We start from the raw sequence: 43,063 nt of genomic DNA on the forward strand, positions 1-43,063 counted from the left end.
TGGCCGATCGCGGCGGGCCCACGGAGCAATGCCTGACTGCGGGCATGCCGAGCCTAGGCGAGGCACCGAGTGGTGGGGCAAGAGCGCTTTGGTTACTTTGGACTGGGCCGGCACTCCGGCTCTTCGAAAGTGACCCGCCGTCAGGGCGGAACCCTAAGTGGCCGTGACCGCAGCAACGGATATGTACACCTCCCCCCAATCCGCGGCGCCTGCATCGCAGGCAAGCCAGCTCCCACAGAAGCCAGCTCCCACAAAAGCCAGCTCCCACAAAAGCCAGCTCCCACAAAAGCCAGCCCCTACAAAGATGACAAGATCAACCCCGCTCAGGTCTACTACGCTCTGAGTCAGGGTTTTACCGGCCTCGTGCGTCGGTCATCAAGGTCACGAATGGATAAATACACCCCTCACACCTGGCAACCCCACGAGCGTCCAAGCTTGCCGGGGTCGCCATCGACGCCCCATCACCCCACGCTCAAGCGCTGGGCCTTTGCCCTGGTTGGCGTGCTGGTAGCAATCACCGGCGGCCTCGGCAACGCCCTGGTGATCGCCAACCTGCCGTACCTGCAAGGCGCATTGGGCGCGACCACCGCCGAAATGGCCTGGTTGCCTGCGGCGTATGTCATGACCAACGTGTCGATGAACCTGCTGCTGGTGAAATTCCGCCAGCAGTTCGGGCTGCGGGCGTTTACCGAAGTGTTCCTGGTGCTGTACGCGCTGGTGACCTTCGGCCACTTGTTTGTCAACGACCTCAGTTCGGCGATTGCCGTGCGTGCGGCCCACGGCATGGTTGGCGCGGCCCTCAGTTCCCTGGGCCTGTATTACATGGTGCAGGCGTTCCCCGCAAAGTGGCGGCTCAAGGCCCTGGTGCTGGGCCTGGGTACCGCACAACTGGCCCTGCCGATGGCGCGGCTGTTTTCCGAAGACTTGCTGCAGATTGCCGAGTGGCGCGGCCTGTACCTGTTTGAGCTGGGCATGGCGCTGACGTGCCTGGGCTGTGTGTTCCTGCTCAAGCTGCCGCCGGGTGATCGCTTCAAGACCTTTGAAAAACTCGACTTCCTGACCTTCGCCTTGCTCGCCTCGGGCGTGGCATTGCTGTGTGCGGTGCTGTCCCTGGGGCGTATCGACTGGTGGCTGGAAGCACCGTGGATCGGCGTCGCCTCCGCCTGTTCGCTGGTGCTGATCATGGCCGGATTGGCCATCGAGCATAACCGCGCCAACCCGCTGCTGATGACCCGTTGGCTGGGCGGCGGGGTGATGATTCGCCTGGCCCTGGCAGTGATCCTGATCCGCATGGTGCTGTCCGAGCAGTCCACCGGCGCCGTGGGCTTTTTGCAGGCACTGAATATGAGCAGCGAGCAGATGCGCACCTTGTATCTGGTGATGCTGCTGGGAGCGATCAGTGGCTTGGTGATCAGCGCATTGACCATCAACCCGGCGCACTTGCTGATGCCCCTGGTGATTTCCCTGGCCCTGATGGCCACAGGCTCGGTGATGGACAGCTTCTCCAGCAACCTGACCCGACCAGAGAACATGTACGTTAGCCAGTTTCTGCTGGGGTTTGGCGGTACTTTCTTCCTCGGCCCGACCATGGTGCTGGGCATGCGCAATGTGCTGAGCAACCCGCGCAACCTGGTGAGTTTTTCGGTGCTGTTTGGTATCTGCCAGAACCTTGGCGGGCTGCTGGGCGCGGCGTTGCTTGGCACGTTCCAGATCGTGCGCGAGAAGTTTCACTCCAGCATGATTGTCGAACACCTGACGTTGCTGGACCCGCGCGTGGCCGCCCGCGTGCAGAGCGGCGGCTCGGCTTATGGCTCGGTGATCGCCGACCCGGAGCTGCGCAACCTGCTGGGCATCCGCAGCCTGGCCACGGCGGCCACCCGTGAAGCCAATGTGATGGCCTATAACGACGTGTTCATGCTGATCGCGATTATCGCGATACTGACCATGTTGTGGATCTTTACCCGCAGCCTGTGGCTGATGAGCACCACCAAAAAAGCTGCCGCCAGTGCAGCGCCTTCCGTTCAACCTAGCGGCGCACTTTCTTCATGAGCGAACCTACGGCTACCACCACGACCACCAATGCCATTGCTTCCACCCCGGAGGGCACCACGCCGCCCGGAGCCACGGTCACCGAACAGCGCTCGCTGCGCGTGCGCATCATCTCGTCTTTGGGCTTTGCCGCGATTGCTATCGTCGGCGTATTGATTGTGTTGTACGCCTGGCAATTGCCACCCTTCAGCAGCGCCGTGGAAACCACCGAAAACGCCTTGGTGCGCGGCCAGGTGACGATCATCGGCCCGCAACTGAGCGGTTATGTGTTCGAGGTGCCGGTGCAGGACTTCCAGCACGTCAAGGCCGGGGATCTGTTGGTGCGGCTCGACGACCGCATCTACAAGCAGCGCCTGGACCAGGCCCAAGCGCAATTGGCGGTGCAGCAGGCGTCCCTGGCCAATGTGGTGCAACAGCGCAACAGCGCCGAGGCGACCATCAAGCTGCGCCAGGCCGCCCTGGCCGACAGCCAGGCCCAGGCCCGCAAGAGCACGGCCGACCTGCGGCGCAACGAAGAACTGATCAGCGATGGCTCGGTGTCGCGCCGTGAACTGGACGTGACCCGCGCCGCCAACGCGCAGACCATCGCCGCCGTGGCCCAGGCCCAGGCCAGCCTGGAAATCGCCCGCCAGGACTTGCAGACGGTGATCGTCAATCGCGGTTCACTGGAAGCCGCCGTCGCCAGCGCCGAGGCCGCGGTGGAGCTGGCGCGCATCGACCTGTCCAACACCCGCGTGCTGGCGCCCCGGGACGGTCAGTTGGGGCAGATCGGCGTGCGTTTGGGGGCCTACGTCAACTCCGGCGCGCAGTTGATGGCGCTGGTGCCGAACCAGCTGTGGGTGATCGCCAATATGAAGGAAACCCAGATGGACCACGTGCAGGTGGGCCAGCCGGTGACGTTCACCGTCGATGCCCTGAACCACCGTAGATTCCATGGCACGGTACAGCGTATCTCGCCGGCCACGGGCGCCGAGTTCAGCCTGTTGCAGGCCGATAACGCCACCGGCAACTTCGTCAAGATCGCCCAGCGGGTGCCGGTGCGGATCACCGTGGACCCGGATCAGGAGCAGAGCGAACGCCTGCGACCGGGGTTGTCGGTGGTGGTCAGCATCGACACGGCAGGCCGCCTGAAAAACAGCCCGCCCTGACATTCCACACACCGCGAGTAGGCGCGAGCTTGCTCGCGAAAGTCGTCAACGATAACGCGGGTTGCCTGGGTAAACGCGTTGTCGGTAAGTTTTTCGCGAGCAAGCTCGCTCCTACAGCATCGGTGGCAGGGTGCCCAGCAGGGACACCGCCGCCACAGCGGCCACGCCTAACAACCATTCGAGCTTCACACTGGCCTGCAGTTGCCCCACGCGCTGCTGGCAATTGTTGATCCGCAGCCGATTGAGCAATGCCAACCCCAGCATGCCCGCCACCAGCAGCACCTTGATCAACAGGATCAAGGCAAACCCGCTGAACAGTGGAGTCGGCCAGAACTGCCCGGTGAGCACACGGATATTGATCAGCCCGGTGACCAGCAAACCGGCCACCAACAGATAACCGACACCGCTGAAGCGCTGCAGGATTTTCTCCAGCGGGTACAGGGCCGCTTGACGCAGGATCAACACCAGCAGCAGCAACCCGCCAAGCCAGGCACCGACGCACAGCAGGTGCACCATCTGGTTGAGAATCAGCAATTGCCCGCTGAGGCCACTGAGCATCGCGCCGTGCCCCACGGGGGCCAGGGTAGCCAGCAGCAGCGCACTGAGGAGCAGACGCACGTGATGCCAGGGTGTCAGCAGGCTCAGCACCAGCAAGCCATTGAGCAACAGATGCAGGCTCCAGACCTTGCCGAAGAACGTTTTGCCCAGCACCAACTGCACCGTCGCCAGATCCAGCGCCGCCAGTTCACTGCCGGCCATGCTGGCACTGATCAACAGCAACCAGCTCACACCCGACCCCAGGGCCAGCCAGGCCAGCAGCGTGGTGATGCGTGACAACTGCCGATCCAGGGCCGGCCGCGGGCTTGTGCCCAATAACCAGGGCCTGAATACACAGGCCCCGAACATCAGCAAAACCACCATGAAGTGCAGGAAACGGCACAGCACCAGCAGGGTTGCCATGGGTTATTGGCCGACCTTGAAGCTGTAATTGCCTGCGCTTTTGTGGGTGTCGACCGAGACGGCTTGCCACTCGACCTTATAGGTGCCGGCGGCCAACGGTGCGGCAGGGGTCACAACCAGGGTTTTCTTGTCGGCGTCTGGAGTTTCCAGGCCCTTGATCGCCACTTCGGTGCCGTCCTTGCTCAGGGAGACCTTGGTGAACGTGGCCTCGACACCTTCGGAGAACACCAGGCGCAGGTCGGCGGGCGCGGCGACGGTGCTGTCGGCGGCCGGCGCAGTGGTTTTCAGGTGGGCATGGGCAAAGGCGGTCGAAGCCCCCAGCAGCGAGGCCAGCAAGGTCACCGTAGTCAGGGTTTTCTTGATCAACATCGTGCACTACCTATCAATGGGAGAGGGGGGCAGTGTACGAAGTTTCCACTCAGGCTGTCGCCCCGATCTAGAGCGGATGGTAGTCTTCCAGGCATGTCGTTGTCAGGGAGCCCCTATGGGCAATCACAAGATCGGTATCCGTCGGGTCAACGTCGAAAAGATTCTGCTGGCGGCTGAAAAGGTCTTCGCCGAGAAGGGCTATGGCAGCACCGCCATGGCCGACATTGCCGAACAGGCGCAACTGCCGCGCTCCAACCTGCATTACTACTTCAGCACCAAAAGCGAGTTGTACAGCGCGGTGTTGTTCGACCTGCTGGAGGTGTGGAAGCAGGACGCCCTGTGCTTCGAGATGTTCGATGACCCGCGCGTGGTCCTCAGCAGCTACATCCGGGCGAAGATGCAGCATTCGCGCAGCCGCCCGTATGGCTCGAAGGTCTGGGCCAACGAAATCATCCACGGCGCGCCGACCCTCGGCGAAGCGCTGGATGCGAGCCTGTACGACTGGGCCAAAATGAAGGAAGCGAAAATCCGCCAGTGGGTGGAAGACAAACGCATCCTCGCGGTGGAACCGTCGAGCCTGCTGTATATGATCTGGGCCTCGACCCAGCACTATGCCGACTTTGATCACCAGGTGATGATCCTCAACGATCATCAGGCGTTGTCGGACATGCAGTTCGAACGGGCGGTGCAGACGGTGACCAGTGTGATTTTGCGGGGGATCGGGTTGGAGCCATGAGTTTGGGGTGTGGTTGAGGGCCTCATCGCAGGCAAGCCAGCTCCCACATTTTGATTGTGTGAACCCGATCAAGTGTGGGAGCTGGCTTGCCGGCGATAGCGATTGAAAAGGCTACACCGCCTCTCGGTAGGGGTTGCGTGGATCCTGCGTCCAATTCAGGAACGGTTTGCCCGTGTCCATCGGCACCATCTCGATGCAGTCCGCCACCGGGCAGGTGATCTGGCACAGGTTGCAGCCCACGCATTCGTCGTCGATCACTTGGTACACATGGGTACCGTCCGCCTGCTTGAGGCTGGCAATCGCCTGGTGCGACGTGTCCTCGCAGGCAATATGGCAGCGTCCGCAGCCAATGCAGGCGGCCTGGTCGATCTTGGCGATCACTTGGTAGTTGATGTCCAGGTATTTCCAGTCCGTGGTATTGCCCACGGCGCGCCCCGAGAACTCCTGCAAGCTGCTGTAGCCCTGGCTGTCCATCCATCGCGACAAGCCATCCTTCATCTCGTCGACAATCCGAAAACCATGCAGCATCGCCGCCGTGCACACCTGCACCGCGCCACAGCCCAGGGCCACGAATTCTGCGGCATCGCGCCAGTTGCCGATGCCGCCAATCCCGCAGATCGGCAGGCCCTGGGTCTGGGGATCGCGGGCGATCTCAGCGACCATGTTCAAGGCAATCGGCTTGACCGCCGAACCGCAGTAGCCGCCGTGGGTGCTTTGGGTGCCGACGATCGGCAGGGCGACCATGCGCTCCAGGTCCACGCTGGTGATGGAGTTGATGGTGTTGATCAGTGATACCGAATCGGCGCCGCCGCGATAGGCGGCCCGGGCGGCCACGCGGATATCGGTGATATTGGGCGTGAGCTTGACGATCACCGGCAGCGAACAATAGGTCTTGCACCAGCGCGTGACCTGTTCCACATATTCCGGCACCTGGCCCACTGCTGCGCCCATGCCGCGTTCGGGCATGCCGTGGGGGCAGCCGAAGTTCAGCTCGATGCCGTCGCAACCGGTGGCTTCGACTAACGGCAGGATGTTTTTCCAGGATTCTTCGACGCATGGCACCATCAACGACACGATCAGGGCGCGGTCCGGCCAGTCCTTTTTCACCTGGGTGATTTCCCGCAGGTTGATCTCCAGGGAACGGTCGGTGATCAGCTCGATATTGTTGATACCCAAGACTTCACGGTTGGCGCCAAAGTGCGCCGAGTAACGGGACGAGACGTTGACGGCTGCCGGGTCCTCGCCAAGGGTTTTCCAGACCACGCCACCCCAGCCGGCCTCGAACGCGCGCACCACGTTGTAGGCCTTGTCGGTGGGGGGCGCGGAGGCCAGCCAGAACGGGTTGGGGGCTTTGATGCCGGCGAACACAATCGATAGATCGGCCATTTACGCAGCCTCCACATTGAGCATGAGTTGAGCGTGCATGGCCTCGGCGGCCAGCTTGCCGTGTTGCACGGCCTGGACGGTGAGGTCCTGCCCGAGGCTGACGCAGTCGCCACCGGCATACACCCCGGGGACACTGGTTTGCAGCTGCGCATCGACAAAGATCCGCTCGCCCTGGCGTTGCAGTTGCTGGGCCAGTGGGTCATGCAAGGCCTGCTCGTCGAAGCCTTGGCCGATGGCCTTGAAGATTGCATCTGCCGCCAGCTCGAAGGTTTCGCCGGTGGTGTGCAGGCGGCCGTTTTCCAGGCGCGTGCGGGCAAAGCGCATACCGCGCACCTGGCCTTGGTCGTCCAACAGCACGGCTTCGGGTTGGGCCCAGGTCAGCAGGCGTACCTGGTTGGCCTTGGCGATATCCTGCTCGTGATCGGTGGCGCCCATATCGGCGAGGCCACGGCGGTAGACCAGGTTGACGTCGCGCGCGCCCAGGCGGGCCATTTGCACGGCCATGTCGATGGCGGTGTTGCCGGCACCCAGCACGATGCAGCGGTCGGCCAGGGGCAGTTTGCTGAGGTCATCGGCCTGGCGCAGTTCGCGGATGTAGTCAGTGGCAGCGAGCAGGCCGGGGGCATCCTCGTGGGGCAGGCCCAGGTGTTTGCTGGCGGCCAGGCCCAGGCCGAGGAATACCGCATCAAATTGCTGGTGCAGGTCGCTCAGGCTCAGGTTGTCGCCCAGGCGTTGGCCGTGGCGGATTTCGATGCCGCCGATCTGCAGGAGGAAATCCAGCTCCTTCTGGGCGAAGTCGTCCACCAGTTTGTATTTGGCGATCCCGTATTCATTGAGGCCACCGGCCTTGTCCCGGGCTTCGAAAATCACCACGTCATGCCCGTGCAAGGCACTGCGATGGGCGCAGGACAAACCCGCTGGCCCGGCGCCCACCACCGCGATGCGTTTGCCAGTAGGGGCGGCGCGCTGGAAGGGGTGTTGGTCAAAGTGCGCGTTGTCTACGGCGTAGCGCTGCAGCAGGCCGATCAGCACCGGCGCGCATTCTTCGCTGTTGTTGCGCACACAGGCTTGCTGGCAGAGGATTTCGGTCGGGCAGACCCGGGCACAACTGCCGCCCAGGATGTTGGCCGAGAGAATCTTCTGCGCCGCGCCCTGCACGTTGTCGGTGTGGATATTGCGGATGAACGATGGGATATCGATCTCGCTGGGGCATGCATTGACGCAGGGTGCGTCGTAGCAATACAGGCAGCGCGAGGCCTCCAGGTGCGCCTGGCGGGCGTTGAGCGGCGGTGCCAGGTCGGTGAAATGGCGGGCGAGGGTTGCGCCGTCTTCATGGGGGTGGGGAAGGTGGGTCAGGGTCTGGATCACGGTAGTGGCCTCACGGTTTTTTTTGCCTCTGGCGGGCATTGGTTTTTTTGTGGTTTGCACTGGCCTCATCGCGGGCAAGCCCGCTCCCACATTTGACTGTGTGAACCCGATCAAGTGTGGGAGCTGGCTTGCCTGCGATCGGCGATGTCAGCGTTTCACCGCGGCTGGCTTGGAACGCTCCGCACGCTTGCGCAACTGCTCGAACACCGCCGGATACGCCGGCCGCTCGACATAGCGCCCGGCACCACGCTCGGCGCGCAGATCGCCGTCGACCCACACCAGCTTGCCCTGGCTGATGGTGTGGCTGGGTACGCCACGTACGGTCTTGCCTTCGAAGATGTTGAAGTCCACCTGCTGATGGTGGGTCTTGGCCGAGATGGTCCGTGTGCCCTGGGGATCCCACAGCACCAGGTCGGCATCGGCACCGACACGGATCGCGCCCTTGCGCGGGTAGAGGTTGAAGATCTTTGCGGTGTTGGTGGAGGTCAGCGCGACAAACTCCTGCATCGACAGGCGCCCGGTGTTGACCCCTTCGTCCCATAGCAGCGCCATGCGGTCTTCGATGCCGGCGGTGCCATTGGGGATCTTGCTGAAGTCGTCACGCCCGGCGGCCTTTTGTTCGGCGCAGAAGCAGCAGTGATCGGTGGCGGTGGTGTGCAGGTTGCCTGATTGCAGGCCACGCCAGAGTGCCTCTTGATGCCCGCGCGGGCGGAAGGGCGGGCTCATCACGTAGCCTGCGGCGGTTTGCCAGTCGGGGTGTTGGTACACGCTGTCGTCTAGCAGCAGGTGCCCGGCCAGGACTTCGCCATAGACCGCCTGGCCCTTGGCGCGGGCGTAGGTGATTTCGTCGAGGGCTTCCTGGGTGGACACGTGCACCAGGTACAGCGGCGTGCCGATGGTTTCGGCAATGCGGATCGCGCGGCTGGCGGCTTCGCCTTCCACTTGCGAAGGGCGCGACAGCGGGTGGGCCTCGGGGCCGGTGATGCCCTGTGCCAGCAGCTTGCGTTGCAGGTGATAGACCAGTTCGCCGTTCTCTGCGTGCACGGTGGGCACCGCGCCCAGTTCCAGACAGCGCTCGAAGCTGGCGACCAGGGTGTCGTCGGCGGCCATGATCGCGTTCTTGTAGGCCATGAAGTGCTTGAAGCTGTTGATGCCGTGATGGGTCACCAACTCGGCCATTTCCTCGCGCACCTGTTCGCTCCACCAGGTAATCGCCACATGAAACCCGTAGTCGGCCGCCGACTTCTCGGCCCAGCCGCGCCACTGGTGAAAGGCCTCCATCAACGACTGCTGCGGGTTGGGAATCACGAAGTCGATGATCGATGTGGTCCCGCCCGCCAGGCCCGCTGCCGTGCCGCTGAAGAAGTCCTCGCTGGCCACCGTACCCATGAAGGGCAATTGCATGTGGGTATGGGGATCGATCCCGCCGGGCATCAAGTATTGGCCGCTGCCATCAAGTATCTCGGTGCCGGCGGGAACATCCAGGTTAGTGCCAATGGCGCGGATTAGAGCGTCTGCGCACAAGACATCGGCTTTATAACTTTCGTCATGGGTAACAACGGTAGCGCCACGGATCAACAGAGACATGCCGAGTTCCTCAGAGGCTTGACCGGCTTATGCCAGTTCTAAGTGTTGTAGTGCAGCTCACGGTGCAAGATCTATTCTTGTCACGGGTGACAGGAATAGAAACTAGCCCGAGTTTTTGGATTGATCAAGATTATTTTTTATAAGCTTATATATTTCATATCTTGTTGATTTATAAGGATAAAAAATGAAAATCACCAAAATGTAGCACCCTCTCACCGTTTTGACGCACTTGACAGGTTCCCAATATGAGCAACATTTCCTATTGCAAATCAGACGCTTGAGAGTTGCCTCTTGACGGCGGGCAGTAATAAAAATAATTGTGTTGCACCAGATTGAGTCCTGATTGTTCGGGCAACTTCTGCGTTATTTGGCCTGAGTAGCGTTGAAAGTACCGTGGGACTTTTCGGTAGAAAAAATAAAGCTGATAAACATCAGCTAGTTATATAAGCGGTACGGACGGGGTGACGGCGTGCGGCACGGTAATTGAGTGCGCTGCCGGTTGGCCGGGTCCGTGATGTCATGTTCATGCGGGACTACGGCCATCCAGCGTCAAGCGCCGGATGAGCAACAATAATTTTAAAAAAACCGTGGAGCGGCCATGCAACAGAACAGATCGCAAGTCATAGAGCGCGACGGCCTGTATGAACTCGACGCCGGCAGCGACGTCCTCGACAGCCCCCGTTACAACCACGATATGGCACCGACCAAGGTGCACGAGCGAACCTGGAACAAGTGGCACATCACCGCACTGTGGGTCGGCATGTCGATCTGCGTGCCGACCTACACCCTGGGCGGGGTGCTCACCGCGTATTTCGGGTTGTCGGTGGGCGAGGCGCTGATGGCGATCCTGCTGGCCAATATCGTGGTGCTCATCCCCCTGACGCTTAACGCCTTTCCCGGCACCAAGTACGGCATTCCGTTCCCGGTGCTGTTGCGCTCGTCCTTCGGCATTCTGGGCTCCAATGTGCCGTGCCTGATCCGCGCCCTGGTGGCCTGCGGCTGGTTCGGTATCCAGACCATGTTCGGCGGGCTGGCGATCCATTTGTTCCTCGGCTCGATTTTCGAGGGCTGGAAGAGCCTGGGCGGAACCGGCGAGGTGATCGGTTTCATGATCTTCTGGGTGCTGAACCTCTGGGTGGTGCTGCGTGGTGCCGAGTCGATCAAATGGCTGGAAACCCTGTCGGCGCCGCTGCTGGTAGCCGTGGGCATCGGCTTGCTGGTGTGGGCGTTGCCCAATGTGTCGCTCAGCGAATTGATGGCGATCCCGCCCAAGCGTCCCGAAGGCGCGAACCTGACGGGTTACTTTATGGCCGGGCTGACGGCAATGGTCGGTTTCTGGGCCACCTTGTCGTTGAATATTCCCGACTTCAGCCGCTATGCCAAAAGCCAGAAGGACCAGATCCTGGGGCAGATTTTCGGCCTGCCGCTGACCATGTTCCTGTTCGCAGCCCTGGGCGTGATCATGACCGCCGCGTCGGTGAAACTGGTAGGCGTCAGCGTCTCCGACCCGGTGACCCTGATCGGGCATATCCAGAGCCCGGTGTGGGTGGCGGTGGCGATGGCGCTGATCATCATTGCCACGCTGTCGACCAACACCGCGGCGAATATTGTCTCGCCCACCAACGACTTCCAGAACATCGCGCCCAAGCTGATCAACCGCACCACGGCGGTGATTCTGACTGGCTTGGTGGGGCTGGCGCTGATGGCCCACGAGCTGCTGAAAAAACTGGGCCTGATTGTTTCCGATGTCAGCCTGGAAACGGTCTATTCCAACTGGTTGCTCGGCTATTCGAGCCTGTTGGGGCCGATTGCCGGGATCATGGTGGTGGATTATTTCCTGATCCGCCGCCAGCAACTGGACCTGGCGGGGTTGTACCGCGATGACGTGTATCCGGCGTGGAATGTGGCGGGATTTATCGCGTTTGGCGTGCCGGTGGTGCTGACCCTGTTGTCGCTGGGTAGCGATGCGTTCAGTTGGTTCTACAGCTATGGCTGGTTCACCGGGTCGGCGCTGGGCGGGGTGTTGTATTACGGCCTGTGCAGCAAGCGCAAAACCAGCCCGGTCGCTGCCAAGACATCCCTGTAAGCGATGTGGAATGCAATCAACTGTGGGAGCGGGCTTGCTCGCGAAGGCGGTGGGTCAGTGATGGATATATTGACTGATACACCGTCTTCGCGAGCAAGCCCGCTCCCACAGTTGGACCGCGTCAATCATAAGAAATATTGCCTGAGGAGATCACCATGAACGCTGCCATCGACGTTCTGCAATCCACCCATCAGCACATCAACCGCGACCGCCTGTGGCAGTCGCTGATGGACCTCGCAAAGCTCGGCGCCACGCCCAAGGGCGGTGTGTGTCGCCTGGCCCTGACGGATCTCGATCGCCAGGCTCGCGATCTTTTCGTGCAGTGGTGCGAGGCGGCGGGTTGCACCGTGACAGTGGATGGGGTGGGCAATATCTTTGCCCGTCGCCCGGGGCGCAATCCGGCATTGCCGCCGGTGATGACGGGCAGCCATATCGACACCCAGCCGACGGGTGGCAAGTTCGATGGCTGCTTCGGCGTATTGGCGGGTGTCGAGGTGTTGCGCACGCTCAACGACCTCAAGATCGAAACCGAGGCGCCGCTGGAGGTGGTGGTGTGGACCAACGAAGAAGGCTCGCGCTTCCCGCCATGCATGATGGGCTCCGGGGTGTTTGCCGAGAAATTCAGCCTGGCAGATACCCTGGCCAAGACCGACGCCGAGGGCGTCAGCGTGGGCGAGGCGTTGAATGCGATTGGCTATGCGGGCACTCGGCCGGTCAGCGGGCATAAGGTGGGGGCTTACTTCGAAGCCCATATCGAACAAGGCCCGATCCTTGAAGACGAACGCAAGACCATCGGCGTGGTGCTGGGGGCCCTCGGCCAGAAATGGTTCGACCTGACCCTGCGCGGCGTCGAGGCCCATGCCGGGCCGACACCGATGCACCTGCGCAAGGACGCCTTGGTCGGTGCCTCGGCGGTGGTTGCCGCAGTCAACGCTGCCGCCCTCGGCCATCAGCCCCATGCCTGTGGCACGGTGGGTTGCCTGCAGGCCTATCCTGGCTCGCGCAATGTGATCCCTGGCGAAGTGCGCATGACCCTGGACTTCCGGCACCTGGAGCCGGCGCGCCTGGACTCGATGATTGCCCAGGTGCGCAAGGTGATTGACGACACCTGCGCCAAGCACGGCCTGACCTTCGAGATGCTGCCTACTGCAGACTTTCCGCCGCTGTATTTCGACAAGGGCTGTGTCGATGCCGTGCGTGAGGCGGCCACGGGTCTGGGCCTGTCGAACATGGATATCGTCAGCGGCGCCGGGCACGACGCAATCTTCGTCGCTGAGTTGGGGCCGGCGGGGATGATATTTGTGCCGTGTGAGGGCGGGATCAGCCATAACGAAATCGAAAATGCGGCACCCGATGACCTGGCGGCAGGATGCGCGGTGTTGCTGCGGGCGATGCTGGCGGCCTCGGCTGCGGTGGCCCGCAAGCAGGTGGCGTAAAACGGTGGGAGCCGGTTCGCCGGCTCCTGCATGTGCTCAGGCGTGATGCGCGACAGGCTTGTGGGCTTTGGCCCGTGTAGCAGTCTTTGGCTGCGGGTGATGATGCCGGCGCGTCACGCGCAACACCCCCCACAACATGGCGCCGGCCACGGCCAGCCAGCCAAGTACCAGCAGGAAAATCGTCGTTGTCAGGCTCATGAGTGCCTCCTTTTGCCCTGTGCAGGGCACACACTGTCTTTGCAATGGACAGTCTAGCTGCCTCCCGGTTGCGTGCTATTGACCAATGGTCGTGTGCTTCCAACTTGTTTGCTCTATCCCGGGCTTTTTACTGCTGTCCAAGGCTATACCGGCGTCCAAGAGCACCCTATGATCAACGCCCCAGCCCGCAGATGATCAAGAGAGTGAAGAAGTTGCGTTTACGGTCGAATCTCAAAAAAACCTTGTTGGTGGCTGCCTGCGTCCTCGGGTTGGCTGCATGTGCGGGGCATCCCACACCCTCGAAAATCCAGGGCCTGCCCGAGCGTGTAGAGCTCAACGGTGTGCCGGCGTTTCGTGGTGACACCTACCAGGGTGGCCCGGCGGCCTTGGCCAGCATGCTGTCGCAACAAGGCATTGTGATTACACCGGGCTTGCTGGATAAACCCTTGCACCTGCCGGGTGGGGAAGCTGACCTTGAGCACAACATGCAGGTCCTGGCGCGTGAGTACGGGATGCTGGTGTACCCGCTGGATGCCAAGCTGACGGCGCTGTTGGCGCAGGTGGCGGCGGGGTACCCGGTGATGGTGCGGATTACCGAGGGCTCGACGCTATGGGCCGAGCCGCGTTATGCGGTGTTGGTGGGCTTTAACCAGCAGAACAGTACGGTGTTGCTGCGAGTCGCAAGGGACCGGCGCCGCCCAGTAGCGTTCAGCGACTTCGAGTCCGCCTGGAAAAGCGCCGGGCAGTGGGCCGTGTTGGTCCAGCGCCCGAGCCAGTTGCCGGCCAATCTGGATGCGGCGCGCTGGCAGCAGGCCGCCAACGCAACTGCCCAGGCCGGCCAGGAGCAGGCGGCAGCCCAGGCCCTGAAGGTCATGGCCCAAAGGCAGAAGCAGCCATAAAGCAAACGGCGCCCGAGGGCGCCGTTTTTTATGCCTGCCAGTCAAATCAATGGGACTGGGCAACCCCGGTCTGGCGGGCCTTGAGGTTCTTGTCGGCCTTGTATTGCAGGGCTACATCCGGCACCGAGCCGCTCTTGCCGGTTTCGACCCACTTGCGAATACGGCTGGCATCGGCAAAGTGCGTGAGTTTGCCGAAGGCATCGAGGATCACCAGCGACACGGGGCGGTTGCCCATGCTCGTCACCAGCACCAGGCAATGACCAGCCTGGTTGGTGAAGCCGGTCTTGGTCAGCTTGATATCCCAGTTGGCGCGGTTGACCAGGTGATCGGTGTTGGAAAAGCCCAGGGTGTAGCTGGGCTTGCGGAACGACACGGTTTTTTCCTTGGTGGTGCTCAATTGCGTGAGCAGCGGGTATTTATGCGCGGCCTGCACCAGCTTGCTCAAGTCGCGGGCGGTGGACACGTTATGGATCGACAGGCCGGTGGGCTCGACGTAACGGGTGCTGTTCATGCCCAGGGCCTTGGCTTTGGCGTTCATCGCGGCAATAAAAGCTGCATAGCCACCCGGATAGTGGTGGGCCAGGCTGGCGGCAGCACGGTTTTCCGAGGACATCAGGGTGATCAGCAACATCTCCTTGCGCGGCATCTCGCTGTTGAGCTTGACCCGTGAGAACACGCCTTTCATTTCCGGGGTGTCGCTGATGTTAATGGAGATGTACTCGTCCATATTCTGCTTGGCGTCCAGCACCACCATACCCGTCATCAATTTGGTGACGGACGCGATCGGCACTACTACGTCGGGGTTGCTGGCGTAGATCACCTTGTTGGTCTGCAAGTCCACCAGCATCGCGCTGCCCGAGGCGATGTGCAGCTGCGAGGTGTCTCGAGGGGCCAGGGTGGTTTCACTGGCGTTGGCGACAGTGCCTGCGAGTGCGAAGAACAGGCTGACAAGAGAAAGACGAATATTCACGCGGATGAACTCGCTAAAAGGTAGAAAAATACCGGGTGTGGCCGGCTTTATGAAAAAAGACGTTACATATTATTAGTATGGGCTAGAAACTGTCGAATGTTCTTCTGAAACCAGACGAAAGCTCTTAAAAACAAAGAAAAAACCGATTTTTTTGCGGGCAATAAAAAGCCCCGCCATAAGGCAGGGCTTTTTTAGTGCGGCGGGTTATTAGCTGTGCAGGGTTTCGGCTGCGTACAGGGTGTTTTCCAGCAGGCAGGCACGAGTCATCGGGCCCACACCACCTGGCACCGGGGTAATCCAGCCGGCACGGGGCAGGGCCGTTTCATACACCACGTCGCCCACCAGTTTGCCGTCGTCCTGGCGGTTGATGCCGACGTCAATCACGATGGCGCCTTCCTTGATCCACTCACCCTTGACCAGGCCCGGCTTGCCCGCGGCGACCACGACCAGGTCCGCACGCCCGACGTGGCCTGCCAGGTCCTTGGTGAAGCGGTGGGTGACGGTCACGGTGCAGCCGGCCAGCAGCAATTCCATGGCCATTGGGCGACCGACAATGTTCGACGCACCCACGACCACTGCATCGAGGCCATAAAGGTCGACGCCGGTGCTTTCCAGCAGGGTCATGATGCCCTTTGGCGTGCAGGGGCGCAGCAGGGGGATGCGCTGGGCCAGGCGGCCAACGTTATAAGGGTGGAAACCATCGACGTCCTTGTCGGGGCGGATGCGCTCCAGCAACAGCGAGGCGTCCAGATGCTCCGGCAGCGGCAATTGCAAGAGGATGCCGTCGATGTTCGGATCGTCGTTGAGGCCATCGATCAGGTCGGTGAGGGCCTGTTGGGTGGTATCGCAAGGCAAGTCGTAGGCCTTGGAAATAAAGCCGACCTCTTCACAGTCTTTACGCTTGTGCGAGACATAAACCTGGGAGGCAGGATCGCTGCCGACCAGGATCACCGCGAGCCCCGGCGTGCGCAGGCCAAGCTTGCGACGCTCGGCGACACGTTTGGCGATCTGCTGGCGCAGGCTGGCGGCGATTGATTTGCCGTCGATAAGTTGTGCAGTCATTACGCGTGATTAACCATCGAGAGGGGGAGGAAAAGTGCGCGCATTCTCGCACGCCAGGACGTGAGGGCAAAGGCGCTTGGTCTGCAAATTCCCCTAACCCCTTAAATAAAATGAATTTTTTTCAAAAAAGATTTGACGGCCCCTGGGGGCGTCTATACTATTCGTCGCACTTGTCGGGCACAGCCTAGCACTGGTTAAGAAGGTCGAGCGCAATAGTCGTTTTATTGTGTAAGGCTGGAAGCATTTAGTTTGTAGTCCTCCAAGAGTACAGATTAATCAGGCGCCCGTAGCTCAGCTGGATAGAGCATCCGCCTTCTAAGCGGATGGTCGCAGGTTCGAGTCCTGCCGGGTGCGCCATTAGGCAGCTTTGGCACAAGTAGCGCAAGATGGTGGGCGTAGCTCAGTTGGTAGAGCACGGGATTGTGACTCCCGTTGTCGAGGGTTCGATCCCCTTCGTCCACCCCATATTTGAAAAGGCGCCAGATTTAACGGTCTGGCGCCTTTGTTTTAAAAAGCTTCAAGCCGCGGATGTGGTGGAATTGGTAGACACACTGGATTTAGGTTCCAGCGCCGCGAGGCGTAAGAGTTCGAGTCTCTTCATCCGCACCAAATACAGCGTCACCCTTGCCATGGGCCGGGTTGGTGCTTAACAGAGAAGACAATTGGCTTCTTTGTCACGCAATATGGTGGGCGTAGCTCAGTTGGTAGAGCACGGGATTGTGACTCCCGTTGTCGAGGGTTCGATCCCCTTCGTCCACCCCATATTCCGAAAGGCGCCAGATTTAACAGTCTGGCGCCTTTTTTGTTTTAGCGGTTTGCGTACTCGGCGACTGCAGGTTTTGGGTCGCAGGGGTGGGGCGTTTCGTCGTATTTTTGTTTCTCGATGATGCCGTACTACCCGTCGGCCTTGTGTGCAAGGTCGGCAGCCAGGGAGATGGTTGGTGACTTCTTCTATATATAGAAGGGTTGGCACAGAGCCCTGGCGTGATTGGCTGTATTTGTCACTGGGGCGAGGAGCATTCGTGCATTCGTACCTGTAAAATGCCTGCTGTTTTTTTACCCGTTTTCAGTAGGGTGACTTCTTGAGTTTGACCCACTAGAATGCATGCCCTTGATTCTTGGGTCGGAAACGGCCGGCTAACGTCTGTGCAACGAGGAATATCCATGCAAGTTTCTGTTGAAAATACTACTGCTATCGAGCGCCGCATGAGCATCACCGTGCCGGCAGAGCGCATCGAGACTGCGGTCAACAAGCGTCTGCAGCAGACTGCCCAGAAGGCCAAGATCGCTGGTTTCCGTCCAGGCAAAGTGCCAATGAGCGAAATCAAGCGCCGTTTTGGTGCTGATGCGCGTCAAGATGCCGTAGGTGACGTGATCCAGGCTTCCTTCTACGAAGCTGTTGTCGAGCAAAAGCTGAACCCGGCTGGTTCGCCTTCCATCGAGCCTAAGTCCCTGGAAGCTGGCAAGGACCTGGAATACGTTGCCGTATTCGAAGTGTTCCCAGAGTTCACCGTCGCTGGTTTCGAAGGTATCGAAATCGAGCGCCTGAGCGCCGAAGTGGCTGATGCCGACCTGGACAACATGCTGGAAATCCTGCGCAAGCAGAACACTCGTTTTGAAGTGGCCGATCGCGCTGCCCAGAACGAAGACCAGTTGAACATCGATTTCGTGGGCAAGGTTGACGGCGAAGTCTTCGCTGGCGGCTCGGCCAAGGGTACCCAACTGGTTCTGGGTTCCAACCGCATGATCCCGGGCTTCGAAGACGGCCTGGTTGGCGCTAAAGCTGGCGAAGAGCGCGTTCTGAACCTGACTTTCCCTGCTGACTACCAGAACCTGGACCTGGCTGGCAAAGCCGCCGAGTTCACCGTGACGGTCAACAGCGTTTCCGAGCCTAAGCTGCCAGAGCTGAACGAAGAGTTCTTCGCCCAGTTCGGTATCAAGGAAACCGGTATCGAAGGTTTCCGCGCCGAAGTTCGCAAGAACATGGAGCGTGAGCTGCGCCAGGCCATCAAGTCCAAGGTCAAGAACCAGGTCATGGACGGTCTGCTGGCTGCCAACCCGATCGAAGTGCCTAAGGCTCTGCTGTCCAACGAAGTGGATCGCCTGCGCGTACAAGCTGTTCAGCAGTTTGGTGGCAACATCAAGCCTGACCAACTGCCGGCCGAGCTGTTCGAAGAGCAAGCCAAGCGCCGCGTCGTGCTGGGCCTGATCGTGGCTGAAGTGGTCAAGCAATTCGACCTCAAGCCTGACGAAGACCGTGTTCGCGAAATGATCCAGGAAATGGCTTCGGCCTACCAGGAGCCTGAGCAGGTCGTGGCTTGGTACTACAAGAATGACCAGCAACTGAACGAAGTCCGTTCGGTTGTGCTGGAAGAACAAGTTGTGGATACTGTTCTGCAGAAGGCTAAGGTGACCGACAAAGCGGTCTCTTACGAAGAAGCAGTCAAGCCGGCTGAAGCAGCACAAGCCGACTGATTGTCCAACTCGTTTGAAAATACACCCATAAGCCAGCCTCGCGCTGGCTTATGCGTATTCAAGACATGACTATTTGGGAGTAACTGCAGAGCATGTTCCGTAATTCGTATATTCAGCAGAACTCTGATATCCAGGCCGCAGGCGGCCTGGTCCCGATGGTTGTCGAGCAATCTGCTCGTGGCGAACGCGCCTATGACATCTACTCGCGCCTGCTCAAGGAGCGAGTGATCTTTCTGGTTGGTCCGGTAGAGGACTACATGGCCAACCTGATCTGTGCGCAACTGCTGTTCCTTGAAGCGGAAAACCCGGACAAGGACATCCATCTCTACATCAACTCCCCAGGCGGTTCGGTGACAGCGGGCATGTCGATCTACGACACCATGCAGTTCATCAAGCCGAACGTATCCACCACTTGCATCGGCCAGGCCTGCAGCATGGGTGCATTCCTGCTGACAGCGGGTGCCGAAGGCAAGCGTTTCTGCCTGCCTAACTCGCGTGTGATGATTCACCAGCCATTGGGCGGTTTCCAGGGCCAGGCGTCGGACATCGAAATCCACGCCAAGGAAATCCTGTTTATCCGTGAGCGTCTCAACACGCTGATGGCCAAGCACAGCGGGCACACCCTGGAAGAAATCGAGCGTGATACCAACCGCGACAACTTCATGAGTGCCGAGGCCGCGCGTGAATACGGGCTGATCGACGCCGTGATCGACAAGCGCCCCGCTTAATATAAGCCGCTCAAAATAGGGCTGGTCGGCATGTCCGACCACTGGCGGGCTTGAAAAAGCCCGCATAAGCCTTCATCTTGTGTTGCAAGCCTATCGGATTTGGATCGAACGAATGACTGACACCCGCAACGGCGAGGACAACGGCAAGCTGCTCTATTGCTCCTTCTGTGGCAAAAGCCAGCATGAAGTGCGCAAATTGATTGCCGGCCCCTCGGTCTTTATCTGCGACGAGTGCGTCGACCTGTGCAATGACATCATCCGTGAGGAGGTGCAGGAAGCACAGGCCGAAAGCAGCGCGCATAAATTGCCTTCGCCTAAAGAAATCAGCGGCATCCTTGACCAGTACGTGATTGGTCAAGAGCGTGCAAAGAAGGTTCTGGCCGTAGCGGTGTACAACCACTACAAGCGCTTGAACCAGCGTGACAAGAAAGGTGACGAGGTCGAACTCGGCAAGAGCAACATCTTGCTGATCGGTCCTACAGGCTCGGGTAAAACCCTGCTTGCAGAAACCCTCGCTCGCCTGCTGAACGTTCCGTTCACCATCGCCGACGCCACCACCCTCACCGAGGCTGGCTACGTGGGTGAAGATGTCGAGAACATCATTCAGAAACTGCTGCAGAAGTGCGACTACGACGTAGAGAAGGCCCAGATGGGTATTGTCTATATCGATGAAATCGACAAGATTTCGCGCAAGTCCGACAACCCGTCGATCACCCGGGACGTTTCCGGTGAAGGCGTGCAGCAAGCCCTGCTGAAGCTGATTGAAGGCACGGTCGCCTCCGTACCGCCCCAAGGTGGTCGCAAGCATCCGCAGCAGGAATTCCTGCAGGTTGATACGCGTAACATCCTGTTTATCTGTGGCGGTGCGTTCTCCGGCCTGGAAAAGGTTATTCAAAACCGTTCCACCCGTGGCGGCATCGGTTTCAGTGCAGAAGTGCGCAGCAAGGAAGAAGGCAAGAAGGTGGGCGAGTCCCTGCGTGAAGTCGAGCCTGACGATCTGGTCAAGTTCGGTCTGATCCCGGAATTCGTTGGTCGTCTGCCGGTCCTGGCCACGTTGGACGAGTTGGATGAGGCTGCTCTGATTCAGATCCTCACCGAGCCGAAGAACGCCCTGACCAAGCAATACGCCAAGCTTTTCGAAATGGAAGGTGTAGACCTCGAGTTCCGTGCCGACGCGCTTAAATCGGTGGCCAAGCGGGCACTGGAGCGCAAGACTGGCGCACGCGGTCTGCGTTCGATCCTTGAAGGCGTGTTGCTCGACACCATGTACGAAATCCCCTCGCAGTCCGAGGTGAGTAAAGTGGTGATCGACGAAAGCGTTATAGAAGGTAAGTCCAAGCCACTGTATATCTACGAAAACAGTGAGCCGGCTGCCAAGGCTGCGCCAGACGCGTAAGCGTTTCGCAGTTTCGGTACAAACAAGGGGCCTCTAGGGGCCCCTTTGTTTTTCATAAGAATTTTTACTGTGTGTAACTGCCAGCATTGAGCTTGTTTTTTTTACACGCAGCCCCCATCTTGGTTTCAAGCTTACTTTCATCTGTCATAGAGGCGAAATCATGAAGACAACCATTGAATTGCCTCTCCTGCCATTGCGTGATGTGGTTGTGTATCCGCACATGGTTATCCCGCTGTTCGTGGGGCGCGAGAAGTCTATCGAAGCCCTCGAGGCCGCGATGACGGGCGACAAGCAGATCCTGCTGTTGGCCCAGAGAAATCCGGCTGATGACGATCCAGGCGAAGACGCCCTGTATCGTGTCGGCACCATTGCCACTGTTCTGCAATTGCTCAAGCTGCCGGATGGCACCGTCAAGGTGCTGGTCGAAGGTGAGCAGCGCGGTGCGGTCGAGCGCTTCATGGAGGTGGATGGCCACCTGCGTGCAGAAGTGGCGTTGATCGACGAAGTCGAAGCGCCTGAGCGCGAATCCGAAGTCTTTGTGCGTAGCCTGCTGTCCCAGTTCGAGCAATACGTGCAACTGGGCAAGAAAGTCCCGGCTGAAGTCCTGTCCTCCCTCAACAGCATTGATGAGCCAAGCCGCCTGGTCGACACCATGGCCGCGCACATGGCGCTGAAGATCGAGCAGAAGCAGGACATCCTCGAAATTATTGACCTGTCTACCCGGGTCGAGCACGTCCTGGCGTTGCTGGATGCCGAGATCGATCTGTTGCAGGTCGAGAAGCGCATTCGCGGTCGCGTCAAAAAGCAGATGGAGCGCAGTCAGCGCGAGTACTACCTGAATGAGCAGATGAAGGCCATTCAGAAAGAACTCGGCGACAGCGAAGAAGGCCATAACGAAATCGAAGAGCTGAAAAAGCGCATCGATGCCGCCGGCCTGCCAAAAGACGCGTTGACCAAAGCCACCGCCGAGCTGAACAAGCTCAAGCAAATGTCGCCAATGTCGGCCGAAGCCACCGTGGTTCGTTCCTACATCGACTGGCTGGTGCAGGTGCCGTGGAAAGCCCAGACCAAGGTGCGCCTGGACCTGGCGCGTGCCGAAGATATCCTCGACGCCGATCACTACGGCCTGGAGGAGGTCAAGGAACGTATCCTCGAATACCTCGCCGTGCAGAAGCGCGTGAAGAAAATTCGTGGCCCGGTGTTGTGCCTGGTAGGTCCTCCTGGCGTGGGTAAAACCTCGCTGGCTGAGTCGATCGCCAATGCCACAAACCGTAAATTCGTGCGCATGGCCCTTGGTGGTGTGCGTGATGAAGCGGAAATCCGCGGTCATCGCCGGACTTACATCGGTTCGATGCCGGGAAGATTGATTCAAAAAATGACAAAGGTTGGGGTGCGCAACCCGCTGTTCCTGCTCGATGAAATCGACAAAATGGGCAGCGATATGCGTGGCGATCCGGCGTCGGCTTTGCTGGAAGTGCTCGACCCCGAGCAAAACCACAATTTCAACGACCATTACCTGGAAGTCGACTACGACCTGTCCGACGTAATGTTCCTGTGCACCTCCAACTCCATGAATATCCCTCCAGCCCTGCTGGACCGGATGGAGGTGATTCGTCTGCCGGGTTACACCGAAGACGAGAAGATCAATATCGCCGTCAAGTACCTCGCGCCCAAGCAGATTTCGGCCAACGGCCTGAAAAAGGGCGAGATCGAATTCGACGTTGAGTCGATCCGCGACATCATTCGTTACTACACCCGCGAGGCTGGTGTACGGGGCCTGGAGCGCCAGTTGGCGAAGATCTGCCGCAAGGCGGTCAAGGAACATGCCCTGGAAAAACGCTTCTCCGTGAAAGTCACGGCCGATGCCTTGGAGCACTTCCTGGGCGTGCGTAAATTCCGCTACGGCCTGGCCGAGCAGCAGGACCAGGTAGGGCAGGTGACTGGCCTGGCGTGGACTCAGGTCGGCGGCGAGTTGCTGACTATCGAAGCTGCGGTGATCCCGGGCAAGGGGCAACTGATCAAGACCGGTTCTTTGGGTGACGTGATGGTCGAATCCATCACCGCCGCGCAGACCGTGGTGCGCAGCCGCGCGCGGAGCCTGGGGATCCCCCTGGACTTCCACGAGAAGCACGACACCCACATCCACATGCCGGAAGGGGCCACCCCCAAAGACGGCCCCAGCGCTGGCGTAGGCATGTGCACGGCCCTGGTATCAGCCCTGACCGGCATCCCGGTGCGTGCCGATGTGGCCATGACCGGGGAAATTACCCTGCGCGGCCAAGTATTGGCCATTGGCGGCCTGAAGGAAAAACTGCTGGCTGCACACCGTGGTGGTATCAAGACGGTGATCATTCCGGAAGAGAATGTTCGCGACTTGAAGGAAATTCCTGACAATATTAAGCAGGATCTGCAGATTAAACCGGTTAAATGGATTGACGAGGTCCTGCAAATTGCGCTGCAATACGCGCCGGAGCCCTTGCCGGATGTGGCTCCCGAGATAGTCGCGAAGGACGAAAAACGCGAGACTGACTCTAAGGAAAGAATTAGCACGCATTAATACGTTTAAGCCTGGTGGCTTCCTTGACAGCTTTTTAGAGCCCTTGTTATAAAGCGGCTCTTATAAGTGCCTGTAGGCCATTCAGCACTGGTTTTTGCTTTCACCAAAAAACTTAGAATCATACTCAATAGATATAAGGGGACTTAGAGTGAACAAGTCGGAACTGATTGATGCTATCGCTGCATCTGCTGATATCCCGAAAGCTGCTGCTGGCCGTGCGCTGGACGCAGTAATCGAATCCGTCACTGGCGCTCTCAAGGCCGGCGACTCCGTGGTACTGGTAGGTTTCGGTACTTTCTCTGTGACCGATCGTCCAGCTCGCACTGGCCGTAACCCACAGACTGGCAAAGCACTGCAAATCGCTGCTGCCAAGAAACCCGGTTTCAAAGCCGGTAAAGCCCTGAAAGAAGCCGTCAACTAAGCTTCGCTCAAGCCTTTGCCTATCCGGGCTGGACGCAGGTCTGGCCTGGCAGCGGAGCGGCAACAGACCTGAATATCCATTGGGTCGCTAAGCCGGGGGGCGGGTTCAATACCCGTCCGTTCCGCCAGTTACGAGAAGGCGCATCCTCGGATGCGCCTTTCTTCTATCCGGATTCTACCCACGCTCCACGGTTGCCTAATTTTGAAGTTCAACCGTTTCTGGGGGACGCATGCTGCAGAATATCAGGGACAATTCACAAGGCTGGATTGCCAAGACCATTATCGGGCTCATCGTTGTATTGATGGCCTTCACCGGTATCGAGGCCATTTTTCAGGCTACGACCAACAGCCAGGACGCGGCCAAGGTCAATGGTGAAGAAATCAGTCAAAACGAGCTGAGCCAGGCCGTCGACATGCAACGTCGGCAGCTGATGCAACAACTGGGCAAGGACTTCGACGCGTCCTTGCTGGATGAAAAAATGCTGCGCGAAGCGGCCCTCAAGGGCCTGATCGACCGCAAGCTGCTGCTGCAAGGCGCGGCCGATTCGAAGTTCTCCTTCTCGGAAGCTGCACTGGACCAAGTGATCCTGCAGACCCCGGAGTTCCAGGAAGACGGCAAGTTCAGCGCTGAACGCTTCGACCAGGTGATCCGTCAGCTGGGCTACAGCCGTATGCAATTCCGTCAGATGCTGACCCAGGAAATGCTGATCGGCCAACTGCGCGCAGGCATTGCCGGCAGCGGTTTTGTTACCGACCAGGAAGTACTGAACTTCGCGCGTCTGGAAAAACAGACCCGTGATTTCGCCACCGTTAGTATCAAAGCTGACCCGGCTGCCGTGAAGCTCACTGACGACGAGGTCAAAGCTTACTACGACCAGCATGCCAAGGAGTTCATGACCCCGGACCAGGTCGTCATCGACTACCTGGAGCTGAAGAAGGCTTCGTTCTTTGACCAGGTAACGGTCAAGGACGATGAACTGCAGGCCCTGTACGAGAAAGAAACCGCCAACCTCGCTGAACAGCGTCGTGCCGCGCACATCCTGATCGAAGTCAACGACAAGGTCACCGAGGCGCAAGCCAAGGCCAAGATCGAAGAAGTCCAGGCGCGTCTGGCCAAGGGCGAGAGCTTCGAGGCCCTGGCCAAGGAGTTCTCCCAGGATCCTGGTTCGGCCAACAATGGCGGCGATCTGGGTTTCGCGGGCCCTGGCGTTTACGATCCTGAGTTTGAAAGCGCCCTGTATGCCTTGAACAAGGACCAGGTCTCGGCACCGGTGCGCTCCAGCTTCGGCTGGCACCTGATCAAGCTGCTGGGTGTTGAAGCGCCAGAAGTGCCTTCGTTCGCCAGCCTGAAAGACAAGCTGACCCGTGAGCTGAAGACCCAGCAAGTGGAGCAGCGCTTTGTCGAGGCGACCAAGCAATTGGAAGATGCGGCTTTCGAAGCCTCCGACCTGGCCCAGCCGGCGTCGGACCTGAAGCTGACCGTACACACCTCCGCGCCGTTTGGCCGTGAAGGTGGCGAAGGCATCGCGGCCAACCGTGCTGTGATCCAGGCCGCTTTCAGCCCTGAAGTGCTGGATGAGGGTGCCAACAGCACCGCCATCGAGCTGGATCCGGAAACCATCGTCGTCCTGCGCGCCAAGGAGCACCGCAAGCCGGAGCAACTGCCGCTGGAAAGCGTGGCGACTGCCATTCGTGCCCAACTGACCAAGGAGCGCGCAAGCGCTGCGGCCAAGACCCATGCCGATGAGCTGATCGCCAACCTGCGCGATGGCAAGCTGGCGTTGGACCAGGCGGTTGATGGCCAGGCTTGGAAAGTCACCGAAGCCGCTACCCGCGGTCAGGACGTCGTCGAGCCGGCTGTGTTGCAGGCACTGTTCCGCATGCCCAAGCCTGCGGCGAAAGACAAGCCGACCTTTGCCGACGTGACCCTGCCAGATGGCAGCTTGATGATCGTGCGCTTGAACAGCGTCAACGAAGGGGCTGCGCCGACCGATGAAGAGAAGGAGCAATACCGTCGCTTCCTCGCTTCGCGGGTTGGCCAGCAGGACTTCGCTGCGTTCCGCAAGGAACTGGAAGCCAAGGCTGACATCAAGCGTTTCTGATGGTGTGATACCGCTTCAAAAAAAGACCCCGGCCTGAAAGCCGGGGTCTTTTTTTGCCTGCTCATCAGCCCCGCCAAGCTGATGTAGGAGCGAGCTTGCTCGCGAAGAACCTGAGAGCGCCGCGTATACCCAGCAAGCCCCCTTTATCGTTAACGTCTTTCGCGAGCAAGCTCGCTCCTACCTTACCGGGCGCTTCGGGTCTGTAAGGTTGCGATCAATGCCAACATGGCCAAGCCCGCGACCACCCAGGGAAACGACATCACGCCCCATCCCTGAAGCAGTACGCCGCCTAGCAGCCCTCCGCCGGCAATCCCCAGGTTCCACACCGTTACCAGCATCGACTGTGCAGCGTCCGCCGAGTCACCTGCCGACTTGGCCAGGGCGGTTTGCAGCAAGGCAGGCAAGCCGCCAAATGCCAGGCCCCAGATGGCCACTGACAGGTAGACGACTTCGGTAGACGCGGTCCAGAGGCCCAAGGCCAACGCGGCAGCCGCAAACAGCGCGCAACTGATCACCAGCAAGGCCGGCAGCAGGCGGTCTATCAACAGGCCGACGATCCAGATACCCATTAGCGCAGCCAGGCCAAATACCAGCAACACCTGGTCAATGTCAGCGGCAAGCCCGGCAGGCAGCAGAAACGGCGCGATATAGGTGTACAGAATGTTATGTGCCAGCACATAGGTAAACGTCACCCACAACGTCGGACGCACCCCACGCAAGTGCAGGACCTGACGCAAGCCCAGGCGCTGTTGCGCCCTTTGTCCGGCAAAGTCCGGCACCTGCCAGCGCACCCACACCAGTAGCAGCACGGTCAGTGCGGTCATGATTGCAAAGCTCAACCGCCAGCCTACCTCCGTGCCCAGAAATGTCCCGGCAGGTACGCCAAGGGACAGCGCCAGCGGCGCGCCCAGCATTGCCACGGCAATCGCCCGGCCTTGCAGGTGCGGCGCGACCATGCGGCTGGCATATCCGGCCAGCAGTGCCCAGAGCAAGCCGGCGAAGATGCCAGCCAGCAGCCGCGCGACCAGGGTCAGCCAATACAGGTCTGATAGCGCCGTGACACTGTTGACCAGCGCAAAACCGCCGATCGCTATCAGCAGCAAGGGGCGGCGACGCCAGCCACGGGTGGCGATGGTCAGGGGAATGGCCGCCAGCAACGAGCCAAGGGCGTATACCGTGACGAGCTGACCGACCAGCGCCTCGCTGACGCCCAGGTCGGCGCTCATCTGTGGCAGCAGGCCGGCAGGCATCGCCTCGGTGAGGATGGTGATGAAACCGGCGGTCGCCAGCGCGAGCAAGCCCGCCAGGGGTAATCGTTCGCGTCGGCTGGGCAGGCATTGCGGTGTACTGCAGTCATTCATGTGGCTCGGCTCCGTATTCAAGGCATCAGGACATCGGGGCAGAGTAGGGGGCTGAACCCCTCGGAAAAATAGGCTAAGGTTCCGAACTTATCGGACGTTCATGTCCGTAATCAGCGGGAAGGGATAATGGACAGCCTGGGCAGTATTTCGGTGTTTGTGCAGGTCGCGGAAACCCGCAGCTTTACTCAGGCTGGTCGCGTACTGGGGGTGTCTTCCTCGGCCGTGGGCAAAAGCATTGCGCGCATGGAGCAGCGCCTGGGTGTAAGGCTGTTTCACCGCAGCACCCGCAGTATCACGCTGACGGCCGAGGGCGCGCTGTTTCTCGAGCGCTCGCGGCGCATCCTGGCCGAGGTTGAAGCGGCGGAGCAGGAGTTGACGGAGGCGGCGGCCACACCGCGTGGAAAATTGCGCGTCAGCTTGCCGCAAGTCCGAGGCCTGTTGATGCCGGTGCTGAGCGAGTTCATGCGGGCCTATCCAGAGATTGAGCTGGATGTGGACTTCTCCGACCGCATGGTAGACGTGATCGAGGAAGGCTTCGATGCCGTGGTGCGCACCGGCAAGCCCGAGGATTCGCGGCTCACGGCCCGGTTGCTGGGGCATTATCGGTTGGTGCTGGTGGGATCGCCGCAGTACTTCGCCCTGCACGGCACGCCGGTTTGTCCTGCGGATTTGAACCACCACGCCTGCCTGCGCCACAAGTTCTGCGCCACCGGTAAGCTGGAAGCCTGGCCACTGCGTTATCTACCGGGTGAACCCGAACCGCTGTTGCGCACTCCCTTGGTCAGTACCACTATCGAGTCCCTTAACCATGTGGTGCATGAAGGCCTGGGGATCGCCTGCCTGCCGGACTTCATGGTTCGCGAATCCGTCGCGCAGGGCCGCTTGCAGCGGGTGCTGGACGAGTATCTGGAACACAGCGGCAGTTTCTGGATGCTCTGGCCGTCGAGCCGGCATGCTTCGGCGAAACTGCGGGTGTTTATCGACCATATGAGCGCCAGGCTTTTTCCCGTATCGCACGTCGAGCCGGTCGCTGGCGTTTTACCGACAGGAATCCGCGCGCGCACCCCGTGATCTGTTGCACAATACCGCCCTGACCGTTTTCCTCAGGATCATCAATGTCGACTTCATTTCACTTGCGTGGCCTTGCGCTCGCGCTGGTGCTGGCAGGCGCCACGGGCTGCTCGTCGCCCAAGACCGCTATCTACGAACATGAGAACTTCGACGACTCCGGTACGTTTTCGCGCAACTACCCGGTCAGCGATGTCGCGGCCTGCGAAGCGGCACGCCGGGCGTTGCTCAGCCAGGGCTACATCATCACCAGCAGCGACCCGAAGCTGGTGAGCGGTAACAAAAGTTTCCAGCAGACCGGTGAGACCCATCTGCAGATCAGTTTCAACGTGGTATGTGCCGAAGACGGCAGCGGCGAGCACCATGCGACCATGTTTGCCAACGCCCTGCAGGATCGCTATGCGCTGAAGAAGGTCAACAACTCCGCCAGCCTGGGGGTGGGTGTACTCGGTTCGGTATCGATGCCGATCGGCTCCACCGACGACTCGATGGTCAAGGTGGCCAGCGAGACGGTCACTTCGCCCAAGTTCTATGACCGCTACTTTGCCTTGGTGGACGTGTTCCTGCCCCAGGAAGTGAAGGCTGCCGAGCACATTCCAGAGGCGCCCAAGGCTGACCTCGGTGTGCCGGAGCCCAAGCCGGCGCCGCCGATCGAGAAGGTTGAGACACCCGATGAAGCGCCGGCTGCGCCTGTTGCTCCAGCAGTCTCGGAACCGCTGTCGCCACCACCTGAGACAGCGCCGATCATTCCCCAGCAAACGCCGGCGCAACCGACGGAACCGGCGCCAGCCACGCCTTTGCTGCCGGCACCGACGGAAGCGATCCCGCCGCTGCCGGCCCAGTGACTACACGTTGACGGGGTCGGTCTTGTCGACGTCGATCCCGTAGCGGCTGATTGCCTCGCTGACCTTGGCGCGGTTGATCAGGCCATCGTCCGCCAGGCCCTTCAATGCGGCCAGGACGATGAAGTGGCGATCGACCTCGAAGAATTCGCGCAGCGCTTCACGAGTATCGGACTGGCCAAAGCCATCGGTACCCAGGGCGACCAGGCGCCGGCCCGCCATGAATGGGCGAATCTGGTCGGCGAAGATTTTCATGTAGTCGGTGGCAATCACCACTGGCCCTGCGCGGTCCGTCAGGCATTGCTCCACGTAGCTGGTACGTGGCGTTTCCTGCGGATGCAGGAGGTTCCAGCGCTCCACGGCGTGGCCATCGCGGCGCAGTTCGGTGAGGCTGGTGACACTCCAGACGTCAGAGTCCACGTCAAAGTCCTTGCGTAACAAGTCCGCGGCGGCGATCACCTCGCGCAGGATCGAGCCACTGCCCATCAGCTGCACCTGGGGCTGCTGGCCGGCTTTCAGGCAATACATTCCTTTGAGAATTGCGTCTTCGACGCCGTCGGGCATGGCCGGGTGCGGGTAGTTTTCGTTGAGCAGGGTGATGTAGTAGTAAATGTCCTGCTGCTCGACAAACATGCGCCGTATGCCCTCACGGATGATTACGGCAAGCTCGTAGGCAAAGGTCGGGTCGTAGGACACACAGCAAGGGATCACCGAGGCCATTACGTGGCTATGCCCGTCATCGTGTTGCAACCCTTCGCCCATCAGGGTGGTGCGCCCGGCAGTGGCGCCCAGCAGGAACCCGCGGGCCCGCGCATCGCCTGCGGCCCAGGCCAGGTCGCCAATGCGCTGGAAGCCGAACATCGAATAGAAGATGTAGAAGGGCACCATCATCACGCCGTGGTTGGCGTAGGACGTACTGGCGGCGATCCAAGAAGAAAACGCACCGGACTCATTCAGGCCTTCCTGCAGGATCTGACCGTCCTTGCTCTCTTTGTAGTAGCTCAGTTGGCCCGCGTCCTGGGGGGTATAGAGTTGGCCCACAGCAGAATGAATACCGATCTGGCGGAACAGGCTCTCCATGCCGAACGTGCGGGACTCGTCCGGCACGATAGGTACGATCAGCTTGCCCAGGTTAGGGTCTTTGAGCAGGGTACCGAGGATGCGGACGAAGGCCATGGTGGTGGAAATGGCGCGCTCGCCGGTGTCTTTGAGTTGTGTGGCAAAGGCCTCGAGCGGTGGGGCCTGCAGCGCTGGCACCGAACTGTGCCGGGCTGGAACGTAGCCGCCGAGCGCTTGGCGTCGAGCGGCAAAGTAGCGCGCTTCTTCGCTGTCTGGCGCCGGCTTGAGATAGGGGATTTCTGCCAGTTGGTCGTCGGCCACTTCGAGGCCGAACCGATCACGGAAGGCCTTGACCGCCTCGGCACCCATTTTCTTCAGTTGGTGGTTGATGTTCTGGCCTTCGCCCGCTTCACCCATGCCAAAACCCTTGACGGTTTTCGCCAGGATCACTGTAGGTTGGCCGGTATGGCGAACGGCGGCGGCATAGGCGTTATAGACCTTGTCGGGGTCATGGCCGCCCCGTGAGAGCTTCCAGATTTCATCGTCGGAAAGATCCGCCACCAGCGCCAGCAACTCCGGGTATTTGCCGAAGAAATGTTCGCGCACATAGGCGCCGTTTTGCGACTTGTAGTTCTGATAGTCGCCGTCTACGCACTCCATCATGCGCTGACGCAACAGGCCGCTGGTGTCCTTGTCCAGCAGGGCGTCCCAGCCACCGCCCCAGATGACTTTGATCACGTTCCAGCCGGCAGCGCGGTACAGGCTCTCGAATTCCTGGATCACCTTGGCGTTGCCGCGTACCGGGCCATCGAGGCGCTGAAGGTTGCAATTGACCACGAAAATCAGGTTGTCCAGTTTCTCGCGCCCGGCCAGAGAGATCGCCGCGAGGGATTCCGGCTGGTCCATTTCGCCATCCCCCAGGAAGGCCCAGACCTTGCGCCCCTCCTGCGGCTTGAGGGCGCGCAGGTCCAGGTAGCGCATGAACCGCGCCTGGTAGGCCGCAGTGATGGGCCCCAGGCCCATCGACACCGTAGGGAACTGCCAGAAGTCCGGCATCAACCGGGGATGGGGATAGGAGGACAGGCCCTGACCACCGGCCTCGCGGCGGAAGTTGTCGAGTTGTGCTTCGTTGATACGCCCTTCAAGGTAGGCGCGACCGTAAATGCCTGGCGAGGAGTGACCCTGGATGTACACCAGGTCGCCGGCGAAGGTCTCGGTACGGCCACGAAAGAAATGGTCAAAGCCTGCGTCGTACAACACTGCAGCCGACGCATACGTGGCGATATGTCCACCCACGCCCGAGTGCTTGCCGGCGCGCAATACCATGGCCATGGCATTCCAGCGGATAAACGCATTGAGCCTGCGTTCTACCGCCAGGTTGCCGGGGTAGGGCAGTTGGCGGTCCACCGCGATGGTGTTGACGTAAGGGGTGGTGACCCGTCCGTGGAAGTCGCCATGGCGCGCTACGTCGAAATCCAGCAACTGATCGATCAGGTAATGGGCGCGCGGGCGGCCTTCGGTGGACAGCACCGATTCGATGGACTCCAGCCATTCGCGCGTTTCCTGTGGATCGTCGTCGAGTCTTACTGCGTTGTTCGCGTTCATGTGAGGCTCCAGGGTGTGCGGTTATCAACGTGCGGGCTTCTTGTGGAAGGTGATTGCGCACGCTGCAAAGTGATTGCAATTGCAACTACATGACTGAATTTAGCGCGGGATGAGCTACCATTGCAACCTTCTCGAATTCCCCGGATGGTGTTGCATGGCATCGAAAGAGCCTGATGTATGGTTTCGGTTTGTCAGGGCCCACAGGGCGGTCATCCGTGAAATTGAACGGCGCCTGACCCAGGCCGGCTTGCCGCCATACGCCTGGTACGACGCCTTGTGGGGCCTGGAAAGCGGTCCTGATGGCACTCGGCGCATGCATGAGTTGGCCGATGTACTGGCCATCGAGCGCTACAACCTGACGCGGTTGGTGGACCGCTTGGAAAAGGATGGCCTAGTGGTGCGCTCGCGCTGCGAGGGTGATGGGCGCGCCGCGTTTGCCTCGATCACCGATGAGGGCCGGGTGTTGCGTAAAAAGATGTGGGGCATCTACGAAAGTACCGTGGATGAATTGTTCCTTTCGCAACTCAACGCCGAGCAGCGTCAGGGCTTTTCCGATGCGCTGGAGCGCACGGCCGGGCTGGCGATGGCCAGTGCGCAAACACGGGGACGGCGCAGGTCTGAAACGCCATAGGCAAGGGCGTCTTCCCGCTCATCTGAGGCGGTACTGCTGCAGTGCCCGTTCCACCTGTTGTGGTCCGATCAGCCCATCCTCTGCCAGTGCTTTTAAAGCCAGTGCGGTAATCCAATAGCGGTCAGGTGCCGCTGGCCGGACTGAGCCGGCACCCAGGGCGACAAAGCGTGCAAGCACATGGGCCGCCAGCGGGTCGACGACGGACTGCGGATAGCCGGTGACCGCGATCACTGGGCTGTCGTTGCCCGCCAGGCAATCGCGTAAGTGACTGCTGCGTTTTTCTGCCAGTGGATGCAGGCGATTCCAGCGCTCGGCGGCATTTGCTTCGCGCACCAATCGGGTGTAGCTGGGGCAGCTCCATAGCTGCGCCGATACGTTCCAGTCCTCCTCCAGCAACCTTGCGGCATGCACGACTTCGGCAAACACGTAGCCTGCACCCAGCAGGCGCACGTGCAGAGGTGCCGGTGGTTCGCGCCCGATCCGATACATCCCCTTGATTGCATCCTCGCTGTCTTGTAGCGCCAATCCCGGCCCGTCGTGCTGGTCATGCAGGGCCAGGTAATAGAAACCCGGCCTGCCCTCGATATACAGCGCATGCAAGGCTGCCAGGACTATCGCCCGGGTTTCTTCGCCGGAGGCCGGATCATAGGGGGTGCAATGTGGATTGCTGGCCAGCCACAGCGGGAGTGAGGGGTGTGCGCCTCTGGTCCACTTGGCGGGACGGGTCTGGATGTCGTTGCACAGAATCCCCCGTTGCTCGGTGCCGCGAGAGAGGGAACACAGCTGCGCCGATGAGGTGGCGCTATGCAGGTACAACAGAGGTTTTTCCCCACGGTTACGGGCAAACCAGGTGGGCCAGGCGGCAATTCGCCTGGAGTGGGACTGGCCGCGAATGACCCAGGCTTGCCTGCACGTCGCGGGGTTGAACTCTAGGGTGTTGGCCATAGCCATCACCGTATACAGCGGCGAGCTGCGGGGCGGCTGCTGATTGTTCAAGGTGTCGATGCAGATTTGTGCGGATTGCGCAGTGCTAGCAGTCAAGAGTCGCGTCCCATTGGCGGTGCAGAGCATCACCCTAATGGAAGTCGCGCAATGATTGCAACTGCAATGATTGCAGTTGCATTTACTTTACCTGTTTAAATCCGTGCCTGGCTGCTACGTTTAATCTTCAAGCTCAGGAACGTCATGACCCTGTCTTTTTTTCGTCACGACGGCACTTTAGGCTGGTGATGCGGGTCACTTAAGCCACCTGCTTTGATTACACAAGGAGTCGACGATGGACGATTATCAAGAAGAGCTGTTGGAGTATCAGGCATTCGAACTTGATCCGCTGGATCCGTCCGACGACGCCACCGAGCTGTAGGCAGGCGTCAGGCGGAATGCCGCTGACTGCGGCGAAATTCCCCTGGGGTCTGGCTGTTCCAGCGCTTGAAGGCCCGTTGAAAGGCTTCCGCTGAGGCAAAACCCAGTAGATAGGCGATTTCCCCAAACGCCAGTTCCGTGTCGCGAATGTAGGTCATGGCCAGGTCGCGGCGGGTGTCGTTGAGAATGGCGCGAAACTGCGTGCCTTCCTCGGCCAGTTTGCGGCGCAAGGTCCAGGTCGGCAGCTTCAGGCGCGCCGCCACTTCTTCCAGGTCGGGTTCCCGGCCGCCATTGAGCATCGGCCCCAGCAAGCGGGTGATGCGCTCGCGCAGGCTGCGGGTGCGGGTCAATTGCTCCAATTCCCTTTCACACAGCTGCAACAGCAGGTTCCAGGTACTCGGGCAATGCTGCGGGTTGCGCTGGCCCAGGCTGTGTTGGCTCAAGCGCAGTTGATTGAGCTCAGCGCCGAACTGGATCGGGCAATCGCCCAGCACGCTGTAGCTTGCACTGTAGTCGGGGGTGGCGAATTCGATCTCGATCCGTTCGGCCACGACCGGCTGCTGGCATAAGGTTGCCATCTGCTGTAGCCAACCGGCGAGAATCGAGTCCACGACAAAGCGGTTATAGGCGTTATAGGGGCTGATGGAATAGAACCGCAGCCAGGCGCCCCCGGCGTCTTCATGAAAGCTGGACTGGCCACGGTAATTGGCACCGTACAGCGCCTCGAAGCGGGTCAAGGTACGCGCGGCTTCGCGCACGTTGGGCGCCTGGGCCGCAGTGACGCCAGCCAGGCCAAGTTGATTCATGCGGCTCAGTTGGCCCATGCGCAGGCCCAGGCCGGGATCGCCGGTCAACTGGATGGCTGCGTGGCCCAGGCGCATATAGCGCGGGATTGACAGGCGTGCACCGGGTTCACTCAAGCGTGCTGGGTCCAGGCCGTATTGCAACAGCAGTGGCTGCGGGTCCAGGCCATGGCTGAGGATCGCGTCGGCCAGGGTGTGCACGATGCCCACCGATAAGTCACCGAGGCGCATCGGTGCCGGTTTCATGGGTTTACAGCCACACGTTCAGCAAACGCGCACCACGCGCGTTGCCGTCGGCGAAGACTTGTCCCTGGGTACTGAGAAAACTCTGGCCGCTGGTGCCCTGGTCCCAGAACTGCCCGCGCATGAACACGCTCATACCCGCACCGGCCAGGCTGATGGGGGCCTGGCTGATCAGGCTCAGGCGATGCCAGGCTTCACCTTCGCTGAGTTCTTCGGGCTTGAGGCTGACTTCCGGTGGCGTGGAGACACTCTTGAAACCGCGCCACGGCTTGTCCCAGGTATCCCGGCCAATCACCAGGGCCGGTACCGCCACCAGTTGCGCGCCTAATTCGTTGAGTTTGCGGTAATTGTCCGGATACCAGCTGTCACTGCCGATCAGGATGCCCAGGCGCCCGGCCGGGGTGTCGATCACGCTGATCGCGTTTTCGTCGCCCGGGGCGATAAAACCGCGCTCATCGAAGATCGGGTAGAGCTGGCGCTGGGGTTGGCCCAGCGGCAGGCCGTCGCGGTCGAACACCAGGCTGGTGTTGTACAGCGCACCATGGCCGACCTGCAGTTGACCCTGGCTGATGCTGGGGTTGGGCAGGGCGATGGAACCGGCCACCAGCGTCACCCCGAATTCCTTGGCCAGACCACCAAACAACACCTGGTAATCGCGGGCCATGGCCGGTGCCTTCATGCGCAGGTAGGCATCGTCGATACGGTTATCGCCCTGGGCACTGATCAGTGCGCGCATAAATAGCAATGGATTGCTGGCCGACAACCAGTTCATTGCCTCCTTGAGGCTGGTGGCCTGGTACAGCTCGTTTTTTTCGCCGCTGACCAACAACCAGGTACCGACATGTTCCGGCAACACCACAATGGTTTTGTCATTGATCAGCCCCATGTCCCGGGCATTGCGCAGGTACGCCGAGAGCTTCAGGTGCAAGCGCTCCAGGCTCTGGTAATCGGCGGGGAACAACTCCGGCTGGATGCCCAGCAGATTGCCGTGATCGGCGGGAACGCCCTCGTTCACGGCCAGGTTGATCCTCAGGTCCGACAGGTAATGCCCCACGGGGCGCTCCTGGGTCCAGACCAGATAGGCGGAAACGGCGGCGACCAAGGCCATGGTGAAGGTCAAAGCAAATAATTTACGCATGGGGGAACAGACAACAGGCCGTAAGCAGGGTTCGCCTCTAGGGTAGGGCGCGTCGCCACGCTTGCCAAGGGGCGTTGCGCATTTGGATCAATAACTTGTCAGTTTCAGTCATTGAGCGGTGGGGGCATGGCTCTTAGTCTGTGGGACATAAACCGATGGCCGGCCATTCGAGCCTGCCACGTCCCGTGATGATCCGTTGTGGAGCTGTACCATGACCGCTGCTGCCTACCCGCACCTGCTGGCCCCGTTGGAGCTGGGTTTTACCACCTTGCGCAATCGCACCCTGATGGGGTCGATGCACACCGGTCTTGAAGAAAAGCCAGGTGGCTTCGAGCGCATGGCCGCGTATTTCGCCGAGCGTGCCCGTGGCGGCGTAGGCCTGATGGTTACCGGCGGCATTGGCCCCAACGATGAAGGCGGGGTGTATTCCGGGGCCGCCAAGCTGACCACCGAAGCCGAAGCTCTCAAGCACAAGATCGTGACCCAGGCGGTGCACGAGGCGGGCGGCAAAATCTGCATGCAGATCCTCCATGCCGGCCGTTATGCCTACAGCCCCAAGCAGGTCGCGCCGAGCGCGATCCAGGCGCCGATCAACCCGTTCAAGCCCAAGGAGCTGGACGAGGAAGGCATCGAAAAGCAGATCAGTGACTTTGTGACGTGCTCGGTACTGGCCCAGGTCGCCGAGTACGACGGTGTGGAAATCATGGGCTCGGAAGGTTATTTCATTAACCAGTTCCTCGCCGCCCACACCAACCATCGCACCGACCGCTGGGGCGGCGCCTACGAAAACCGCATGCGCCTGCCGGTGGAAATCGTGCGTCGGGTGCGCGAAGCCGTGGGGCCCAACTTCATCATTATCTTCCGCCTGTCGATGCTCGACCTGGTGGAAGGCGGCAGCACCTGGGAAGAAATTGTCCAGTTGGCCAAGGCCATCGAGCAGGCGGGCGCGACGATTATCAATACCGGCATCGGCTGGCACGAAGCGCGCATCCCGACCATCGCCACCAAAGTGCCGCGGGGCGCATTCAGTAAGGTCACGGCCAAGCTGCGCGGCGCGGTGCAGATTCCGTTGATCACCACCAACCGTATCAACACCCCGGAAGTGGCCGAACAGATCCTTGCCGAGGGCGATGCCGATATGGTGTCCATGGCCCGGCCGTTCCTGGCCGACCCGGAGTTCGTCAACAAGGCCGCCGCTGGCCGTGCCGACGAAATCAACACCTGCATCGGCTGCAACCAGGCGTGCCTGGACCATACCTTCGGCGGCAAGCTGACCACCTGCCTGGTCAACCCGCGCGCCTGCTACGAGACCGAACTCAATTATTTGCCGGTCAAGCAGATCAAGAAGATCGCGGTAGTCGGTGCCGGCCCTGCAGGCCTGGCCGCTGCCACCGTGGCCGCCGAACGCGGGCATCAGGTGACCTTGTTCGATTCTGCCAGCGAGATCGGCGGCCAGTTCAATATCGCCAAGCGCGTGCCGGGCAAGGAAGAGTTCTTCGAAACCCTGCGTTATTTCAAACGCAAGTTGCAGACCACCCATGTCGAGCTGTGCCTCAACACCCGCGTGGACGTCGAGCAACTGGTGGCGGGCGGTTATGACGAGATCATCCTCGCCACCGGTATCGCGCCACGTACCCCGGCGATCCCGGGCGTCGAGAACCCCAAGGTGTTGAGTTACCTGGACGTGATCCTCGAACGCAAGCCGGTGGGCAAGCGTGTAGCGGTGATTGGCGCCGGCGGCATCGGTTTCGACGTGTCGGAATTCCTGGTGCACCAAGGCGTGTCCACCAGCCTGGATCGCGAGGCGTTCTGGAAAGAATGGGGCATCGACACCCAACTGCAAGCCCGTGGCGGCGTGGCCGGGATCAAGCCCGAGCGCCATGCGCCGGCCCGTGAAGTGTTCCTGCTGCAGCGCAAGGCTTCCAAGGTCGGCGACGGCCTGGGCAAGACCACCGGCTGGATCCACCGTACCGGCCTGAAGAACAAGCAGGTGCAGATGCTCAATAGCGTCGAGTACCTGAAGATCGACGACGCAGGCCTGCACATTCGTATTGGCGCCGAGGGCGAGCCCCAAGTGCTGGCGGTGGACAACATCGTCATCTGCGCCGGCCAGGACCCGCTGCGCGAACTGCAGGACGGCCTGGTCGCCGCTGGCCAGAACGTGCACCTGATCGGCGGTGCCGATGTGGCCGCCGAGCTGGATGCCAAGCGTGCGATCAACCAGGGCTCGCGCCTCGCCGCCGAGCTGTAAGACCGGGGAAGGGGCGGTGTTAGACTACCGCCCCTTTTTTCATGCAGACGTGCCCTGATGGGTCCTTTCGATTGGCTTCCCCAGGCTCCCCTCGAACCCTTGCAGCTGGATTGGCTGAACGGCGTCGAGGTGGCCGTGTTGCGCTTGGACCGCATCGACCCGCTGATCAGCGGCAACAAGTGGTTCAAGCTCACCGGGCACCTGGCCCAGGCGCAACAGGCGGGTGCCAGCGGCATCATCAGCCTGGGCGGCGCCTACTCCAATCACCTGCATGCCCTGGCGGCGGCCGGCAAACGCTTCGGTTTTGCCACCGTCGGCCTGTTGCGTGGGCACCCGCATGACACCCCGACTGTTTTCGACCTGCAAGCGTTCGGCATGCACCTGCACTGGTTGGGCTATGGCGGCTACCGCGCGCGCCATGAGCCGGGCTTCTGGTTGCCTTGGCGCGAGCGCTACCCGAACCTGCATCCTGTGCCCGAAGGCGGCGGCGCAATGACCGGGGCGTTGGGTTGTGGCGTGTTGCTGGAGCAGGTACGGACGCAGTTGCACACCCTGGGTTGGGCCGATTACGACGCCTGGTGGCTGGCGGCCGGCACCGGTACCACCCTGGCGGGGTTGGTCCTGGCGGAGGCGGGCGGCCATCCTGTGTTTGGGGCAATGGCGGTACCGGATGATCATGGCGTCGCGCAGAACGTGCAGGCCATTGTGCAGGGCGGGTATGAACTGTTGGATGCCAGCCGTGGCGGTTTTGCCAAGGCCGATCAGCCATTGCTTGAATTTATCGCCACTACCGAACAGGCCTGCGGCCTTCCGTTGGAGCCGCTGTACACCGGCAAGGCGCTGCTGGCGCTCAAGCAGCAGATCGAGGCCGGGCGCTTCGCTCCCGGCACTCGCTTGATCTTTGTGCACACCGGCGGCCTGCAAGGCCGCCGGGGTTTTGCGGATTAACGCTTGGGTAACATGCGCAACACGGTGTTATCGCGCATGAAATAGTGGTGGTACAGACCCGCCGCCGCATGCAGGCCGATCAGCCAGTAGCCGATAGTGCCGCCCAGCACGTGCCAGCCTTCGATCTGCTTGGCCAAGTCTTTGTTTTCGCCGATCAGGGGCGGCAACTCAAGGCCGTAGAACGACACTGAATGCCCTGCGGCACTGACGATCAGCCAGCCGAAGATCGGCATGCCGATCATGAACACATACAACGCCACGTGCATCAGCGTCGCCAGCAAGGCTTGCCATTGCGGCGGGGCCGGCAGGATTTTCGGCGCCACGCCCAGGCTGCGGGCAAACAGGCGCAGCCAGACCAGTACAAAGATGGTCAGGCCGAACATGAAGTGCAGTTCTTTGATTAACGTGCGCCCGCCACTGCCTTTGGGGAAAATCCCGCGAAATTCAATGGTGGCGTAGACCACCACCAGCAGCACCAACATCAGCCAGTGCAGGGCGATGGACATCGTACTGTAACGGGACTCGCTGTTTTTCCACGGCATTGCGTCGTTCCTCACTCATCAGGGGCAAACCTCCGTTCTTTGGCGACGGAGTCCCTTCAGCCTAACCCTGTTGTGCAAGGTTTGCCCGAGTGAGGGGCGATGTATTGATCTCGATCAGGCAGCTTGCGGCATTTCACCGCGGGCCAGGCGCTGATTGATGTCGGCGATCACGCCGGGCAGGTCGGTGATGGTGTCGATCAGGTAGTGCGGGCGCGAGCCGGCGAACAGCGTTTCGATGCGCTTGCGCTCGCTGGCCAGTGTCGCCGGGTCCAGCGCACGGAACTGCTCGTAGGTCAGGCCCAGGGCGTTGCCCGAGCAGGTCAGCGCCACCGTCCACATCCCGGCGCGACGGCCTTCGAGGATGCCCGGCACGGTGTCGTCGATCTTCACGCAGGCCGCCACATCATCGATGCCCAGGGCAATCACGTTGGCCAGGGCCTGGGCGGGCCATGGGCGGCCATTGGGTACTTCGTCGGTGGCGACGACGTGGTCGGCGATGTAGCCGTTGGTGGCAGCCAACTCGACCACCTTGTCCATCACTTGCTTGGGGTAGCCGGAGCAGGAACCGATCTTGATGCCTTGCGCACGCAGTGCGGCGATGGTCTCCAGGGCGCCGGGAATCAGCGCCGAGTGCTCGGCGATCTTCTCGATCTGCAGCGGCATGAAGCGCTCGTAGATGGCGGTCACGTCAGCGTCGGTCGGCGTGCGGCCGAAGGCTTTGCGATAGCGCTCGGCCACTTGCGGCTGATCACACAGGGTGCGGATGTGGTCCCACTTGCCCATGCCCATCGGGCCACGGGCTTCTTCGATGGACACCTGGACGTCGAACTCGGCAAACGCCTCGACAAAAATCTGCGTGGGGGCGAATGAGCCGAAGTCGACCACGGTGCCGGCCCAGTCAAGGATGGCGGCCTGCAGGGTGTTGGGGTTCTGATAGTTCATGGTAAAAATCCTATGGCTAATGGGGCGTTTTTTGTAGGAGCGAGCTTGCTCGCGAAAAACCTGAGGGCGCCGCTGTGAACCAGGCCGCCCGCGTTATCGTTAACCCACTTCGCGAGCAAGCTCGCTCCTACACATCTCTTGCAGCGCCTGGGCAATCGCCGCCACTGCCGCTTGCATCTCTGCCTGGTTGACATGGCCGATGCAGCCGACGCGGAAGGTTTCGACCTGGGTCAATTTGCCCGGATACAGAATGAAACCCTTGGCCTTGACCCGCTCGTAGAAGTCCTTGAACTGGTAGCGCGGATCGCTCGGCGCGTGGAAGGTGACGATGATCGGCGCCTGGATCGCGGCGGGCAGGAAGCTGCGCAGGCCCAGTTCGGCCATGCCGTCCAGTAGTGTCTGGCAGTTGGCGGCATAGCGCTGGTGACGGGCCGGCAAGCCACCTTCCTCGTTGTATTGCAGCAGCGCTTCATGCAAGGCGGCCACTACGTGGGTCGGCGGGGTAAAGCGCCATTGGCCGGTCTTGGCCATGTAGGCGTGCTGGTCGAACAGGTCCATGGCCAGGGAATGGCTGTTGCCTTGGGCGGCGGCCAGCGCTTGTTTTTTGGCAAAGACAAAACCCATGCCCGGCACGCCTTCCAGGCATTTGCCGGAAGCGGCAATCAGGGCGTCAAACGGCACCTGGGCCGCGTCGATGGGCAGCGCGCCAAAGGAGCTCATGGCGTCGATGATCAGGCGTTTGCCATGGCGCTGGATGACCTGGGCGATCTCCGGCAGCGGGTTGAGGATGCCGGTGCTGGTTTCGCAGTGGATCAGCGCGACATGGGTGATGGTGCTGTCAGCCTGCAACAGTCGATCCACATCAGCGGCGGTGGTGGGCTGGTCTTCGGCGGTCTCGAAGGTGCTGAACGGGCGGCCGAGCACTTCGCAGATCTTCGCCAGCCGCTTGCCGTAGGCTCCGTTGATCAGCACCAGCACCTTGCCATCCCGTGGCACCAGGGTGCCGATGGCGGCTTCGACGGCGAAGGTGCCGCTGCCCTGCAAGGGCACGCAGTGATGGCTGTCGCCACCGTTGATGATCGCTAGCAGTTGCTCGCAGAGGCTGGCGGTCAATTGGTTGAAGCGGTCATCCCACGAACCCCAGTCAACCATCATGGCCTGACGGGTGCGGGCGGAGGTGGTCAGGGGCCCCGGTGTGAGCAGGATCGGCGCGGCAGTACTCATTCTCATGTCCTCGCAAAGCAGTGGGATGAAGCTACGGGACATAAATTGCAGTTTGGCTTGTCATCAATCAAATTGTTTGTTGTTATGCCAGCCATCAGTGAGGCCGATAGCTATGAATCTTTTTCAACTCCGCGCATTTGACGCCGTGGCCCGGGACGGCAGCTTTACCCGTGCCGCCGCGCGCCTGTTTATCAGCCAGCCGGCCGTGACCGGGCATATCAAGGCGCTGGAAGAGCACTACCAGATCACCCTGCTGCGACGTACCGCACGGCGGGTCGAGTTAACCGAAGAAGGGATCAAGCTGGCGGCCATCACCCGCAGCATCTTCGGCCAGGTGGATGAAGCGCAGGCCCTGCTGGAGGCCAACCGCCAATTGCTCACCGGGCGCCTGGAAGTGGCGGCGGATGGGCCGCATATGGTCATGCCCATGCTGGCAAAGCTGCGTGCGCGGTACCCGGGGATTACCGTCAACCTGCGCCTGGGCAATGCCCAGGAAACCCTGGCGGCGCTGTTGTCCGAGCACGCGGATGTGGCGGTGTTGACGCAAGTGGAGCCACGCAAGGGCGTGCATCTGCAGCCCTTGAACGAGTCACGTATCTGCGCCTTGGTACCGGCTGGCCACCCGTGGCTGGCGGATCCGGCGGGTATCCGCCTGGAGCAGTTGGACCAGGTGATCATGGTGCTGCGCGAGCCCAGCTCCATCACCCGCCGCACCTTCGACGAGGCCTGTGCCAAGGCCGGCATACAGCCCAAGGTGTTGCTGGAGCTGGACAGCCGCGAAGCGGTGACAGAAGCGGTGGCCGCCGAACTGGGAGTGGGGGTGGTGTCCTCGGTGGAAGTCAGTCGGGACCCGCGTGTGCATGCGATTCCCATCCATGGCGAGGGACTGCTGAACCACCATATGCTCGGGTGCATGGAGCGGCGCCGGGAGTTACGTTTGATTCAGGCGTTTTTTGAGCTGGCTTCCCATTGACCTGACGATGGGTCAGGTACGCGTGTTGTGGCAATGGGGGTTTTTGTGGCGAGGGGGCTTGTCCCGGTACAAACCGGGGACATCGTTTACATTTCTAACCGGGGACATGGTTTACAGGTTAATACGCATGGTCAGGAGG

General features: G+C 60.7%; 34 protein-coding genes and 4 tRNA genes. 22 read left to right on the forward strand and 16 right to left on the reverse strand.

Annotation, left to right across the window (positions count from 1 at the left end; genetic code table 11):
- Positions 1-387: 387 nt before the first annotated feature.
- Both BHC62_RS19305 and BHC62_RS19310 read left to right on the forward strand, forming a co-directional pair.
- Complete coding sequence (locus BHC62_RS19305) at positions 388-2,049, forward strand: MFS transporter (RefSeq protein WP_029298448.1); 1,662 nt, start codon at positions 388-390, stop codon at positions 2,047-2,049.
- Positions 2,046-3,197: an HlyD family secretion protein gene (locus BHC62_RS19310; protein ID WP_029298446.1), complete on the forward strand. Its 1,152-nt coding sequence runs from the start codon at positions 2,046-2,048 to the stop codon at positions 3,195-3,197. The genes BHC62_RS19305 and BHC62_RS19310 overlap by 4 nt, the downstream gene beginning before the upstream one ends.
- A gap of 111 nt (positions 3,198-3,308) precedes the next feature.
- Here the strand turns inward: BHC62_RS19310 and copD are convergent, their stop codons facing one another.
- Both copD and copC read right to left on the reverse strand, forming a co-directional pair.
- Complete coding sequence (gene copD, locus BHC62_RS19315) at positions 3,309-4,157, reverse strand: copper homeostasis membrane protein CopD (protein WP_070995825.1); 849 nt, start codon at positions 4,155-4,157, stop codon at positions 3,309-3,311.
- A 3-nt stretch (positions 4,158-4,160) separates the two neighbouring features.
- Positions 4,161-4,526 (reverse strand): copper homeostasis periplasmic binding protein CopC, encoded by a 366-nt coding sequence (gene copC, locus BHC62_RS19320; RefSeq protein WP_070995826.1) that lies wholly within the window; start codon positions 4,524-4,526, stop codon positions 4,161-4,163.
- A 115-nt stretch (positions 4,527-4,641) separates the two neighbouring features.
- Between copC and BHC62_RS19325 the strand changes: the two genes are divergently transcribed.
- The gene (locus tag BHC62_RS19325; RefSeq protein WP_029298440.1) at positions 4,642-5,262 is read left to right on the forward strand and encodes a TetR/AcrR family transcriptional regulator; all 621 of its coding nucleotides are present in this window, start codon (positions 4,642-4,644) and stop codon (positions 5,260-5,262) included.
- A 111-nt stretch (positions 5,263-5,373) separates the two neighbouring features.
- On the opposite strand, the gene preA is transcribed toward BHC62_RS19325, so the two are convergent.
- The 3 genes from preA to hydA form a co-directional block, all read right to left on the reverse strand.
- A complete protein-coding gene (preA, locus tag BHC62_RS19330) occupies positions 5,374-6,648 on the reverse strand; it encodes an NAD-dependent dihydropyrimidine dehydrogenase subunit PreA (RefSeq protein ID WP_070995827.1) in 1,275 nt (424 codons plus the stop codon).
- Positions 6,649-8,016, reverse strand: a complete 1,368-nt coding sequence (locus BHC62_RS19335) for an NAD(P)-dependent oxidoreductase (protein WP_070995840.1) — start codon at positions 8,014-8,016, stop codon at positions 6,649-6,651.
- A gap of 147 nt (positions 8,017-8,163) precedes the next feature.
- A complete protein-coding gene (gene hydA, locus BHC62_RS19340; protein ID WP_070995828.1) occupies positions 8,164-9,603 on the reverse strand; it encodes a dihydropyrimidinase in 1,440 nt (479 codons plus the stop codon).
- 598 nt (positions 9,604-10,201) lie between these two features.
- On the opposite strand from hydA, the gene BHC62_RS19345 reads away from it, so the two are divergent.
- Both BHC62_RS19345 and BHC62_RS19350 read left to right on the forward strand, forming a co-directional pair.
- Positions 10,202-11,689, forward strand: a complete 1,488-nt coding sequence (locus BHC62_RS19345; RefSeq protein ID WP_029298432.1) for an NCS1 family nucleobase:cation symporter-1 — start codon at positions 10,202-10,204, stop codon at positions 11,687-11,689.
- A 155-nt stretch (positions 11,690-11,844) separates the two neighbouring features.
- Positions 11,845-13,125: a Zn-dependent hydrolase gene (locus tag BHC62_RS19350; protein ID WP_070995829.1), complete on the forward strand. Its 1,281-nt coding sequence runs from the start codon at positions 11,845-11,847 to the stop codon at positions 13,123-13,125.
- A 36-nt stretch (positions 13,126-13,161) separates the two neighbouring features.
- Here BHC62_RS19350 and BHC62_RS28625 read toward each other — a convergent pair whose 3' ends face one another.
- The gene (locus tag BHC62_RS28625; RefSeq protein WP_166647870.1) at positions 13,162-13,323 is read right to left on the reverse strand and encodes a hypothetical protein; all 162 of its coding nucleotides are present in this window, start codon (positions 13,321-13,323) and stop codon (positions 13,162-13,164) included.
- A gap of 212 nt (positions 13,324-13,535) precedes the next feature.
- On the opposite strand from BHC62_RS28625, the gene BHC62_RS19355 reads away from it, so the two are divergent.
- Positions 13,536-14,222 (forward strand): hypothetical protein, encoded by a 687-nt coding sequence (locus tag BHC62_RS19355; RefSeq protein ID WP_070995841.1) that lies wholly within the window; start codon positions 13,536-13,538, stop codon positions 14,220-14,222.
- A 46-nt stretch (positions 14,223-14,268) separates the two neighbouring features.
- Here the strand turns inward: BHC62_RS19355 and pbpG are convergent, their stop codons facing one another.
- Together pbpG and folD are read right to left on the reverse strand one after the other, a co-directional pair.
- Positions 14,269-15,192 (reverse strand): D-alanyl-D-alanine endopeptidase, encoded by a 924-nt coding sequence (pbpG, locus tag BHC62_RS19360; RefSeq protein ID WP_029298427.1) that lies wholly within the window; start codon positions 15,190-15,192, stop codon positions 14,269-14,271.
- A 207-nt stretch (positions 15,193-15,399) separates the two neighbouring features.
- Positions 15,400-16,254 carry a bifunctional methylenetetrahydrofolate dehydrogenase/methenyltetrahydrofolate cyclohydrolase FolD gene (gene folD / locus BHC62_RS19365; RefSeq protein WP_070995830.1) on the reverse strand — a complete coding sequence of 285 codons (855 nt, stop codon included), beginning with the start codon at positions 16,252-16,254 and terminating at the stop codon, positions 15,400-15,402.
- Between the two features lie 280 nt (positions 16,255-16,534).
- On the opposite strand from folD, the gene BHC62_RS19370 reads away from it, so the two are divergent.
- From BHC62_RS19370 to BHC62_RS19415, 10 genes are all read left to right on the forward strand, one after another.
- Positions 16,535-16,611: transfer RNA gene (locus BHC62_RS19370), tRNA-Arg, on the forward strand.
- A gap of 32 nt (positions 16,612-16,643) precedes the next feature.
- A tRNA-His gene (locus tag BHC62_RS19375) sits at positions 16,644-16,719 on the forward strand.
- A gap of 59 nt (positions 16,720-16,778) precedes the next feature.
- A tRNA-Leu gene (locus BHC62_RS19380) sits at positions 16,779-16,863 on the forward strand.
- A gap of 77 nt (positions 16,864-16,940) precedes the next feature.
- Positions 16,941-17,016, forward strand: a tRNA-His gene (locus tag BHC62_RS19385).
- Between the two features lie 402 nt (positions 17,017-17,418).
- Complete coding sequence (gene tig / locus BHC62_RS19390) at positions 17,419-18,729, forward strand: trigger factor (protein WP_029298423.1); 1,311 nt, start codon at positions 17,419-17,421, stop codon at positions 18,727-18,729.
- Positions 18,730-18,821: 92 nt separating this feature from the next.
- The gene (gene clpP, locus BHC62_RS19395) at positions 18,822-19,457 is read left to right on the forward strand and encodes an ATP-dependent Clp endopeptidase proteolytic subunit ClpP (RefSeq protein ID WP_029298421.1); all 636 of its coding nucleotides are present in this window, start codon (positions 18,822-18,824) and stop codon (positions 19,455-19,457) included.
- Between the two features lie 112 nt (positions 19,458-19,569).
- Entirely contained in the window at positions 19,570-20,853 is a 1,284-nt protein-coding gene (clpX, locus tag BHC62_RS19400) for an ATP-dependent Clp protease ATP-binding subunit ClpX (protein ID WP_029298419.1), read from the forward strand.
- A 160-nt stretch (positions 20,854-21,013) separates the two neighbouring features.
- On the forward strand, positions 21,014-23,410 hold the full coding sequence (lon, locus tag BHC62_RS19405; RefSeq protein ID WP_029298416.1) for an endopeptidase La: 2,397 nt from the start codon (positions 21,014-21,016) through the stop codon (positions 23,408-23,410).
- A gap of 148 nt (positions 23,411-23,558) precedes the next feature.
- The gene (locus BHC62_RS19410; protein ID WP_003174819.1) at positions 23,559-23,831 is read left to right on the forward strand and encodes an HU family DNA-binding protein; all 273 of its coding nucleotides are present in this window, start codon (positions 23,559-23,561) and stop codon (positions 23,829-23,831) included.
- A 229-nt stretch (positions 23,832-24,060) separates the two neighbouring features.
- Positions 24,061-25,932 carry a SurA N-terminal domain-containing protein gene (locus BHC62_RS19415; protein WP_070995831.1) on the forward strand — a complete coding sequence of 624 codons (1,872 nt, stop codon included), beginning with the start codon at positions 24,061-24,063 and terminating at the stop codon, positions 25,930-25,932.
- Positions 25,933-26,114: 182 nt separating this feature from the next.
- Here the strand turns inward: BHC62_RS19415 and BHC62_RS19420 are convergent, their stop codons facing one another.
- Complete coding sequence (locus tag BHC62_RS19420; protein ID WP_070995832.1) at positions 26,115-27,293, reverse strand: MFS transporter; 1,179 nt, start codon at positions 27,291-27,293, stop codon at positions 26,115-26,117.
- A gap of 126 nt (positions 27,294-27,419) precedes the next feature.
- On the opposite strand from BHC62_RS19420, the gene BHC62_RS19425 reads away from it, so the two are divergent.
- Together BHC62_RS19425 and BHC62_RS19430 are read left to right on the forward strand one after the other, a co-directional pair.
- The gene (locus tag BHC62_RS19425; protein ID WP_050492976.1) at positions 27,420-28,364 is read left to right on the forward strand and encodes a LysR family transcriptional regulator; all 945 of its coding nucleotides are present in this window, start codon (positions 27,420-27,422) and stop codon (positions 28,362-28,364) included.
- A 44-nt stretch (positions 28,365-28,408) separates the two neighbouring features.
- Entirely contained in the window at positions 28,409-29,206 is a 798-nt protein-coding gene (locus BHC62_RS19430) for a DUF2242 domain-containing protein (protein WP_029298410.1), read from the forward strand.
- On the opposite strand, the gene aceE is transcribed toward BHC62_RS19430, so the two are convergent.
- Positions 29,207-31,867, reverse strand: a complete 2,661-nt coding sequence (gene aceE, locus BHC62_RS19435; protein ID WP_070995833.1) for a pyruvate dehydrogenase (acetyl-transferring), homodimeric type — start codon at positions 31,865-31,867, stop codon at positions 29,207-29,209. It lies immediately after the preceding gene.
- A gap of 154 nt (positions 31,868-32,021) precedes the next feature.
- Here aceE and BHC62_RS19440 point away from each other — a divergent pair, with 154 nt between their 5' ends.
- Positions 32,022-32,498, forward strand: coding sequence for a MarR family winged helix-turn-helix transcriptional regulator (locus tag BHC62_RS19440; RefSeq protein ID WP_029298408.1), 477 nt, complete (start codon positions 32,022-32,024; stop codon positions 32,496-32,498).
- Between the two features lie 18 nt (positions 32,499-32,516).
- Here BHC62_RS19440 and BHC62_RS19445 read toward each other — a convergent pair whose 3' ends face one another.
- From BHC62_RS19445 to BHC62_RS19455, 3 genes are all read right to left on the reverse strand, one after another.
- Complete coding sequence (locus BHC62_RS19445; protein ID WP_070995834.1) at positions 32,517-33,569, reverse strand: pyruvate dehydrogenase; 1,053 nt, start codon at positions 33,567-33,569, stop codon at positions 32,517-32,519.
- Between the two features lie 299 nt (positions 33,570-33,868).
- On the reverse strand, positions 33,869-34,909 hold the full coding sequence (locus BHC62_RS19450; protein WP_070995835.1) for an AraC family transcriptional regulator: 1,041 nt from the start codon (positions 34,907-34,909) through the stop codon (positions 33,869-33,871).
- Positions 34,910-34,913: 4 nt separating this feature from the next.
- Positions 34,914-36,044, reverse strand: a complete 1,131-nt coding sequence (locus tag BHC62_RS19455) for a carbon-nitrogen hydrolase family protein (protein WP_070995836.1) — start codon at positions 36,042-36,044, stop codon at positions 34,914-34,916.
- 211 nt (positions 36,045-36,255) lie between these two features.
- On the opposite strand from BHC62_RS19455, the gene BHC62_RS19460 reads away from it, so the two are divergent.
- Together BHC62_RS19460 and BHC62_RS19465 are read left to right on the forward strand one after the other, a co-directional pair.
- Entirely contained in the window at positions 36,256-38,295 is a 2,040-nt protein-coding gene (locus BHC62_RS19460) for an NADPH-dependent 2,4-dienoyl-CoA reductase (RefSeq protein ID WP_070995837.1), read from the forward strand.
- A 57-nt stretch (positions 38,296-38,352) separates the two neighbouring features.
- Positions 38,353-39,243 (forward strand): 1-aminocyclopropane-1-carboxylate deaminase/D-cysteine desulfhydrase, encoded by an 891-nt coding sequence (locus tag BHC62_RS19465; RefSeq protein ID WP_070995838.1) that lies wholly within the window; start codon positions 38,353-38,355, stop codon positions 39,241-39,243.
- Here BHC62_RS19465 and BHC62_RS19470 read toward each other — a convergent pair.
- The 3 genes from BHC62_RS19470 to BHC62_RS19480 form a co-directional block, all read right to left on the reverse strand.
- Positions 39,240-39,785 carry a cytochrome b gene (locus BHC62_RS19470; protein WP_029298399.1) on the reverse strand — a complete coding sequence of 182 codons (546 nt, stop codon included), beginning with the start codon at positions 39,783-39,785 and terminating at the stop codon, positions 39,240-39,242. The genes BHC62_RS19465 and BHC62_RS19470 overlap by 4 nt on opposite strands.
- Before the next feature lie 114 nt (positions 39,786-39,899).
- Positions 39,900-40,727: a phosphonoacetaldehyde hydrolase gene (gene phnX, locus BHC62_RS19475; RefSeq protein ID WP_029298397.1), complete on the reverse strand. Its 828-nt coding sequence runs from the start codon at positions 40,725-40,727 to the stop codon at positions 39,900-39,902.
- 99 nt (positions 40,728-40,826) lie between these two features.
- Positions 40,827-41,951, reverse strand: a complete 1,125-nt coding sequence (locus BHC62_RS19480) for a 2-aminoethylphosphonate--pyruvate transaminase (RefSeq protein WP_029298395.1) — start codon at positions 41,949-41,951, stop codon at positions 40,827-40,829.
- A 112-nt stretch (positions 41,952-42,063) separates the two neighbouring features.
- Between BHC62_RS19480 and BHC62_RS19485 the strand changes: the two genes are divergently transcribed.
- Positions 42,064-42,924 carry a LysR substrate-binding domain-containing protein gene (locus tag BHC62_RS19485; protein WP_070995839.1) on the forward strand — a complete coding sequence of 287 codons (861 nt, stop codon included), beginning with the start codon at positions 42,064-42,066 and terminating at the stop codon, positions 42,922-42,924.
- Positions 42,925-43,063: the final 139 nt, after the last annotated feature.

The sequence above is a fragment of the Pseudomonas sp. 06C 126 genome, assembly GCF_001855215.1.
Lineage (GTDB): Bacteria > Pseudomonadota > Gammaproteobacteria > Pseudomonadales > Pseudomonadaceae > Aquipseudomonas > Aquipseudomonas proteolytica.

Bases quoted from the DNA above. Each gene is read 5' to 3' on its own strand.
- BHC62_RS19450 (WP_070995835.1), bottom strand. From the start codon at position 34,909: ATGAAACCGGCACCGATGCGCCTCGGTGACTTATCGGTGGGCATCGTG.
- BHC62_RS19470 (WP_029298399.1), bottom strand. From the start codon at position 39,785: ATGCCGTGGAAAAACAGCGAGTCCCGTTACAGTACGATGTCCATCGCC.
- BHC62_RS19440 (WP_029298408.1), top strand. From the start codon at position 32,022: ATGGCATCGAAAGAGCCTGATGTATGGTTTCGGTTTGTCAGGGCCCAC.
- BHC62_RS19420 (WP_070995832.1), bottom strand. From the start codon at position 27,293: ATGAATGACTGCAGTACACCGCAATGCCTGCCCAGCCGACGCGAACGA.
- BHC62_RS19460 (WP_070995837.1), top strand. From the start codon at position 36,256: ATGACCGCTGCTGCCTACCCGCACCTGCTGGCCCCGTTGGAGCTGGGT.
- clpP (WP_029298421.1), top strand. From the start codon at position 18,822: ATGTTCCGTAATTCGTATATTCAGCAGAACTCTGATATCCAGGCCGCA.
- hydA (WP_070995828.1), bottom strand. From the start codon at position 9,603: ATGTCTCTGTTGATCCGTGGCGCTACCGTTGTTACCCATGACGAAAGT.
- BHC62_RS19480 (WP_029298395.1), bottom strand. From the start codon at position 41,951: ATGAGTACTGCCGCGCCGATCCTGCTCACACCGGGGCCCCTGACCACC.
- preA (WP_070995827.1), bottom strand. From the start codon at position 6,648: ATGGCCGATCTATCGATTGTGTTCGCCGGCATCAAAGCCCCCAACCCG.
- folD (WP_070995830.1), bottom strand. From the start codon at position 16,254: ATGACTGCACAACTTATCGACGGCAAATCAATCGCCGCCAGCCTGCGC.
- aceE (WP_070995833.1), bottom strand. From the start codon at position 31,867: ATGAACGCGAACAACGCAGTAAGACTCGACGACGATCCACAGGAAACG.
- copC (WP_070995826.1), bottom strand. From the start codon at position 4,526: ATGTTGATCAAGAAAACCCTGACTACGGTGACCTTGCTGGCCTCGCTG.
- BHC62_RS19415 (WP_070995831.1), top strand. From the start codon at position 24,061: ATGCTGCAGAATATCAGGGACAATTCACAAGGCTGGATTGCCAAGACC.
- tig (WP_029298423.1), top strand. From the start codon at position 17,419: ATGCAAGTTTCTGTTGAAAATACTACTGCTATCGAGCGCCGCATGAGC.
- lon (WP_029298416.1), top strand. From the start codon at position 21,014: ATGAAGACAACCATTGAATTGCCTCTCCTGCCATTGCGTGATGTGGTT.
- BHC62_RS19310 (WP_029298446.1), top strand. From the start codon at position 2,046: ATGAGCGAACCTACGGCTACCACCACGACCACCAATGCCATTGCTTCC.
- BHC62_RS19465 (WP_070995838.1), top strand. From the start codon at position 38,353: ATGGGTCCTTTCGATTGGCTTCCCCAGGCTCCCCTCGAACCCTTGCAG.
- BHC62_RS19305 (WP_029298448.1), top strand. From the start codon at position 388: ATGGATAAATACACCCCTCACACCTGGCAACCCCACGAGCGTCCAAGC.
- BHC62_RS19430 (WP_029298410.1), top strand. From the start codon at position 28,409: ATGTCGACTTCATTTCACTTGCGTGGCCTTGCGCTCGCGCTGGTGCTG.
- BHC62_RS19485 (WP_070995839.1), top strand. From the start codon at position 42,064: ATGAATCTTTTTCAACTCCGCGCATTTGACGCCGTGGCCCGGGACGGC.
- BHC62_RS19425 (WP_050492976.1), top strand. From the start codon at position 27,420: ATGGACAGCCTGGGCAGTATTTCGGTGTTTGTGCAGGTCGCGGAAACC.
- clpX (WP_029298419.1), top strand. From the start codon at position 19,570: ATGACTGACACCCGCAACGGCGAGGACAACGGCAAGCTGCTCTATTGC.
- BHC62_RS19345 (WP_029298432.1), top strand. From the start codon at position 10,202: ATGCAACAGAACAGATCGCAAGTCATAGAGCGCGACGGCCTGTATGAA.
- phnX (WP_029298397.1), bottom strand. From the start codon at position 40,727: ATGAACTATCAGAACCCCAACACCCTGCAGGCCGCCATCCTTGACTGG.
- BHC62_RS19455 (WP_070995836.1), bottom strand. From the start codon at position 36,044: ATGCGTAAATTATTTGCTTTGACCTTCACCATGGCCTTGGTCGCCGCC.
- BHC62_RS19350 (WP_070995829.1), top strand. From the start codon at position 11,845: ATGAACGCTGCCATCGACGTTCTGCAATCCACCCATCAGCACATCAAC.
- copD (WP_070995825.1), bottom strand. From the start codon at position 4,157: ATGGCAACCCTGCTGGTGCTGTGCCGTTTCCTGCACTTCATGGTGGTT.
- BHC62_RS19325 (WP_029298440.1), top strand. From the start codon at position 4,642: ATGGGCAATCACAAGATCGGTATCCGTCGGGTCAACGTCGAAAAGATT.
- BHC62_RS19445 (WP_070995834.1), bottom strand. From the start codon at position 33,569: ATGCTCTGCACCGCCAATGGGACGCGACTCTTGACTGCTAGCACTGCG.
- BHC62_RS28625 (WP_166647870.1), bottom strand. From the start codon at position 13,323: ATGAGCCTGACAACGACGATTTTCCTGCTGGTACTTGGCTGGCTGGCC.